This window comes from Candidatus Symbiopectobacterium sp. 'North America', from assembly GCF_015762685.1.
Classification (GTDB): domain Bacteria; phylum Pseudomonadota; class Gammaproteobacteria; order Enterobacterales; family Enterobacteriaceae; genus Symbiopectobacterium.
On sequence record NZ_PEHF01000076.1, the window covers coordinates 1 to 47322 of the forward strand.

The following is a 47322-nucleotide window of genomic DNA, read 5'->3' on the forward strand; positions in this document are numbered from 1 at the left end:
TCAGATCGCGCAAGTCGGACTGAGTTCCCTTCAAGTGATCTACTATTACGCAAAGTTATTTAGCAGCACATGAATAGGTATTGCTGCAATCAAAAGTACAGGGTAAGACTGTACTTTAGTACATCTGGTATTAATAAATTAAAAGAATTATGGTTAGAGCATAAGAGTGAGGGAATAGAGTCGAAAAAAAAGTGATCCTCCAGAAGAGGATCACACGCCAAACTTGGCCAACACCAGGGAAAAATTTTGCATATTATTGCGAACAACAGATATGTTGTCAATCGTTGACCATGCTCAGTGAAACCAATTAAGAATTTAGATACACTCCATTTACTTTGAAAAGTAGCAAAAAAATTTCACACTCAACAGTTTCACCATGAAATAATATCCATCTAAATATTCACATTTCATAGAAATCTCGTCTTTTGATACACATACCTCACTGCAAGGTAACATCTACGTGTTCAGCCAAAAGCATTCCGTTTAATCCCCGTAACAACATGATCTTAGCCTATGATATAGATTATAAAGAATTTTATTCAGCAATGGAGAAAATACATGCCAAATGTTTTCTGTAACAATACTGAAATCAACGTTTCAATCAGAAACTATTTAGAAAAAGAATTAGGCGAATATAACCGCATCAGTTTTGCTTATGCGATAATGAACAAAAAAGATCCGGCTGAGTTTGCAGTAATATTAAATAAGACAGCGTGGTTTTCATTCTATACTCAACATAATTATCAATTTATCGATCCTGTCCTCATGACTGCATCATCGCGGATCACACCATTTTCTTGGCATGAAAGCATAGCAATGAATAAAGATGCAAAAAAATAGTATTTTCCAGATGGCGAAGCACTATAACATAGTTGATGGGTATATCTTTTTACTTCACGATCATTGTGACCATCTTGCTGTCCTATCGATCATCATGGATAAGCACCATGACAATAACATGGAAAACACCATAACGGATTATAAGAATGACATCCAAATGTTGTTATTGACAACGCATGATAAATTTATGGGTTTTTATCATAAAGAAAATAACGTGGAAAGCGTCAATACGCCGCCATCAAGAAAGGCCCTCTCAAAGAGAGAAAATGAAATAATATATTGTGCAAGCATTGGGAAATCATATCAAGAAATCGCTATTATTCTTGCAATAAAACTCACTACAGTAAAATACCATATGGGTAATGCCGTAAAAAAATTGGGCGTTAATAATGCCAAGCACGCGATAAGACGAGGCGTTGAGTTAAATCTCATTAGACCTATTTCGCCCTCTCACAATAGCTACCCCCTTCATAATTCGGGTTTTAAGAGGGCATCAAGTGGGTGACAAGCTGTTTGGAACCGTGTTGAACAAGATTTAGGCGGCTCGGAGGATGCCCTCGGGGATGGGCCCCATCAATGCCAGGCATATTGTAATACACACCGCCAGACGCAACTCAAAGCAACGTACCATAAATCGTGAGTGCAGCCACCACCATCACCACAGAGACTTTTTTCGCGAGTATTACCGCAGCGCGCGGCGCATCAATAGGGTCGGTGCGAGATTCGCGAACCAGAGAAAATTGTGCCAGTTGCGTAACAACCCAATAGGGAGAATGGTGCAAATCGCCCAACGATGCCAGCCAGGCAGGAAGCGCTTTTTCACCATGACCTAACAGAGCATAGGAGATCCCCGCCAAACGTGCCGGGATCCAATCCAGCCAACGCAACAAGGCATCAACGCCCGATTGTGCACGGGCCAATGGCGTATGATGCCGCGCCAGACAGGTTTGACGAGCGCGTAAAATGGCATAACCAACCAGCGCTATCAGTCCGTATGGCCCAGCGACCACAAACCAGAACAGCGGCGCCAGATAAAAGCGAAAGTTGAGCCACAGCAATGCATTCTGCAATTCACTCAGTTTTTCGCGCTCGGTGGCATCCAGCGGTAAACCATGAATCAAAGCCAGCTCTTCTGCCAGCGCTTGCATTGCATCCTGTTCACCGCGTTGTGCTGCGCCAAGGTAATTCTGGTAATGCTGCCGCACCTCGCCGGCACCAATGCACAACAGTACGATAGCAATCCAGAGCAACAACCCCACCAGCCCAAATAATACCCCCTTCGCCAGCCACAGCAACGCAGCAGTTGCAGCCATCCCAAACAAGGCTAACAGCAATGTCTGCAATAAAGAGGGGGCTGAGAGCCGGCGAAAAATCATTTCCAGATGGGCGTCTATCTGCCAGCGATCGTTTTTTTTAAACAAACGCTCCCACGTCAGGGCCAGTAGCAAGGTAAACAGGGTCATGAGCACTCATTCCTCTTATCGTCAATTTCCGGCACCTGGATCAATTGGTGATAGTGCTGCCAGTCAAAGGCCGGACCGGGATCAGTTTTACGCTGAGGGGCTATATCACTGTGCCCGGTAATGCACTGTGGCGTAATAGGATAATGGTCCAACAACAACCGGGTAACACAGGCCAGCTGTTGGTATTGCTCCTAAGTAAAAGGTAGCGTATCGGTGCCTTCCAGTTCGATACCAATGGAAAAATCGTTACACCACTCACGGCCGGCAAACTGAGACACTCCGGCATGCCAGGCGCGTTTATCAAAAGGGACATATTGCACAATGCCGCCATCACGGCGAATCAGGCAATGTGCCGACACCCGTAAATGGCTGATGTCCTGAAAATAAGGGTGAGCCTGGGGATCGAGCGTCGCCGTGAACAGTTGGTCGATATAGGGGCCGCCAAACTCTCCTGGCGGTAAGCTGATATTGTGTATCACCAGCAATGAAGGAAGCTCTGCGTCCGGGCGCGCATCACAATGGGGAGAAGGCACCCTTTTTACGCCTGTCAACCAACCCGCTTCCAACTGCATACCACATGCTCCCCAAGAAATGGTGTCATGCCATTATTACTCACCTTTGGTTATTTTCCTAGCAAGGACAGCCTTAAAATAACCATTAACTCATTAAAATATAATAATTTTATTAAAACCTATTTATTTTCTGCGATATCGATTCCAGATTTTAAAAGAATCATGCAACCCGAGCTATTCTTTACGAGTCGACCTTCCAGTTATCCATTTCTGCGCTCGTCCTCCTCCCTTGCCTCTTCTACCTTTATGCCAAACCTGCTGACTGAAAAGGATGATGATGAACACAGAACGCGGATTCACCCTGGTTGAGTTGATGATCGTTATCGCGATTGTTGCCATTCTCGCCTCCATTGGAGTCCCCGCTTATCAGCGATACCTGCAAAAGGCTGCCATGACAGACATGCTGCAATCGCTGGCACCGTATCAAACTGCGGTCAACTTATGCGCGTTAGAAAACAGCAGCGTTACGCCTTGTAATGCAGGAAGCCAAGGTATTCCTGTTGCGAGAGGCTCACGCTATGTCAGCAATCTCAGCGTAACACAAGGCGTCATCAGTTTGACGGGGCAGTCTGCCTTGCAAGGATTGCACGTGACCTTAATACCCTATTAGGATAGCGGCAGCAGTTCCGTCATTTGGCGCCGACATTGTCAGGCAGCCTCGCAGGCCGAGAGTTTGATAGTCGCTTGCGAGCGGGTATTTCGTTTCGATGATGTCTCGGAGTAAACATGCGCACATACGCCCCGTTGGATCAAGAGATCAAGCAGCTGTGCCAACGCTATCAGGCACAGCTGCTGACAGTGGATGAACAATCCGTCACTATCGCCGTCACGGGTGATGTGGCTCCTGCATTGCTGACAGCGCTAAAATTTGCCAGTAATCGCCGTATCGTGGTGGAACGCTGGTCACAAGCGAAGCTGGAGCAGGCTTTCCACCCACTACCGCAGGCGGCAGAAAGCGACGCGGTGTTCAGCGTCACACCCACCACCGAGCCAGCAGACGAAGAGACGTCCGTTATCCACTATGTCAATCAAACGCTGGCACAGGCCTTCCAGCGACGGGCTTCGGATATCCATTTTGAACCTATGGCGGATAACTATCGTGTTCGCATGCGTATTGATGGCGTGCTGCATATCTGCTCATCCCCCCCATTGGGCTGGGCGGCACGCCTTACCGCACGACTGAAAATCATGGGGCAGTTGGATATTGCAGAGCGCCGTCTGCCGCAAGACGGTCAGTTCTCGTTTGCGCTCAATGCACAGTCGCTCTCGCTGCGTATTGCCACACTGCCCGTACTGGAAGGTGAAAAAATCGTACTGCGCGTATTATAAACCTACCGACAGATGCTCACTCTCGATAGCCTGGGCTTATCGCCGACGGCATACACTTGCCTGACACAGGCGTTACAGCAGCCGCAGGGTATGATCCTGGTGACCGGACCCACGGGAAGCGGCAAAACCGTGACGCTTTATAGCGCAATATGCTGGCTCAATGAGAGTCAGCGCAACATTTGCAGTGTGGAAGATCCGGTGGAAATCCCGTTGCCGGGCATCAATCAAACCGCATTGAACCTTAAGGCCGAGCTGGATTTCAGCCGCATTTTGCGTGCCTTACTGCGTCAAGATCCTGATGTTGTCATGATCGGCGAAATACGTGATAGCGAAACGGCGGAAATTGCCGTGAAAGCGGCGCAAACCGGTCATCTGGTACTATCGACGCTGCACACCAATTCCGCGATTGAAACCCTGACCCGACTCGGCCATTTGGGCATCCCCGGCTATTTGCTCGCGGGTGCGTTGACGCTGCTCATTGCCCAGCGTCTGGTACGGCGTCTCTGTCCACACTGTAAAACACCTGCCTCTCCGCTATTAACATTTCCCGATTCGCTATGGGCAACCCCCGTCCCACACTGGGAGGCACAAGGCTGTGAACACTGCGTGAAGGGATATTATGGTAGAACCGCCCTCTACGAGCTGCTACCGCTCACCCCTGCGCTGCGACACGCATTAAGTCGAGGAGCCAGCACGCAAGACCTCACTGTACTGGCCAACGAAACGGGCTATGACACGCTATTCATATCGGCATTACGAAGGGTTTCCCAAGGGGAGACATCTGCCGCCGAAATGTATCGCGTCATTGGCACATCACCACACTCTCATTGAGACTGCGGCCATGTCACAAAAACTCTACTACTGGCTTGCTCTCACGTCGAATGGCGAGTTACAGCGCGGGGAAAGCATCGGTAATGCGCGTCAGCACGTTTATCTACGTCTGGCTCAGAAGGGATACCAGCCGTTACGTTTACGGTACCGGCAGACGCTCACGCAACGTTACTGGAAAGTAACGGCCCGTATCACCTTGTTTAAACAGGTTGCCGCATTGCTACAGGCTGGCCTGCCACTGCTGAATGCACTGCGACTGCTGCCCGAACAGCATTAACTGCCGGGATGGCGATGTCTGATTAACGCATTAGCCGATGACATTGCCGAAGGCGAATCTTTTTCCGATGTCCTGCGCCACTACCCGCAGGTGTTTCCTACGCTTTATCCCACCCTGGTCGCCGTTGGGGAGATGACCGGTAAACTGGATGTGTGTTGCCAACAGTTGGCGACGCAGCAAGAGCAGCAGCTTCAACTGCAAAAGAAAGTGAAACAAGCGCTGCGCTATCCTGGTTTTGTTCTGGGCGTTAGCGTTACGGTGAGTATCATCATGCTGATATGGGTATTACCCGAATTTACCAGCTTGTATGAGGCATTCGAGACACCGCTACCGCCACTGACTCAGCGCGTTCTGGCACTTGCAGATGTGGTTGCCCATCACGCGCTGCTGCTACTTACGCTACCGGTGAGCATCGTACTGGGGTATCCGGTGTGCCGCGCCCGCTCCATAGCCCTTCGACGACAGGAAGAACGTTTTTTGCTAAAGATCCCACTACTCGGCACACTGATGCGAGGAGAGACATTAAGCTATCTTTTCACGCTGCTCGCCTTGACACAACGCGCTGGGCTGACACTGCCTGCCTGACAGCCGCTGCCACCCTCCACTATGTTGCCTATCAGGAAGCGCTAAGCCCGATTCTGCGGAATATAGAGCAGGGGGACTCGCTGCAACAGGCAATGACACCTTACAGCAGGTTATTGCCACCCCCTTGTGCGCAACTGATTCGCGTAGGAGAAAAAACCGGTGCGCTGGACAACATGTTTAACCAGTTAGCGCAATGGCACCAACAGCAGACAGCACAGCGCGCGGAAACGCTAACCCACACGTTGGAGACACTGCTGATCGTGCTGGTTGGTGGCATAATTTGTACGTTGGTGATCGCCATGTATCTGCCCATCTTCCAATTCGGGAATCTGATGGCGAATGCGTAATCGCTTCGCCATCTTCGTGCAGTCTGTACCGCGCGTGCTGGCGCTAGGCGTTGCCGTTGTAGATACGGTTTTCCTGCTCTGCCACACGAATAAACGTGGTGCGCTTGGTGAGTTCTTTCAGGCGAGAAGCACCAACATATGTGCATGCCGAACGCAAACCGCCCAGAATATCACGTACGGTATTATCAACCGGACCGCGCAGCGGCAGCTTGACCGTTTTCCCTTCTGCGGCGCGATACTCTGCGATACCGCCGGAATGGCGCTCCATCGCAGAGGCAGAACTCATGCCATAAAACAGCATCAATTTCTCGCCATTCTCTTCCACCACCCGGCCTTCACACTCATCGTGGCCCGCCAGCATGCCGCCGAGCATCACAAAATCTGCGCCACCGCCAAAGGCTTTCGCCACGTCGCCTGGCATCGAGCAGCCACCGTCACTGACGATCTGTCCGCCCAAGCCGTGTGCGGCATCCGCACACTCGATCACAGCAGAGAGTTGCGGATAACCCACACCGGTTTTCACTCGCGTGGTACACACTGAACCTGGTCCGATCCCCACCTTGACGATATCCGCGCCATAGAGAATCAGCTCTTCCACCATTTCGCCCGTCACGACGTTCCCAGCGCAAATGACCTTATCCGGCCAGGCTTCACGCGCTTTTTGCAGGAAATTAACGAAGTGCTCGGAATAGCCGTTGGCAACGTCGATACAGATAAATTTGAGTTCAGCCGACAGCGCCAGGATCTGTTTCACCTTGACGAAATCCGCCTCCGAGGTACCGGTGGACACCATCACATGGCGTAATACCGTTTCAGGAGCTTCTTTGACGAACTGCGCCCACTGCTCCACGCTGTAGTGCTTATGTACCGCAGTCAGCACGTCAAATTCCGCCAGCGCACGCGCCATACGAAAGGTGCCTACGGTATCCATATTGGCTGCAATCACCGGTACACCAGACCAGGTGCTCTGAGAATGAAGGAAGGTGAATTGGCGTTCCAATTCAACATCAGAACGACTTTTCAAGGTAGAACGCTTGGGGCGAATAAGGACATCTTTGAAACCGAGCTTCAGATCTTCTTCAATACGCATGACGGTTATCTTCCTGGTTATAGCGGCGAGTATGCCAGCAATGCGGCCACGTAAAGTACAAAGGGAGAAGGCCATTCCCAGTTACCTCATCATACGCAGTAATAATGCAACAACAAGACTGCGAATTTCCCTTTATTTGGGCTAGAATCCCATAAATTTACCTGCTCATTTTCACACAAGGCGTTATGACATATATCGTAGCCTTAACAGGTGGCATCGGCAGCGGCAAAAGTTCGGTCGCCAATGCCTTCGCCACCTTCGGGATCCCGGTTGTCGATGCCGATGTCATCGCACGTCAGGTGGTTGAGCCCGGTACGCCAGCGTTATCGGCTATTCAGGCGCATTTTGGTAACGATATGTTGAATAGCGATGGCACCTTGAATCGTGCCATGCTCCGCCAGCGCATCTTTTCCTCAACAGAGGATAAAACGTGGCTAAATGCCTTATTGCACCCCTTGATTCATGCAGAAACACGGCGACAATGGCAACAGGCCAAAGGCCCCTATGTGCTGTGGGTGGTGCCGCTGTTGGTAGAGAATGGGCTGCAATCCCTGGCGCAGCGCGTGGCGGTCGTTGATGTGGAAAGAGACACGCAATTAGAACGCCTGCTTGCTCGCGACAAGGTAAATCGCCAGCAGGCTGAGAACATACTCGCTGCACAGGCAACGCGTGAACAGCGGTTGGCCTGTGCGGATGACATTATTGATAACAACGGTCGCCCCGGGGCGTGGATGGAGCAGGTCGCCGCGTTACATCAACGCTACCTCGCCCTTGCCGCCGACAACGACCGACAGGACAAGTAACAATGAGCGATGCCCTTTCCACCGTGTTATTTGAATACCCACTCAATGAAAAGACGCGTACCTGGCTACGTTTGGAAACGCTGCTGCAACAGTTGCATGAAAATCACAGTTGGGCAGATATGGGTAGTGCGCTTGCCTTCTTCCGTGCCGTGGTCGATTTGCTCGACGTACTAGAACGCGGAGACATTCGTACTGAACAGCTCAAAGAGCTGGAGCGTCAGCAACAAAAGCTGCTGCAATGGAGCGATGTACCCGGCGTCGATCATGACCGTATCCATGCACTACGCCAGCGTTTGAAGCAACTCGCAGCCGTTCTGATGTCCGCCCCGCGCATGGGGCAATTCTTGCGCGAAGACAAGTTAATTGGCATGGTACGGCAGCGCCTGAGCATTCCGGGCGGTTGTTGCAGTTTTGATGTGCCAACCCTGCATCTGTGGCTGCATCAGCCACAGATGCAAAAGCAACAAGTGATCGATGCCTGGCTACACTCGCTGTCACCGCTAAAAAACTCGCTCGACCAGGTGCTGGAGCTGATTCGCCACTCGGGTACTTTTCGGGCACAAACCAGTTTGAACGGATTCTTTCAAGATAATGCGGTAGATGCCGACCTGATTCGTTTGCAATTGGCTATCGAGCATCAGCTCTACCCTCAGGTATCAGGCCATAAATCACGCTTTGCGATTCGCTTTTTACCATTAGACAGCGAAAATGGTCAGGTCCCTGCGCGCCTGTCCTTTGAATTAGCCTGTTGTTAACCGATATTGCTGTAGGAAAAAACATGGATAACGAAACCTTCACTGTTAGTTGCCCCCACCTGCAAAAGGTCGGTGGAGTGGGGAGAAAATAGCCCTTATCGCCCTTTTTGCAGCAAACGCTGCCAGCTTATCGATCTCGGAGAATGGGCAGATGAAGAAAAGCGCATCCCGAACAATGAAGATATTTCGGACAGCGACGAATGGAGCGAAGAACCTCGCCATTAACGCCTTACGATTAATCAGCGGGGTTGTTGCACCGATTTAGCAATGCGTTTCCTTCAGCCAGCGGATCATCTCGGCGTTGGCGGGAGGAAATTCATCTTCCAGCAGCGACGCGACATCCAGCCAGCGAGAAGGCTGCCCTTCACGCCCATAGGGTTCACCCTGCCAGCGTTCAACCATAAAGAAGTGCAGCGTAATAATGCGCTCATCGCTTTCCACGGTTTTGCTGTTCAGCGCTTTCGGCGCCAGCGCTTCAATCCCTGTTTCTTCACGCAGTTCACGAATCAACGCCTGTTCAGCGGTTTCGCCCGGTTCCACTTTTCCGCCAGGAAACTCCCACATTTCCCCCATGTGTACGCCCTGAGGGCGACGGGCGATAAAAAACTCGCGTTGCGCATTACGAATAATGCCTACCGCAACGTTCAGGTGTTTACGCACGACTTACTCCTTCAGATTCCAGCCAAATAAAAGGCGGTCATTGACCGCCAGTAGGGTTGCTGACAACCCACATTCCACCTGTCATTCCCGCGCAGACGGGAATCTCCCACAGGCTAAACGCGTTCATCCTGCCAGAGGTTCCCGACCTACGCCGAGGACGACAAGGATGTTGATCCTCATTGTTATTAGTGCTGCAAACGGCCATGACACTGCTTGTACTTTTTACCAGAACCGCACGGGCACGGATCGTTGCGACCAATCTTGCGATCGCCCTGCCCGGCAGCCGCTGCCGCTGCGCTGATCTGATCGTCGCTCTGGTGGCTCAGCTGTTGCTGACGCGCCAGGCGTTCCGCCTCTTCGCGACGCTGTTGCTCCAGCGCTTCAACTTCTTCCGGCATTCTGACCTGCACCTTACTCAGCGTGCTGATCACTTCATATTTCAAGGACTCCAGCATGTTGGCAAACATGGAAAAGGATTCGCGCTTGAACTCTTGCTTCGGATCTTTCTGCGCGTAGCCGCGCAGGTGGATACCCTGACGCAGATAATCCATCGCCGCCAGATGCTCTTTCCACAGAGAATCCAGCGTTTGCAGCATCACGCCCTTCTCGAAGTTGCGCATCACATCGACACCGACCACTTCTTCTTTGCGCTGATAGACATCGACGGCTTGTTGCAGGATACGCTCACGCAGGGTCTCTTCATGCAGCGTATGCTCTTCATCCAACCAAGCTGAAATCGGCAAATCGAGGTCGAAATCGTTTTTCAGGCGCTGCTCCAGCCCTTCGATATCCCACTGCTCTTCCAGCGACTGCGGCGGAATGTGGTTATCAATCGCCAGTTTAAACACGTCTTCACGGATGCTGTTGATGGTTTCGCTGATATCCACCACGTCCAGCAATTCATTACGCTGGGTGTAAATGGCGCGACGCTGATCGTTAGCCACATCATCATATTCCAGCAACTGCTTACGAATATCAAAGTTGCGGCTTTCCACCTTGCGCTGGGCATTGGCGATCGCTTTAGTCACCCACGGGTGCTCAATGGCTTCACCCAGTTTCATTCCCAGTTTACGCATCATGTTGGAGACGCGATCCGAAGCAAAAATACGCATCAGCGCATCTTCCATCGACAGGTAAAAACGGGAGGAACCCGCATCCCCCTGACGACCAGAACGGCCACGTAACTGGTTATCGATACGACGTGATTCATGACGTTCCGTACCGATAATGTGCAAACCACCGGCAGCCAATACCGCATCGTGACGTACTTGCCATGCGGCTTTAGCTTCGGCAATCGCGGCCTCATCCGGATCGTCCAGCAGCGCCAAATCGGCCTGCAAGCTGCCGCCCAGCACGATATCGGTACCACGACCTGCCATGTTGGTGGCGATAGTCACTGCACTTGCATGACCGGCCTGCGCAACGATATCCGCTTCCTTGGCGTGGAATTTGGCGTTCAGGACGTTGTGCTTGATGCCTGCTTTGGTCAGCGCTTCTGACACCACTTCCGATTTTTCGATGGAGATAGTCCCCACCAACACCGGCTGGCCCTTCACGCTACGCTCTTTAATATCTTCGATGATCGCGTCGATCTTTTCCTGTTCAGTCATATAGACCAGATCGGGTAAATCTTTACGGATCATCGGGCGGTTGGTCGGTATCACAATGGTATCGAGCTTATAAATGGAGCTGAATTCGAACGCTTCGGTATCTGCCGTACCGGTCATCCCGGCCAGCTTTTCGTACAGGCGGAAGTAGTTCTGGAAGGTGATCGACGCCAGCGTCTGGTTTTCGTTCTGGATCTTCACGTTCTCTTTGGCTTCCACCGCTTGGTGCAAACCATCAGACCAGCGACGCCCCTGCATGGTACGACCGGTGTGCTCATCCACGATGATCACTTCGCTGTCTTTTACGATGTAGTCAACATCACGGGTAAACAGCACGTGGGCGCGCAGCGCTGCGGTAACGTGGTGCATCAGCATGATATTGATTGGAGAATACAGCGACTCTCCATCATCCATGATGCCTTGTTTCACCAGCAGTTCTTCCACCAGCACCAGGCCGCGCTCGGTCAGGTTCACCTGACGCGCTTTTTCATCCACCGAGAAGTGCCCTTCACCGTGGAAGGTATCGGAGTCTTCTTTTTCCTGACGAATCAGGTGCGGAATGATTTTGTTAACGCGAATATAGAGATCGGAACTGTCTTCCGCCGGACCGGAAATGATCAGCGGGGTACGCGCTTCATCGATCAGGATGGAGTCCACTTCATCCACCAACGCATAATAAAGCTTACGCTGCACGCGCTCTTCGGGGCTGAATGCCATGTTGTCGCGCAGATAGTCAAAGCCGTACTCGTTGTTGGTACCGTAAGTGATATCGGCTGCATAGGCTTCACGTTTGGCTGGTGCAGGCATGCCCGGCAGGTTGATGCCAACCGTCAAGCCCAGGTATTCAAACAGCGGGCGGTTATTCTCGGCGTCACGCTGTGCCAGGTAGTAGTTCACTGTCACCACGTGCACACCGCGGCCGGTCAGGGCATTAAGGTAGGCAGGCAACGTTGCAGTCAGAGTCTTACCTTCACCGGTACGCATTTCTGCGATGCAGCGTTCATTCAGTACCATGCCGCCCACCAACTGGACGTCAAAATGGCGCATACCAAACACACGCTTACTGGCTTCACGCACCACCGCAAATGCCTCAGGCAGTAACGCTTCAAGGGTTTCACCTTTTTCAAGACGCGCTCGGAATTCAGCGGTTTTTGCCTTCAGTTCATCATCAGACAGCGCTTCGATGGCCGGTTCCATTCGGTTGATCACATCAACCACTTTACGCATACGGCGCAGCGTACGATCGTTACGGCTGCCAAAAACTTTAGTCAGGATACTGGTTAACATAATGATTTTATTCTCACGTAGGCCGCTGTTTCAGCGACGATACGATAGCTACTCATAATTCCTTTCATCGCAATCCGGGGATCGGCGAGAAGAAGCGGTATTCGCGTTTGCATACAGAACATTGACATTGTCCATGTTCATCGTTATACGCCAGGAAAGCGCGAGTGAAACGGCGTATCAGGCAAAGAGTGCTGGCCCAGCGCGGATGCCACGGACTTGAGACAACCACAGCCCGATACGGTGAGGAGAAGCGGCAAAAACCAGGGTGCCGCGCGGTAAGGGGTGTAAGACCGAGGGGGTTTCCGGCAGCGTCAACAGCGCATTGAGCGTATCCAGAATCACCAGCGGGTGAGCACTCAACGCCGCCTCGGCCTCCGGCAATGCGTGCGTCTGAGGCACCGTTAACGCAAACGAGAGATGGCGAATAACCGTGCGAATGGCATGTTGATGCCAATAATCGATACCAAATGACGTGCGGCGATGCACCTCTTTCAAACTGGCCAGTTCGGTCAGACTGAAAGCGACGGGATTCTGGCAGCTGATACTGGCCGTCGCGTTTGACGCAGAAGCATGCTCGTTGGTTTCGTTAAGGCTGGTCGGCAGACCAAGGCTGGCCGCAACCATCCCCAACAGGAGATGTGGCCAAAAATAACGTCTGCCAAATTGTCGCCAACGATTTAGAATACCCATGACGAGTTTATTTGCCCACCGGAGCCTGATGCCTATGCGTGATAGCCGCCCCCAATCACTGGAGTCCCTGTTCGATAGCGTGTCAGGGGGAAATAAAGGCCCCTTGCACGATGTCCAACAGCGCGCTATCGCCTTGTTAAAACTTAATCGGGCCGTGAAAGGCTTATTGCCTTCTCAACTGCACCCGTGGTGTCGCGTCGCGAATTACCGACAAGGCCACCTGATTCTGGAAACTGCCAATGCAAGCTGGTTAATGCGGTTACGTTATGATCAGCCTTCGTTACTCTCAGCATTGCGCGCTCAGATATTACCATCATTGGCATCGATCGACATCAGGATTAATCCCGCGCTGGCCGCAAAAGGGGATGAAACTGTATCGGGAAAGAATAATTTGAGCGCAGAAAACAAAACTTCAGATACGCCGCCCCGTCAACTGAGCGAACAAAGTGCCGATACGCTCCGGCATTTAGCCAGCCACAGTCCGGAAAAACTGAGGAAAATATTAGAAAGGCTGGCTTCACTCGCCGGAGAGGGTACGAGTAAAACCAGCCAACAGAAAAAATAACCTGTCACATTCGCCTGAACGACGACACTAACGCCCGATGTCGGTTACGCCAGCACCGTAGAAGGCGCTTTGAACGCCAATGGTACTTCGCGCTCGTTTTCAAATGTGACGTATTCCCACGCTTCCTGCTTAGCCAACACCGCCTGCAACAATTTGTTGTTGAGCGCGTGACCAGATTTGAACGCAGAGAACGCACCGATGATGTTATAACCACACATGAACAGGTCACCGATAGCATCCAGCATTTTATGACGCACAAACTCATCTTCAAAACGCAGGCCATCTTCGTTCAGCACACGATAATCGTCTACCACGATAGCACAATCCATACTGCCGCCCAGGCACAGGCCACGGGATTGCAGGTATTCGATATCGCGCATAAAGCCGAAAGTACGCGCACGGCTGATCTGGCGAATAAACGCATCAGCTGAGAAATCCAGGCAATAGCGCTGTGAGCCGGCATCAATGGCTGGGTGGTTAAAATCGATAGTGAAATCAAGGCTGAAACCGTTATACGGGGTCAGTTCTGCCCATTTATCACCGTCTTCAACCCGCACAGGCTGTTTGATGCGAACAAACTTTTTGGCGCAGCTCAGCTCTTCAATACCGGCATCAAGCAGCAGGTAGACGAACGGGCTGGCACTGCCATCCATAATTGGAATTTCCGGGGCATCAACATCAATCACGATGTTATCGATACCCAACCCCGCCAAGGCGGCGTTCAGGTGTTCCACCGTTGAAATACGCACGTCATGCTCGTTTACCAGGCAAGTACAGAGCATGGTATCACGCACGGATTTGGCATCAGCCGGAAAATCAACCGGTGGATTCAAGTCAGTGCGGCGATAGATGACCCCGGTATTCGCCGGTGCAGGTCGCATCGTCAGCGTGACTTTCTTGCCGGTATGCAAACCGACGCCCGTCGCCTGTACGATACGCTTTAATGTACGTTGTTTGATCATCGTATTATCTCGCAATGTTACTGAATCAACCGTCCTAGCTTACACCAGGATCGGCGGGACAGTTTAGCACAAAGAGCGGAGATTCCAATCACAAGGCGGAGGTTAGTCCGCTTGTTTACGCAAAAATGCGGGAATATCCAAATAGTCAGGCTCTTTGTTGGTTTGTACCGTTTGGTCATTAACCACCTTGGCCGCCGGTTTTTCATGCGTCAGCGGCGTCATACCGTGCTGCTGATAACGGTGATCCATAACCGGCTGGCTGGCTTGTTTGTTGGTCACCAGCGTAATTTCCGGGCGCTTGTCCATGCCGATACCGGTCGCCACCACGGTGACGCGCAGTTCGTCGTTCATGTCCGGATCCAACGAGGTACCAATCACCACGGTGGCATTGTCAGAGGCGAACGCACGAATGGTGTTACCCACGGTTTCGAACTCATCCAGACGCAGGTCAAAGCCCGCCGTGATGTTAACCAACACGCCGCGCGCGCCAGACAGGTCGATATCCTCCAGCAGCGGGCTGGAAATCGCCATTTCAGCCGCTTCTTCGGAACGGTCTTCACCGCGTGCCACGCCGGAGCCCATCATGGCATAACCCATTTCTGACATCACGGTACGCACGTCCGCAAAGTCCACGTTCATCAGGCCAGGACGGGTAATCAGTTCGGCAATACCTTGGACAGCGCCTTTCAGTACATCGTTCGCTGCACCGAACGCATCCAGCAAAGAAATACCGCGACCCAGCACTTTCAGCAGTTTGTCGTTAGGGATGGTGATCAGAGAATCCACATGCTTGGACAGCTCGGCAATCCCCTGCTCGGCAAACACCATGCGTTTTTTGCCTTCGAAGTTGAAGGGCTTGGTCACAACCGCAACCGTCAGGATACCGAGATCCTTTGCCACTTCAGCCACCACAGGTGCTGCACCGGTGCCGGTACCGCCGCCCATACCGGCAGCGATGAACACCATGTCCGCACCATCAAGCGCAGCGCGCAGCGCTTCACGGTCTTCTTCCGCCGAGTTACGACCCACTTCCGGGTTGGCACCTGCGCCCAGCCCTTTGGTGATACCGCTACCAATCTGAATAGTCTGACCCACCGCAGTCTTGCGCAGTGCCTGCGCATCGGTATTCACTGCGAAGAATTCTACACCTTCGATGCGCTCGCGCACCATATGTTCGACTGCGTTACCGCCGCCACCGCCGACGCCGATGACTTTAATCACCGCGTCGTTGGTTAACTCCATTGGTTCAAACATAATTTCTCTCCGTTTTTTGCCTGTACCGCGAGACCGTCAAGTGTGCCACACGGTCTCTGATAAACATTAAAATTCCTTTCTCAGCCAGCTACTGATGCGTTTAAACCAATTGCCCACTGAGCCACGTTTTTCTACTTCGTGCTCACCGCCCAGGTGAGACTCTTTGCCGTAATGCAGCAGCCCGACCGCCGTTGAGTAGAAGAGCTCCTGCGCATAATCCGTTAAGCCTGTTATATTCAGTGGCTGACCGATACGCACCTGCGTGTGGAATACGCGCTTAGCGCAATCAACCAGCCCGTCGATCTGAGCGGCACCGCCCGTCAGCACAATGCCAGCGGCCAAATGGTGCTTCACGCCCTGCTGACGGAGTTGCTCCTGCAATTGCAAAATTTCATCGTTCACCAAATTGAGCAATTCGGTGTAACGCGGTTCAATCACTTCAGCCAGCGTCTGTCGTTGCAGACTGCGTGGCGGCCGACCGCCAACGCTCGGTACTTCAAGATTTTCGTCTTTGCTGACAATCGCGCCTAATGCACAACCGTGGCGTACCTTGATGGCTTCCGCATCCGTGGGCGGCGTGCCAAACGCATAAGCAATGTCGCTGGTCACCACATTGCCCGCGTAAGGTATCACTTTGGTGTGGCGCAGCGCACCGCCGGTATAGACCGCGATATCCATGGTGCCACCACCGATATCCACCACGCAAACGCCCAACTCACGCTCATCTTCCGTCAGCACGGCGTAGCTGGAAGCCAGGCCAGCGAAAATCAGTTGATCCACTTTCAAACCGCAGCGCTCTACGGCTTTGACAATGTTTTTCGCCATATCGTTATGGCAGGTGATCAAATGCACCTTTGCCTGCATGCGCACGCCGGAAAGCCCAATCGGGTTCTTGATCCCTTCCTGGTAATCAATGGCGTACTCTTGCGGAATCACATGCAAAATACGGTGTTCATCGCGCACGCGCACAGATTTCGCCGTGTGCACCACGCTCTCGACGTCATCCTGCGTCACTTCTTCTTCGGAAATCGGCACGATACCGATTTCATTCTGGCAACTGATGTGCTTGCCCGACAGCGCCAGATAGACGGAAGAAATTTGACAATCCGCCATCAGTTCGGCCTGGTCGATGGTCCGCTGTACGCATTTTACAACGGACTCCAAATCGTTAACGCCGCCTTTATCCATCCCGCGTGACGGACAACTGCCCACGCCGATGATATTGACCATGCCATCGGGCAAAACTTCCCCTACCAGTGCAGCCACTTTTGCTGTACCGATTTCCAGCCCAACTACCAGTTTTCTGTCCGTCGACTTGATCATTGTTGTTTAGCCTGTGCCTGATTCTGTTGCTGATTACCGTTCTGTTTTTGATCAACGTCTTTTCGCTGAGCATTTCCCTGCTACTGATCCAGCAGAGGCGGTGCCCATCCTACCGCGGCACCGGTGTCGTAACGTAAGTCCACGTAGCTAAAACGTTTGTTGTCGTTCTGTGCCTGCCGCTGCAACAGCGGGTAAAGCTCAAGAAAACGTTCCAAACGCCGGGCCCGTTCATCTCGCCCCAATTCCAGACGGATGTCATCTTCCAGCCCCAACTGCCACGAATGCCGTGCACTCATCGCCACCATTTTTAATGTCAGCTTACTGCTCGCCAACACCTGATTCATGGTGCGGTAGCCTTCCAGCACATCGTTTTCACTGCCTTCTGGCCCGTACAGCAACGGCATTTTGCGATCACCGACCCGTTCGGCGGGCACGCTGAAGGAATTTCCTTCTGCATCCACCATCAGTTGGTCATTCCACCGCGCTACGGGCACATATTCAACCAGGTGAATCTTTAATTCGTCAGGCCACTGCTTACGCACGCTGGCCTGTTTGATCCACGGCAGACGTTCAATCTGCTGTTGGATAACATCCACATCCTGCGTCGTAAAGGTACCCGGCGCGCCCAGCGACAATATCGCCTGGCGAATATCATCATGGGTGGTGTAGTGCCGCTCACCGGTAACCACCAAACGAGAAAGCGGTAACCGGCTGGCATCCTTCATCCACTGCAACACCATCCAGCCGCCCCACAGGATGGTGCCCAGCACCATCAGCAGGAACAACAATCCAGCCAACTGCCCACCGTTACTGCGACGCCCGCCTTTTGGCTCTTCGTCGCGTCCGCGCAAATTCCGCGCCGCCTGCGACATATCAAACAGCCGAGGCCAGGATCTGCGCGACGAGCTGCGAGAAGCTCATCCCGTGCTGCCTGGCGGCCATCGGCACCAGGCTGTGATCCGTCATACCAGGCGAGGTATTCACCTCCAACAGGTAAAACGCCCCGTCCGCATCCAGCATCAGGTCAACGCGTCCCCAGCCGCGACATCCCAATGCCGCAAAGGCCGCTTGCGCCAGTGCACCGATGGCCTGCTCCTGCTCTGCCAGCAGCCCACAGGGACAAAAATACTGCGTCTCGTCAGAGAGGTACTTCGCATCATAATCGTAAAACGCGCCCGCCGCCTGAATACTAATCGAGGGCAGAACCGTCTCGCCTAACAGCGCCACCGTATACTCCGGCCCACTCAGCCACTTCTCAACCAGCAAATCGTCGTCATGTTGAAACGCAGAGCCCAGCGCCGACGCCATCACCCCGCTGCCGGTGTAAGGCAACTGCAAAAACTCCAATACGCCTTGCAGCGTGCCGTCTTCACCGCCGCGACCGTGCAGGGCGATAAACACTTTGTCAAACCCGGCCTCTTTCAGGCGAGTGACCGGAAAATCGCGCGGGTCAACGGCTTCGGCATCAACTCCAGCCTCTTTTAGCCCGGCAACCACCGCCTGCCCGGAACGCAGTGACACATCACGCTCCGGCGATGTTCCTCCCAGCAGCACTGCCACTTTTTCCGCCATACTCACTCCGTAACCAGAGGTTGTAAGCGGGTATCCGCCAGTTTACGCGCCAGCTTGCCCACATTGCCCGCGCCTTGAATCAGCACCAGATCGCCATCGTGTAACGTCGGCGCCAGCAGCGTAGCCAGCATATCCGGATCGGTAACCAGAATCGGATCGACCTTGCCGCGTCCACGAATGGTACGGCACAGCGAGCGACTATCAGCACCGGGAATGGGGCTTTCTCCCGCCGAGTACACATCCAGCATCAGCAACACATCCACTTGCGACAGCACGTGGGCAAAATCGTCATACAGATCGCGCGTACGCGTGTAGCGGTGCGGCTGAAACACCATCACCACGCGTTTATCCGGCCAACCGGCACGAGCGGCTTTGATCGTCGCATCCACTTCTGTCGGATGGTGGCCGTAGTCATCCACCAACATCACACTGCCTGCGCTGCCATTTACCGCATCCAGCAGGAATTCCCCCAGAAAATCGAAACGACGCCCGGTTCCCTGAAAACTGGACAGTGCGCGCAAGATTGTCGCGTCATCAATGCCCTCTTCCGTCGCCACAGCAACCGCTGCTGCCGCGTTCAACGCGTTATGGCGGCCCGGTGCATTCAGCGTGACCTGCAACAGCGGCTTACCCTGACGCGCCAGCGTAAAGTGCCCCTGCGCACCGGACTGACGGTACTCTGCCACGCGCACATCGGCGTCGTCGCTAAAACCGTAGGTGGTTATATGACGCCCCACGCGCGGCAGCAATTCACGGATCACCGCATCGTCTACGCACATCACCGCACGGCCATAAAACGGCAGATTGTGCAAAAAGTTGATGAACGTCTGCTTTAAATTTTCAAAATTGCCCTGATAGGTATCCATATGATCTGCTTCGATATTGGTGACAATCGCCACCATCGGTTGCAGATGCAGGAAGGACGCATCGCTTTCGTCCGCTTCCGCAATCAGGTAACGACTGGAGCCCAAGCGCGCATGAACACCCGCTGCTTTCACCAACCCGCCGTTGACAAAGGTCGGGTCCAAACCCGCCTCGGCATAAATACTGGCGACCATCGCGGTGGTCGTGGTTTTGCCGTGGGTTCCGGCAATCGCGATACCGTGGCGAAAACGCATTAATTCGGCCAGCATTTCGGCGCGGCTGATCACCGGAATACGCGCCTCGTGGGCCGCAACGATTTCCGGGTTATCAGCGCTGATGGCGCTCGATACCACCACCACGCTGGCATCTTTCACGTTCTCAGGGCGATGATGAAAATAGATCTGCGCCCCCAGCGCTGCCAACTGCTGCGTCACCGTGTTCGGTGCCAGATCAGAGCCGCTGATGTGGTATCCTTCGTTCGCTAACACTTCGGCAATACCGCCCATGCCAGCACCACCGATGCCGACAAAATGGATGTGCCGCACGCAATGCATTTCGGGCACGATGGAACGCAGTTTTGCCAATTGCTGTGTATTCACTTTTTCTACCGCTACCTTTTCACTTGTACTTCATTCATTTGTCATGGGGAGACGACCAGCACCCATGCATTCTATTCTGTCAGCCGTACCTTACCGCGCGACAGCGGCCACTTCGGCGGCCACGCGTTCAGTTGCATCCGGCATCGCGACGGAACGGGCACGCTGTGCCATATCGCGCAACGTGGCGCGATCCCAACCGGACAGCACATCGCTCACTGCATCAACACTCAGTGCCGACTGCTCGATAATTTTGGCCGCACCCGCTTGCTCCAGCGGCAACGCATTCCAATATTGCTGCCGGTCTTTATGCTGAAAGGGCACAAACAGCGCAGACAAACCGGCGGCGGCAATCTCACTGACGGTAAGCGCACCTGAGCGGCACACCACCACGTCGGCCCAACTGTAGGCTTGCGCCATGTCATCAATAAATTCGGTGACTTTATGCTGCGGCACACCTGCCGCTGCATAAGCCTGCTGTACCTCAGCCAACGCGCCTTTGCCCGTCTGATGCCAGACAGTAACGTTAGCACCCAGTCGCGCGGCCACGTCCGGCAACGTGCGGTTTAGCACCCTGGCCCCTTGGCTTCCGCCCACCACCAGCACACGGATCGGGCCTTCACGCCCGGCCAAACGTTCGTCAGGTGCAGGCAACGCCAACACATCGGTATGAACCGGGTTGCCCACCACGTCAGCGCTAGGAAACGCACCAGGAAAAGCCTGTAATACCTTGCGCGCAATGCGCGACAGCCAGCGGTTGGTTAACCCCGCAATGCCGTTTTGCTCATGCAGCACCACCGGGATACCGCACAACCACGCGGCGAGACCGCCCGGTCCGGACACATAGCCGCCCATGCCCAGCACCACGTCCGGTTGGTAGCGTTTCATGATCGCTTGCGCCTGACGCACCGCGCGATAAATCCGCAATGGCGCACACAGTTGCGCCGCAATGCCTTTGCCGCGCAAACCAGAAATATGAATAAAATCAATCTCAATGCCGTTTTTTGGCACCAAATCGGCTTCCATGCGATCGGCAGTTCCCAGCCAACGAACCTGCCAACCTTGCGCCATCAAATGATGTGCGACCGCAAGCCCCGGGAAGACATGTCCTCCGGTGCCGCCAGCCATCACCATCAAGCGCTTACCTTCGCCACTCATTTGGCACTCCTCGTGAACGCCTGCTCCTTGGTCAGGCGTGTCTCAAAATCGATCCGCAACAGCAACACAATGGCGGTCGACATGATGATCAAACTCGAGCCACCGTAACTGATTAACGGCAGCGTCAGCCCTTTGGTGGGTAACATTCCCGCAGCAGCGCCTACGTTTACCAGCGTTTGGAAACTAAACCAGATGCCGATAGAACATGCCAAAAAGCCGGAAAATCGCTGATCGATCTCCAACGCGCGCTTGCCGATGGACATGGCCCGAAAAGCGATGAAGAATATCATTAACAACGCCAAAACCACACCGATATAGCCGAGCTCTTCGCCTAAAATGGAAAAAATAAAGTCGGTGTGCGCTTCCGGTAAATACTCCAGTTTCTGCACCGAGTTTCCTAATCCTTGCCCCCACAGCTCGCCGCGGCCAAATGCCATCAGCGACTGGGTTAACTGGTAGCCACTGCCAAACGGATCTTCCCACGGATTCCAGAACGACGTCACGCGGCGCATACGGTAAGGTTCCGCCACAATCAGCAAACCGACGGCAAACATACCGCAGCCAATGATGGCGAGAAACTGCCACAGCTTGGCACCAGCCAAAAACAGCATCGCCAGCATGGTGATAAACAGCACAACCACCGTTCCCAGATCGGGCTGCGCCAGCAGTAGAACGGCCAGTACCACCATCACGCCCATCGGTTTGCAAAAGCCCCAGAAGTTGTTACGAACTTCCTCTACCTTGCGCACCATGTAGCTGGAGAGGTAGCAAAACAGCGCCAGCTTCGACAACTCCGCAGGCTGCACGCGCAGTGGCCCCAGCACAATCCAGCGTGAAGCACCATTTACCGAACTGCCGACCACCAGCACCACCAGCAGCATCACCAGTGTGAGCAGCAGTAATATCGGGCTGTAACGCTGCCAGACTTCCATCGGCACGCGCATGGTGATCAACGCCAACGCAAATGCCAGACCAAGGTAGAACGCGTCACGCTTGGCAAAAAAGAACGGGTCGCTGGTCAGGCGCTGCCCCACGGGCATGGATGCCGAGGTCACCATCACGAACCCGATGACGGCCAGCCCGAACGTCAGCCAGAGCAGGGTGCGGTCATACATCACGATGCTCTGCACATCGCTTTCCCGCGTCCCCATGACCCAGCCTTTCAGTCGTTCAATCACTGGCAGCCCAATAAAACGCATCAGCCAAGTTCCTCCGCCAATCGGGCGAACTCATCGCCGCGCTGTTCGAAGCTCTTGAACTGATCGAGGCTGGCACACGCCGGAGACAGCAGTACCAGATCGCCCGGTTCGACGCGCGTGGCAATCACGCGCAGAGTTTGCTCCATCGTCTCGGTTTGCTCTGCTATCTCTGGGCGCAAGGCCGCCAGTTGGGCACCATCACGCCCGAAGCAATACAGGCGAATATTGTCACCCTGGACATAACGCAGCAGCGGCGAAAAATCGGCCGACTTACCGTCGCCGCCTAACAGCAAGTGCAGCGTGCCTTTAACCTGTAATCCGTTCAGCGCCGCTTCGGTGCTGCCAACGTTGGTTGCCTTGGAATCGTTAATCCAGCGCACTCCGTTACGCTGCCACACGCACTGGAAACGGTGCGGCAAACCAGTAAAGGTGGTGAGTGCCGTTAACGCGGGCGCGCGAGGAATTCCCACCGCATCCGCCAATGCCAGCGCCGCCAGCGCATTGGTGTGGTTATGTTGCCCCACCAGGGAAATCTCTTTGGTATTCAAAACGCGCTCGCCTTTCACACGCAGCCAGGTTTCGCCCTGCTGGGTGTTGAGGTGATAGTCGCCCACATCCACGCCAAAGCTGATGTAGCGCGCGTCAGCGCCTTTGATCGGCATGGTTAGCGCGTCATCGGCGTTCACCACACACACCTGCGCATGGTCATAGATGCGTAACTTGGCAGCACGATACTGTTGGATACCAAACGGATAGCGGTTGGTATGATCTTCCGTGACGTTGAGAATGGTGGCAGCGGCGGCACGCAGGCTGGACGTGGTTTCCAACTGGAAGCTCGACAACTCCAGCACGTACAGTTGGCACGGCTGTTTCAGCAGCGTCAGTGCCGGCAGGCCAATATTTCCGCCGACACCGACCGACCAACCGGCTGCCTTAGCCATTTCACCGACCAGCGTAGTGACCGTACTTTTACCGTTGGAGCCAGTAATCGCCACAATTGGTGCCTGCGCTTCACGGCAAAACAACTCGATATCGCCCACAATCTCTACGCCTGCGGCGGCGGCATCGGCCAGCGCGGGTGTTGCCAGTGCAATACCGGGGCTGGCGACGATCAGGTCAGCCGCTAACAGCCTGTCTTCATTTAACGAACCAAGGTGGCGATCAACCTCGGTAGGCAACTTATCCAAACCAGGCGGACTAACACGGGTATCCACCACGCGCGGCGTCACACCGCGCGTCAGGAAGAAATCAACGCAGTAAAGCCCGGTGATCCCCAGGCCAATAATGACAACGTTTTTACCCTGATAGTCCATCATAGTGTTACCGTACCTTCAGCGTTGCCAGGCCAATCAGCACCAGCATCAGCGAAATAATCCAAAAACGCACAATCACGCGCGGCTCTGGCCACCCTTTAAGTTCATAGTGATGGTGAATCGGTGCCATGCGGAAGATACGCTGCCCGCGTAGCTTGAATGAACCGACCTGAAGGATCACCGACAGGGTTTCAACCACGAACACCCCGCCCATAATCAACAGCAAGAATTCCTGACGCATCAGGACGGCAATAGTGCCCAACGCGCCACCGAGCGCCAGTGAGCCGACATCGCCCATAAACACCTGCGCCGGATAGGTGTTAAACCACAGGAAACCCAGGCCCGCACCGACGATCGCCGTACAGACGATCACCAGTTCACTGGCGTGGCGGATATAAGGGATATGCAGGTAACCGGCGAAATTCATGTTGCCCGTCGCCCACGCCACCAGCGCAAAACCAGCGGCGACAAACACGGTCGGCATAATCGCCAAACCATCCAGTCCGTCAGTGAGGTTGACCGCGTTACTGGTGCCGACGATGACAAAGTAGGTCAGCAAAATGTAGAGCAGACCCAATTGCGGCATCACATCTTTAAAGAACGGCACCACCAGTTGCGTGGCCGGTGTGCCTTTGCCGATGGCATACAGGGCAAACGCCACCGCCAGCGCAATCAGCGATTGCCAGAAATATTTCCAGCGCGCGATCAACCCTTTGGTGTCTTTGCGTACCACTTTGCGGTAATCATCGACAAAGCCGACGATACCGTAGCCCAGCAGCACCAACAGCACGCACCACACATAGGGGTTGGACAAGTTGGACCATAGCAGCACCGAAACGATGATCGCTGCCAGAATCATGACACCGCCCATGGTTGGCGTACCACGTTTGCTGAAATGAGATTCAGGCCCTTCATTGCGCACCACTTGCCCGATCTGCAATTTTTGCAACCAGGCGATCAGATGCGGTCCCATCCACAAGGAGATCACTAACGCGGTCAGCAGGCTGACAATGGCGCGAAACGTCAAATACGAGAAGACGTTAAAGCCGGAATAAAACTTGACCAGATGTTCGGCCAGCCACACTAACATGCTGCATTCTCCTGTAATGCGTGTACCACATGCTCCATCGCAGAACTCCGGGAGCCTTTAACCAAAATGCTGATCGTGCCATGCGCCGACAGCAACGTCTGCAAACGCGCTATCAATGCGGCCCGATCGGAAAAATGTTCACCACGTTCACTGGTGAGGCTGATGGCCTGACTCAAGGTACCAATGCTCAACACCGTATCAATGCCTGTGTCACGTGCCACTTCGCCCACCTTCTGATGACACGCCTCGGCATCCTCACCAAGTTCACCCATGTCGCCCACCACCAGTACGCGGTAGCCCGGCATCTCTGCCAGCGTGTGCACCGCGGCATTCATCGACCCCACATTGGCGTTGTAGCTGTCGTCCAGCAGCAGTTTGTTTGCCGCCAGCATGATGGGGAACAAGCGCCCCGGCACAGCCTTAAGCTGCGCCAGCCCGTCTTTCACCTGCTGCAACCCTGCGCCTACGGACATCGCCAGTGCGGCAGCCGCCAGCGCGTTTGCCACGTTATGTCGACCCGGCAGCGGCACGTTGACCTCCAGCGAGCCAAACGGCGTATGGAGTTCAAACAGGGTGCCTCCACCTTCATTGCGAATATAGCTGGCGTAGTAGTCTGTGTTTTCACATTGCTGCGGTGAAAATTGCCATACTGTTTTATCGCGCAGCACGTCGTGCCAACGCGTCAGGTCATTACTGTCGGCGTTGATGACCGCAATACCCTTGGTAGGCAAGCCGTTGAAGATCTCCCCTTTGGCTCGCGCGACACCGTCTAACGATCCAAACCCTTCCAGATGTGCGGCTGCCAGGTTATTTACCAGCGCGCTATCCGGACGCACCATATTGGTGGCATAGGCAATCTCACCAATATGGTTAGCCCCCAATTCAATCACCGCAAAGCGGTGATCAAGTGTCAGGCGCAACAGCGTTAACGGCACGCCAATGTCGTTATTGAAATTGCCGTCGGTGTAAAGCACGTCGCCACACTGGCACAAAATCTCGGCCGTCATCTCTTTGACGGAGGTTTTACCGGAAGAACCGGTCAATGCCACCACGCGCGCAGAAGATTGGCGACGCATCCAGGCACCCAGTTCGCCCAACGCCAAACGGGTATCCCCCACCAGCAATTGCGGCACGTCGATAGGTAAGTGCTTACTGACCAACAGAGCCGCCGCACCGCCGCGTACTGCCTGATGGGCATAATCATGAGCATCAAATTTTTCACCGCGCAGGGCAATAAACAGGCAGCGCGGCGTCAATTTTCGGGTATCGGTGCACACAGTATCCACCGCCACATCCTCGCCGAGGAGTGTGGCATTTAACGCCGTGGCCAGTTGCTGCAACGTAACGCGAATCATGCGATAACCCCCAGCAGACGCGCGGCAGTCACGCGATCGGAATAATCGAGACGCAGATTGTCCACCAGTTGATAATCTTCATGGCCTTTACCTGCAATCAACACAATATCGTCCACGTTGGCCTGCATAATGGCGCTGGTCAATGCTTCGGCGCGACCGTGTACCGCCAGTGCCCGCCCGGCATCCACCAGACCGGCAAGAATATCTTTCACGATAGTCTGTGGCTCTTCGCTCCTGGGGTTATCGTCCGTCACCACAACGCGATCGGCCAGTTGTTCCGCGATGGCTCCCATAAGTGGGCGCTTACCTTTGTCACGATCGCCGCCGCAACCGAATACGCACCACAGCTGACCGGAGCAATGCGGACGCGCCGCCGCCAGCGCTTTCTCCAGCGCATCCGGCGTGTGGGCGTAGTCCACAATCACAGTCGGTTTACCCGGCGCTTTAAACACTTCCATGCGACCGCAAACCGGCTGCAATTGTGCGCCGGTTTCCAGTAATCTATCCAGTGGATAGCCAAGGGAAAGTAACGTTGCCAGCGCCATTAGCAGATTACTGACGTTAAATTCACCCATAAGGCGACTTTCTATACGACCGTTGCCCCATTTAGAGTCAAACGCAATTGAAGCGCCTTCGTCGTGATAATCGACGGCGGTGGCTTTCAGCCAGCGGCCACGGCAACCTGGCACCAGATTATTGTGCAGCGTCACCGCCACAGCATCCGGCAACTGCGCCAGCCAGCGCCGCCCAACCTCATCGTCAGCGTTGATGATCGCCTGACCCACTTTATGTTCTGAGAACAGAGACCACTTGGCAGCCTCATAGCTTTCCATATCACCGTGGTAATTCAGATGGTCACGGCTCAGGTTGGTGAAAACTGCCGCCGCAAACGGCAACGCTGCAACGCGGTGTTGCACCAAGCCGTGCGAGGAAACTTCCATCGCAGCAAAAGTCGCGCCTTGTTCAACCAACTGATTCAGAACGTGCTGTATATCGACGGCCGAGCCCGTGGTGTTCGCTGTGGGATTGACGTGCCCTAACAGACCATTACCCACGGTACCCATTACGGCGCTGGTATCGCCCAGCAGTTGGCTCCATTGGGCCAGCAACTGTGTGGTTGTGGTTTTGCCGTTGGTGCCGGTCACACCGACCAGCCGTAATTTTTCCGCAGGATGCTGATAAAAACGCCCCGCCAACGCCGACAGACGTTGGTTCAAATTACTCAGATACACAACCGGAACGCCGTGCATTTCACGTACCGTGCCATCAGCAGCTTCACCGTCTGCCTCTGCGATCACGGCAGCCACCCCTTGAGCAATGGCCTGAGGAATATAGCGACGCCCATCCACGCTGTGGCCAACTACGGCCACAAACAGATCGCCCGCCGCTGCAACACGGCTGTCCAGCGTCATTTCCCGCAGTTGGCGCGGTGGGACATCTTGCACCCACGGTGCCAGTAAATCGCACAGATTACGATCTGCCACCTGAAACCTCTTTATGGTTAATCACAAAATCATTTTTATCGCCGACGGGCAGCGCATCCGGCTCAACGTTCATGGTGCGCAATACGCTGCCCATGATGGCGCCGAACACCGGCGCAGAAACCGCACCACCATAGTAGTTACCCGCCTTAGGATCGTTAATCACCACCACCAGCGCAAAGCGCGGGTTGCTGGCAGGCGCGACGCCTGCGGTGTAGGCAATGTATTTGTTGATGTATTTGCCGTCCGGTCCCACTTTTTTTGCCGTACCGGTTTTAATGGCAACACGGTATCCCTTGATCGCAGCCTTGGTTCCGCCGCCACCGGGCAGAGCAACGCTTTCCATCATATGCACCACTGTGCGCACGATAGGCTCGGCGAAAATGCGTTCCCCCGACACTGGTGGATCGACTTTGGTAATGGAGAGCGGACGATAGATACCATAGCTACCGATAGTGGCGTAAACACGCGCCAGTTGCAGCGGCGTCACCATCAATCCATAGCCGAAAGAAAAGGTGGCCCTCTCTATGTCAGACCACCGTTGTTTTTGAGGGTATAAGCCACTGCTTTCTCCGACCAACCCCAAATTGGTCGCTTTTCCCAAACCAAAACGCGAGTAAGTGTCTACCAGCGCTGAGGAGGGCATCGCTAACGCCAGCCGTGAAACACCGACGTTACTCGACTTCTGTAGTATCCCGGTCAGGGTCAGTTCCGCGTAGCGGGCGACGTCTTTGATCTCATGACCGTTGATGTAATAGGGCAATGTATTGAGCAGGCTGTTTTCTTTGACAACATTACGTTGCAGCGCCGTCATCACCACCATCGGTTTTACCGTCGAACCCGGTTCAAAAATGTCGGTGATAGCGCGGTTACGCATGACATCGGAGGGAGTGCCCGCCAGATTGTTCGGATTGTAGGAAGGGCTGTTAGCCATCGCCAGCACTTCACCGGTATTAACATCCACCAGCACGGCGGTGCCAGATTCCGCATTATTGAAGGCCACGGCGTTGTTCAGCTGGCGATAAACCAACGCTTGCAGGCGCTCGTCAATACTCAACATCAGGTTGTGTGCAGCCTGACTGTCAACGGAAGAGATATCTTCAATCACGCGACCAAAGCGGTCTTTGCGCACCGTGCGCTCACCGGGTTGCCCGGTCAGCCAACGATCGAAACTTTTCTCAACGCCCTCAATGCCCTGCCCATCAATATTGGTGAAACCAATCAGGTGAGACGTGACCTGACCGGCAGGATAGTAACGGCGAGACTCCTGGCGCAGATAAATGCCCGGCAGCTTGAGTTTGTGAACATATTCACCGATAGCGGGATTCACCTGACGCGCCAGATAGACAAAGCGCCCTTTCGGGTTAGCGTTGATTTTCGCCGCCATCTGATCGAGCGGCAAATCCAGCGCATCAGAAAGCGCTTTCCAGCGGGTGTCGAGCGACACGCCGCCGTGTTCATTCAACTCTTTGGGATCGGCCCAGATGGCGTTAACAGGCACGCTGACCGCCAACGGACGCCCGGCGCGATCACTGATCATGCCGCGCGCGGTGGGAACCTCCTGCACGCGCAGGGAGCGCATATCCCCTTCACGTACTAGTTGATCTGGGTTGATCACCTGCAAATAGGCGGTGCGTAACATCAGCCCCACCATTGCCAACAGTATGCCTGTACAGAGCAACGCAAAACGCCAGCTTACAAAGCTGGCCTTATCTTCCTGTCGTTTCAACTTTCCTGTGCGCGCTGCTTTCATGCCAAATGAGTACCTATGCTCTCATGCTCAACCAGACTCACTGTTTGACTACGATATTTTCCTGCGCTGGGTCCACGTGCCCCATATTCAGCTTTTCCGTTGCGATACGCTCCACCCGGCTGTGATCGCCCAAGGCGTTCTCTTCCAGAATCAGGTTGCGCCATTCGATATCCAACGCATCACGCTCCAATAACAACTGCTCGCGCTGTGCGGTCAGCAAGCGCGTCTTGTGCGCGGTCGTCACCACCAGCACCGCAGAAACCAACGCACCAATCAGCAGCAGCAGTGGCAATTTGCCATGACGAAGAATGTCCTGACCGATAATGCCCGCCAGGCTGTGCCGCTCATTGCTTATCATTCCGCTAGCCGTTCCGCGATACGTAACACAGAGCTACGCGCTCTCGGGTTTTCTGCCACTTCGGCTTCCGGCGGCATCATCTTGCCTACCGTTTTCAGCGTTTGACCGCCTTGCGCACGCAGTTGTGCTTCAGTAAGCGGTATCCCGGCCGGCACCTGTGGCCCACGACTGTGATGACGCATAAAACGCTTCACAATACGATCTTCCAGCGAATGAAAACTGATGATCGACAAGCGGCCCTGCGGTGCGAGTGCCGTCAGCGCGCCGTTCAGCGCCTGCTCGATCTCATCCAACTTACTGTTGATATAGATACGGATTGCCTGAAAACTGCGGGTTGCGGGGTGTTTATGCCGCTCTTTGATCGGGCTCGCCGCCGCAATCAGCGCCGCCAACTCGCCTGTACGCGTCATCGGTTCTGTGCTGTTACGTTCCACAATGGCGCGCTCAATGCGCTTGGCAAACCGCTCTTCGCCAAAGGTTTTCAGCACCCAGGCAATGTCATCGACTTCTGCCGTTTGCAACCATTGCGCCGCTGACTGCCCGCGCGTCGGGTCCATACGCATATCCAACGGGCCATCGCGCATAAAGGAAAAACCGCGTTCAGGATCGTCCAGTTGCGGCGAAGAGACGCCCAAATCGAGCAACACGCCGTCAATACGCCCGGTTAACCCCAGGGTCTCCACGTAACTTGCCAGCGCGGAAAAAGGTCCGTGAACAATAAAAAAACGTGAATCTTGAATCGCCTCGGCCGCCGCTATAGCTTGAGGATCGCGATCGATAGCAACAAGGCGTCCTTCCGGTCCGAGACGAGAAAGGATCAGCCGCGAATGGCCACCACGGCCAAACGTGCCATCGATGTATGTGCCGTCAGCGCGGATATTGAGGCCATTAACCGCTTCATCCAACAGCACAGTGGTGTGTTTATAATTTTCCGGCATGTATTTCTTTCAGCATGACTACAGTGATAAATCCTGCAATCTCTCGGACAACGGGGCGTCAGAGGATTGCTCAGCGTCAATATCGTCCTTGACCTGTTGATACCAGGCCTGCTCATCCCACAGTTCAAACTTGTTGAACTGGCCGACCAGTATCACTTCTTTCGTCAGGCTCGCATGTTGTCGTAGCGTACTGGCAATCAGCAGACGCCCGGCATTGTCCATCTGACACTCACTGGCATGACCCAACAGCAACCGCTGCACGCGGCGCTCTGCGGGATTCATGCTCGACAGACGTGACAATTTTTGTTCAATGATTTCCCACTCAGGCAGGGGGTAAAGCAGCAGACAGGGCTGATGGAGGTCAATGGTGCAAACCATCTGACCTTGCGATGTCTCTGACAGCGTTTCCCGATAACGGGTAGGAACGGCGAGCCGACCTTTACTGTCGAGGTTAATCAGCGTAGCCCCACGAAACATGCTCGAGTTACCCCTTCATGACCCTTTTCACCACTTTATCCCACAAATTCCCACATTGATGAGTTTACGGAGGGTATGAAAACCTTGTCAAGCCAGAGCGGGCGCGCTTTGGAATTATTTCTGCCTCAAGACGAACATGAATGGCATAAAATGGAATAACAGACGGAAATTAAGGGAGATTAACGCCATGAAAATTTGAGGAAAAATTATTTCTGGATAAACAATCAGAAAGAAAGAGTAATAATTTCTCATTTTTACTTAAATTTACCATTAATCATAAAACGCTTGTGAAACCGTCGCCGTATTCTTCCTCCATCACCCGCTCCCGGCGCTTGCCCGCAGCACGCTTCAGACCGATATCTGTCACATTTTTACCCAATAATACCGTTCATCTCATTCCACGCTTACAACAATGTCTGGGCGCTATTCTATTTTCTTTTTGGCAATGATGCTGCCAATTTTTCTTTATTTAAGGTTACGAAAAACAATTGAGGCTTTTTACCGTTAACCACTAAGTTCGTCGGTTAATTATTATATTATAAGAGTATTCCTAAAACCCACGTGTTCCGCGCTGTTATTTGGGTTGATAGGGGACTTTTTGCCCACCGAAAAATAGTTGCCAAACGAAAAAAAACAACCAATTTTTTATAAACATAATTTTTTCTGCCGCGCTTAATAAACCGCTATGCCACCTTTCTTCTATAAAGTAGCGCCCATAAGAAAAAAGCATGAAAAAATAAAAATTTATCTCTACTTACAACTTCAACATCCAGTGAAGTACACTACGCGCATAAAATACACCAACATAATTAACTACATTTCACCCAATTAACTGCATACCCTAAATAATTCGAGTTGCAGGAAGGCGGCAAGCGAACGAATCCCCAGGAGCTTACTCAGGTAAGTGAGTGGGGTGAGTGAACGAAGCCAACGCACCTGCAACGTGAAGTATGACGGGTATATAACGGAGTCTCTCTGCATGTTCTCCCCTGAATCCCGATTACGTAGTGCAGTAGCAGATACTGTCTCTATGGTAATCTACTGTTTTATAACGGGTATGCTGATTGAGATCTTGCTGTCTGGCATGAGCTTCCAGCAGTCGCTCTCTTCGCGACTGGTGTCTATCCCCGTTAATATTGTTATTGCCTGGCCCTACGGCCTGTACCGCGATCGTATCCTGCGTCTGTCTCAGCGCTTCATGACGCACGGTACCTGGGTAAAAAATCTGGCAGACCTGTTTGCCTACGTCAGCTTTCAATCACCGGTGTATGTTGCCATCCTGTGGTTTATTGGTGCCAACCCACAGCAGATCGTCGCAGCAGTAACCAGCAATGTATTGATATATATGGTAATTGGTGTCGCCTACGGATATTTTCTCGATTACTGTCGCCGTCTGTTTCGCGTCGCCGTACCGGGCTGAATGTCAGGCCGAGACCGCAACTACCGCCAAATACAGGCGACAAAAAAGCCATCCTGATACCGGATGGCTTTTTATTAGGAATAATCCCAAACTAACGGCGACTGAGTGAACCGCGCCGATAGAGACTGCGCCGAATGCTCGTCAAACCAGGCTTGGGCTTCTTAGGTTCATCGAGACTTGCCAGCACCAACTCCAGCACCAACTCCAGCACCCGCTCAGCCACTTCGCAATGGCGTTGCGCCACGGAGAGCACCGGGCACTCGAGGAAATCGAGCAGTTCGTTGTCACCAAACGTGGCAATCGCCAAATTGTTCGGCAGCCGTCCGCTCTGCTTCAGAGTAATATCCATCACCCCTTGCAACAGCGGAAACGAGGTGGTGAATAGCGCCTGCGCCTGAACCCTGGTGAGCGCAGTGCATCCACCAGCAACCGTAATTTTGAAGGCCGTCAGGGACGTGCGGGCCGTACCCACCTGGTCAGCCCGGCGATGGCTGCCGCCGCCGCCGTGACAGGGCATTTCGCGGATATCCGCGAATTACCTTCGTCCGCGAATTAATAAAGAGACCCCTGATGGCTAAATTTACCCAACATACCGGGCTGGTCGTGCCGCTGGATGCCGCCAACGTGGACACCGATGCGATCAGCAGTTTTTGCAGAAGGTGACGCGTACCGGTTTCGGCCAACACCTGTTTCACGACTGGCGTTTTCTGGATGACGCGGGGCAGCAGCCCAACCCGGAGTTTGTGCTGAATAAACCACGTTATAAAGGTGCCACCATCCTGCTGGCGCGCGAAAACTTCGGCTGTGGCTCCTCCCGTGAGCATGCCCCCTGGGCGCTGACCGACTACGGTTTTCACGTGGTGATCGCCCCAAGCTTTGCGGATATTTTCTACGGTAACGCGTTTAACAACCAGTTGCTGCCGGTAAAACTGAGTGATACCGATATCGACGATCTGTTCAAACTGGTCGACGGTACACAAGGCATTACCTTTACGGTGGATCTGGAAGCGCAGACGGTCGATGCTGGCGGGAAAAAATACCCGTTTGAGATCGACAGTTTCCGCCGTCACTGCATGCTCAACGGGCTGGACAGCATCGGCTTGACGTTACAACACGAAGAGGCGATAGCTCGCTACGAACAGCAGCAACCGGCCTTTTTGCGTTAACCCACAAGGCACCGCTCTGCGGTGCCTTCTATTTTACAGCCCCATACCTTCGCCAAAAGCCTCTCTCAGCGCATCGACAAAACAGCGAATTTTGACAGTTTGCCGCCGTGCCGCAGGCACCAGCACATGCATCGGACGGGCAGGCCCTTCATAGTCCGGCACAACCTGAACCAAACGTCCGGCGTCAATCTCTTTGCCCAACACATCGGCGGGGCCCAAGGTAACGCCATAACCTTCGATTGCCGCATACAGCAGCGCTTTCCAGTCATTGGCACGAAACCGTCCGGTTGGTCTGATCTCTTCGCTCTGCCCATCACGCTGGAACAACCAGCGGCACGGCACAGTGGGCGTCCATTCGCCGTATACCAGACAAGCGTGATGCGCCAAATCGCTGGGTTTTTCAGGGAAACCCTAGCGCGCCACATAAGTGGGTGATGCGCAGACAATCAGCCCATAGGGCCTTAACGGCCAGGCGATCATCGAACTGTCGGCCAGTTCACCGATGCGCACGATCACTTCAAAACCGTCCTCAATCGGATCGACCATGCGATCGTTAAGCGTCAGTTCGATCTGCGTATACGGATAACGATCAAGATAGCGGGTAATAAAGGGCGCAAGCGCATAAGCGCCAAAGGTGACGGGCGCATTAACCCGAATGGTTCCTGACGGCGTAGCTTTCATCTCAAGCGCAATCGCTTCTGCCGCATCGACTTCCGCCAACACTATCTTGCAGCGTTCGTAATAGCTGCGGCCGATATCGGTCAAACTTTGACGCCGCGTGGTGCGGTTGAGCAGTCGAGCGCCCAGACGTGCCTCTAACCAGGCCACATGCTTAGCCACCCCTTGCGGGGAAAGGCGCACCGCTTCTGCCACTGCGGCAAAAGAGCCCAGTTCAGCAGCTTTAACAAAGATGTGCATGCTGGTCAACCTGTCCATCATTCACCCCAATTGGTTGTTTATTTATGCTCCATTTGTGATTTTATCTTATTTTCGTGGTGAATTACGCTCCCTGTTGATGAATGGCGCAACAGGAGATCAGCATGAAAATAGGTATTATTGGCGCAGGCTTTGTCGGGCGAACGATTGCCACGCTCGCGATTAACATCGGTCATCAGGTGATGCTCAGTAGCTCACGCGGCCCACAAACGCTGTTCAGCTTCCGCTCGATGGTAGGCTGTCAGGCTGGAACGGTAGAAGAGGCCATTCAGTTTGGTGATGTGGTGGTGATAGCCGTTCCGCTGACGGCAATCGATCGATTGCCTGCCGCGCTGCTGGCGGGCAAGCAGGTGCTCGATGCGGTCAATTATTACCCGGAGCGTGATGGTCAGGTTGATGTGCTCGACAGTGCACAAACCACCACTAGCGAACTACTGGCACGCCATTTACCCGGAGCCCTCATCACCAAGGCGTTCAATGCCATTCAGATGACTCAATTGGAAAGCGATAGTTTACCGGCGGGCAGTCCCAACCGTCGCGTATTGCCACTGGCGGGGGACAATGCGCAAGGCAAGCAGATTGCCCGTGAATTGTACGAAACTTTCGGTTTTGATGCGGTCGACGTTGGCGCACTCGCCGAAGGGTGGCGCTTTGAACGGGGTACGCCTGCCTACTGCGTGCGCATGACCAAAGAGGCGTTGCTGGCGGCACTGGAAGGCGTACAATGCAACTGACGGGCAATAAAAATGCCAGCGGCGCAGGCCGCTGGCTGGTGAAAATCACCATTACTCAGAAGTTTCTTTACTACCAGAACAGCACTAGAGCCAGTGCCTGTACTCTTCTTCCGACATCGCATCGGTATGCCATTGCGTCACTTGCTGTAACAACGCCAGTTTTTGCTGAGCGCTGATCCTCCTCAGCCAGCAGCCAGGGCAGTGCAAGAAGTAGTGCTGGTAAAATTGATTGAGCCGTGAAATCGCCATTAGCCACCTCCGTGCTTTCCTTGTTGCGCAGTATCGCCGTAATATAGGGAAAGATAAATTGATGACTTTGGTTCGTGGAGTTCCTCTTTTATGTCGTCGACACGTTTGCAACAGCAGTTTGTCCGCCTCTGGCAGCGCTTTCAGGGGCAGGATACCGACACCACGCTCGAAGAGCTGGCCGGGGTATTACTCTGCTCGCGCCGTCATATCCGTTCACTGCTCGGGGCCATGCAAAAAGAGGGATGGCTGCTGTGGCAGGCGGAAGCAGGACGCGGAAAACGCTACCGTCTCAGTTTTATCTATACCGGCTTAACGCTGCAACAACAGCGCGCAGAAGACCTGCTGGAGCAGGATCGCGTCGAACAATTGATCCAGTTGATTGGTGATAAAGAGACGGTACGCCAGATGCTGCTTTCCCACCTGGGCCGTCGTTTTCGCCAGGGGAAACTCTGCTGCGCGTGCTCTATTATCGACCGCTGCGCAACCTTCTGCCCGGCTCTGCACTGCGACGCTCTGAGATGCATATCGTTAGGCAGATCTTCAGCGGGTTAACCAAGATAAATGAGGAAAACGGGGAAATCGCACCGGACCTCGCGCACCACTGGCAGCAAATTACGCCACAGCGCTGGCATTTTTATTTACGCCCTGCGATCCGCTTCCACGATGGACGCGAGCTGGTGATGAAGGATGTTATCGCCTCGGTAATGCGGTTGACGTCGCAGGCATTATTCTCACACATCACACGCGTGACCTCCCCCATTCCCTTTGTGATTGATGTGGAACTGAGCGAACCCGATGGTTGGCTCCCCTGGCTGCTCGGCAGCGCGCATGCCATGATCCTGCCCCACGACTGGCAGACTCAGGCCGATTTTGCGCGCCACCCTGTCGGCACCGGCCCCTATGCGGTGGAGAAAAACAGCGACAGTCAGCTGAAAATAAAAGCCTTTGATGACTATTTCGGCTACCGGGCGCTGATCGATGAGGTCAATATCTGGGTGTTGCCAGACGCCTCTGAAGAGCTGCCAGTATCCATTCAGGTACAAAGCGACACCACCACGCGCGACGAGCTGGAAAGCCGCATGGAGGAAGGATGCTATTTCCTGCTGTTTGATACCCGTTCCGCGCAGAGCGCGAACAGCGAGGTGCGCCGCTGGATTAGCCAGATCTTCCACCCTATCACGCTGCTCAGCCAAACGACGAGCACCCACCGACATAGCTGGTCGCCAGCGTACAGCTTACTGCCTCGTTGGCATCACCAGCGTTTTGATAATCAACCACTGAAACCTGCTGGCCTGACTGATATCACCCTGACGTTTTATCAGGAGCATCCCGAGTACCGCATCATTGGCGAGATCATGCATGACCTGCTGGCACAACAGGGCGTGACACTGCGCATACAGAAAGTCGACTACGAGCAATGGTATCTGGGAAAAGCGGAAAGCGATATCTGGCTGAGCAGTGTCAACTGCTACCCACCGCTGGAGTTTTCGCTGTTCGCCCTGCTCTATGAATTGCCGCTGCTGCGTCACTGCCTGAGCGATTCGTTGCAACAAGACGCACAGCGCTGGCGCGCTCAAACGCTCTCTATCGCCGACTTCAGCCAGCGCCTGATTGAAAGCGGTGAGATCCACCCGCTGTTTCACCACTGGTTACAGTTGCATGCGCGGCGTGCGCATGAACATGTTGGGCTGGTTCGACTTTAAATCCGCCTGGTTTGTGCCGCCGGAGCACGACACCGACTTTCCCTGATGCTACAAACCCTTTACAATAATGACGTTCTCAACGGGGTGCAGGCCGTTTGTTGACGATATCGCATTGTCAACGCACGGTATTTATACTGAGAAAATACCCGTCGAACCTGATCCGGTTAATACCGGCGAAGGGATTTGAGAGTGCATTCGCCTGACTCAAAGTCCTTTGCCACCCTAATTTACCCAGGAGTGCAAAGTGTTACAGTCGCTATTATCCCGTTTATTGCTTCCCGTGCTCGGCCTCTCCGCCCTGCTGCTCGGCTCTGCTGCCGCTAATACCAAGCCCGCATTGACCGTTTACACCTACGATTCCTTCGCGTCTGAATGGGGCCCCGGCCCGGCGATTAAAAAAGCCTTCGAAAAAGAGTGCGAATGCGAATTGAATTTCGTCGCGCTGGAAGATGGCGTTGCCCTGTTGAACCGCTTGCGCATGGAAGGCAAAAATAGCAAAGCGGATATCGTCCTGGGGCTGGATAACAACCTGCTCAAAGCGACAGCGGATACCGGGCTGTTTACTGCCCACCACGTGAAAACCGACGTGTTGACGCTGCCCGGCGGCTGGTATAATGCCACGTTCCTGCCTTACGATTACGGCTACTTCGCGTTCGTCTACAACAAAGACACGCTGAAAAATCCACCGACCAGTCTTGATGCCTTGATCAACAGCGATCAACCGCTGAAGGTAATTTATAAAGACCCGCGCACCAGTACGCCGGGGCTGGGCCTGCTGTTGTGGATGCAAAAGGTGTATGGCGATAAAGGGCCTGACGCCTGGCAAAAACTGGCGCTTAAAACCGTTACCGTCACCAAAGGGTAGAGTGAGGCTTACGGTCTGTTCCTTAAAGGAGAAGTGGATCTGGTGCTAAGCTACACCACCTCTCCGGCCTATCACATTATCGAAGAGAAAAAGACTAACTACGCAGCGGCGCTATTCAGCGAAAGCCACTATATGCAAGTTGAAGTTGCCGGGCAGTTGACCGCCAGCAAGCAGCCGGGACTCGCTAACCGCTTTATGCAGTTTATCCTCAGCCCGACATTCCAAAGCCTGATCCCAACCACCAACTGGATGTATCCGGTCACTGGCGTGGCACTGCCGGAAGGTTTCCAATCGCTGGCGCGCCCGGAAAAAGCGCTGTCGTTTAGCGCACAAGAGGTGGCGGACCTGCGCGGGCAGTGGATTCAGGCATGGCAACGCGCTGTCAGCCGCTGATCCCACACTGGCTCTGGCCTGGGCTGTTTACCGCGGCATTGCTGGCAGGCGTTGCCCTGCTCGCGTTTGGCGCTCTCTGGCATCAGGCTCCCGATACCCCATGGCAGACACTATGGGGTGACAGCTATGTGTGGTACGTAGTGCGCTTTACCTTTTGGCAAGCATTGCTTTCGGCGCTACTCTCTACGCTGCCCGCCATTGTACTGGCACGTGCCCTCTACCGCCGCCATTTCCCTGGCAGAACCTGGCTGCTGCGCCTGTGTGCCATGACGCTGGTGTTACCGGTGTTGGTGGCGGTATTTGGCATACTGCGCGTCTACGGGCGGCAGGGCTGGCTGGCACAAGGCTTAAGCGCACTCGGCATCGACTACACCTTTTCCCCCTATGGTCTGCAAGGGATTCTGTTGGCCCACGTGTTCTTCAATCTGCCGCTGGCGACACGCCAGCTGTTGCAAGCCCTGGAGTCCATCTCCACGGAGCAGCGTCAGTTAGCGGCCCAGTTGGGCATGAATGCCTGGCAAACCTTTCGTCTCATTGAATGGCCGTGGTTACGGCGTCAAATCCTGCCCAGTGCGGCACTGATTTTCATGCTCTGCTTCGCCAGTTTTGCCACCGTACTCTCACTCGGTGGAGGCCCGCGCGCCACCACGATCGAACTGGCTATCTATCAGGCATTGAGCTTTGATTACGATCCTGCGCGCGCGGCAGGATTAGCACTGACCCAGATGGTCTGCTGTCTGGGGTTGGTGCTACTGAGCCAACGACTAGGATCGTGGTTTGCCGTGGGCAATACCCAGCAATTGCGCTAGCGCAACCCACAGGATTCGCTGGCTGGACGGTTGGGCGATACCGTGATTATCGTTGCCGCGCTGTTATTGCTGCTGCCACCGTTGCTGGCCGTGGCGCTGGACGGTCTCAGTCCGGCGATTCTGACGGTGCTCAAACAGCCCGCACTGTAGCAAGCACTGTGGACATCCCTGCGTATCGCGCTCGGCGCAAGTGTGCTTTACGTCATACTGACTCTGATGCTGCTGTGGAGCAGCCGTGAGCTGAAACTGCGTCAGCAGCGGCTGGCCGGACAGTTGATGGATATCAGCGGCCTGCTGATTCTGGCGATGCCAGGCATTGTGTTGGCGACGGGCTTCTTTCTTGTGCTCAACAATACCGTTGGGCTACCGACATCACCCTATGGGATGGTGGTCGCCACTAACGCGCTGATGGCCATTCCCTACGCGCTCAAGGTGGTGGAGAACCCGATGCTCGACATCGCTCAGCGCTATAATCTGCTGTGTCAGTCTCTGGATATTCGCGGCTGGCACCGTCTTCGTCTGATTGAGCTGCGCGCGTTGCAACAACCGATCGCACAGGCAATGGCATTTGCCTGCGTACTCTCGGTTGGGGATTTCGGTATTATCGCCCTGTTTGGCAATGAGCAGTTCTGCACGTTGCCCTTCTATCTTTACCAACAAATTGGCGCTTATCGCAGCGCAGACGGTGCGGTAACCTCACTGCTGCTGATGCTGCTCTGTTTCGCGTTGTTTACCGTGATGGAGACATTGACCCTGTGGCAAAAACGGGCGGACCGACATGCTGTCGTTGAATAAACTGACTTATCTCTATCAACAGTCCCCCATGCAGTTCGATGTCAACATCGCTGCGGGAGAGCGCGTTGCCCTGTTGGGTCCAAGCGGTGCGGGTAAAAGCACGCTGCTCAGCCTGATTGCCGGTTTTTTATTACCGAACAGCGGCGAACTGTGGCTCAATGGCGACGATCATCGCTTTATGCCGCCCGCCGAGCGTCCGGTGTCAATTCTGTTTCAGGAAAACAACCTGTTCCCGCACCTGACGCTGGAGCAAAATATTGCGCTTGGCCTGCACCCTGGTTTGCGTCTCACGTCAATGCAGCGTCAGGCATTGCACGCCATTGCAGAACACGTGGGCTTAAGCAGCCTGATGCAACGCCTGCCCGCACAGGTGTCTGGCGGTCAACGCCAGCGCGCCGCATTGGCCCGCTGCCTGCTGCGCCAACGCCCTATCCTGCTGCTGGATGAACCGTTCTCCGCGCTCGATCCGGCGCTGCGTCAGGATATGCTCACGCTGGTTGATAGGGTGTGTGCAGAGCAGCAGCTTACGCTGCTGATGGTCACTCACAATCTGGATGACGCGTTGCGTATTGCTCCACGCAGTCTGCTTTTGGTCGACGGGAACATCGCCTACGATGGCCCTACGACGTCGCTGTGTGACAGCAGCAGCGAGGCAGCGCGGATACTGGGGATCAGCACAGCGCGTGACTGATCGTCTACATCGCGTGGCGACTCAACAAAGGATATTTTGTGAGCTGAATAAAATTTTCACTTTTTATTCCTTGTGGGTATTGCGCCTATTGCAACGCCCGTGCTTATATAAAAAGGCTAATTAACTGACTGATTGACAGGATCCCCGTGAGACACTCCGCTGCTATGACTTCTGCACTACTACACACCGCGCATGTTGACGCGGTCGTCGTCGGCGACGCGCCGTAACGGGTTCCGAATCACAGCACGATTCCCAAACCCCGCTGGCGTAAGCCAAGCGGGGTTTCTTGTTTTTACCTCCCCCGCTCCGAAAACGCACCGGCCCAGATGAAGGATATTACTATGCGTTATACCGGAGCACAGTTGATCTTCCGGCTGTTGGAACAGCAGGGCATCACCACGGTAGCGGGCATTCCCGGCGGGGCGGCACTGCCGCTGTACGATGTGCTGGGGCAGAGCAAAATCATTCGCCATATTCTCGCCCGCCATTAGCAAGGGGTAGTATTTATCGCGCAGGGCATGGCACGCGCCAGTGGCAAAGCCGCCGTTTGTCTGGCCTCCAGCGGCCCGGTGGCCACTAACCTGCTTACCGCGATTGCCGATGCGAAACTCGATTCCATCCCTCTGGTGTGCATTACCGGTCAGGTCTCCTCGACCATGATCGGCACCGATGCCTTTCAGGAAGTGGATACCTATGGCATTTCCATCCCCGTCACCAAGCATAACTATCTGGTGCGGGACATCAACGAACTGCCGCGCGTGATTTCAGATGCGTTTCGCATCGCGCAATCAGGGCGCCCGGGCCCGGTATGGATCGATATTCCGAAAGATGTTCAAACCGCTACGATAGAATTGTCTGAACTGCCAGCCATTGCTGAACCCGATCTCACCCCCGCCATCGATACACAAGCCATCGCACAGGCCGCCGCGATGATCAATGCGGCCGAGCGCCCAATCCTCTATCTGGGCGGTGGCATCATCAGCGCCGATGCCCACAAACAGGCGATTGAACTCACCGAGCGCGCCAGCCTGCCGACCACCATGACGCTGATGGCACTCGGTGCCATGCCGACCGATCACCCGCTGTCACTCGGCATGTTAGGCATGCACGCTGCCCGTTCCACTAACCTGATTTTGCAGCAGTCAGACTTGCTTATCGTACTGGGTGCGCGCTTTGACGATCGCGCTATCGGTAAAGCTGAGCAATTCTGCCCGGATGCCAGCATCATCCATATCCATATCCATATCCATATCCATATCCATATCCATATCGATGCGGCGGAACTGGGAAAAATTCGTCAGGCGCACGTTGGGCTTCATGCCGATGTGGGTGAAGCGCTGACACAGTTGTTGCCGTTGATTGAACCGCAAAAACGAGAGAAATGGCATCAGGCAGTATCAGAATTACAGCACACCTATCCATTCCGCATGGCGGGCGCTGACGACCCGCTGAGCCACTATGGGTTGGTACAAGCAACCGCGCTGGCGCTGACGGACGATGCCATCATCGCCACCGATGTGGGTCAGCATCAGATGTGGGTAGCACAGAGCTATCCGCTGCGTCGGCCGCGCCAGTGGTTAACCTCCGGCGGCCTCGGCACTATGAGATTTGGCTTGCCCGCTGCAATGGGTGCCGCACTGGCAGAACCCGACAAAATTGTGGTGTGCTTTTCCGGCGATGGCAGCATCATGATGAACATTCAAGAGATGGCGACGGCGGCCGAAGAGGGGCTTAACGTTAAGATCATCCTGATGAACAATCAGGCATTAGGGCTGGTACACCAGCAGCAAGACTTGTTCTATGGGCAGCGCATCTTCGCCGCTGACTACCGCTATCAAACCGATTTTATCAGCATCGCTCGCGGCTTTGGCTTCGCGGCCTATGACCTGAATCACGCAGACGATCTGGCCGCCATGCTGGCAGACGCCCTGCACACGCCGGGCCCGGCTCTGATTCATGCGGCCATCGATGCCAACGAAAAAGTATACCCGATGGTGCCGCCGGGCGGGGCCAACACCGATATGATTGGAGACTGACACCATGCAAAATCAATCAACTTCGTCTCACGTAACGCTAGAACTGGCGGTACGCAACCACCCAGGCGTCATGTCTCATGTGTGTGGACTGTTCGCCCGTCGCGCTTATAACGTGGAAGGCATTCTGTGTATGCCGCTAGCCGGAGGCAAAGAGAGCCGCAGATGATAAGTCAGGTAGAAAAGCTGGAAGATGTGCTACAGGTGCGCCGCCACGGTGCCGACATGCGCATTTTTGATCAGGTGGCTGAGTTTTATCGCTAACGTTCTGCTCGTTACCGCGATTAGCAGGATGCACTGAGTCATCCTGCTAGCGAGCACATAGCGATTAATTACAGAGATCGCGGCCTTCCATCATTATATCGACGGTAGACATTTGATAACCCGCCACTTGCGGATCGGGCTTGGTAACGGCTTTATTATTCAAAATGGGTGACTTACCCAGTTTACGTCCTGAATCAGCCAGTGCATTTGCCATACCATTAAGCGCATAAACCTTGCCATCTTTACTGTTTTTCAGCACCACGATGCCGGTCGAACAGATGAGTTCCCCTTTCTCAAAGGTGAACGGCCATTTATCCCCGTAGCTTTTCGCCGTAATCGTTTTGCTTTTATCCCCAGCGGCATAAGCCCCTGCGCTTATCAACAGTACCAGCGCCGTAATCACGATCTTTTTCATTGTTTTTCCATCCATTGGTTATGATATTAACGTGAACAACGGCAATCCAGTGGACTGCCGCTGCCTTCACGCGGGGACGATAGTAAAACAACGTTTCAAACAGGTCTAGTTTCGAGACTCATCAACGCGATGCATTATCCCCGCAACACCACTTTCCCTAGCAGATGGCTGTACACCGGCATCATCGGGTGTTGAAGTAACATCACTACTCCCACGACGGCAACCGCCGTGGTCAACGGCGCCAGCCAGCATAAATGCACCACGGTCAACCACGCCAAGCTTTTACGGCTTTTGGTTTGCTTTCGGCTGTTCTACCAGCGCCAGCTTAGCCATCCGGCAAGCCACACCAGTATTGCCACCCCCAGCAGCAACCAACGGAATGACTAGCTGTTGCCACCGGACGGAATGTCATACGCGACGCCCGCCAGAATACCCGGCAGAAAATAGACCGGTGGCCAGACAACGCAGCCAATGATATTCGGCAGCGCAAAGCGCGCGGGGGGAAGCGCCAGCATCCCTGCCACCATCGGGATCAACGGTCGGGTTGGGCCAACGAAACGTCCGATGATGATCGTGGGCATCGGGTGTTGGTGCAAGGCGTGTTCCGTGCGACACAGCAAGGTCTGGTGTCTGTTTAAAAACGACCAGTTGTGCAGCGGGGCTTTGAATTTCCAACCGATGAAATAGGATATCCAGTCTCCCAGCAGGCAGCCCACCAATCCGGCCCCCCACGCTGCGTAGAGGCTCAGTTGCCCGCTACCGATGAGCGTGCCCAACGTCGCCATCATCACCGTGCCGGGTAGCAACAGCCCCACCAGCGCCAGAGATTCCAAAAAAGCCACCAACATCACCGCAATCAGCGAATAGGTGACAGATTGGGTCACAAAATGATCCAGCCACGCTTCCATAAAGTCCTACCGGGTTATCAACGGCACCTTTGGTTTACTAAACAGTATGTTCAATAAACAGGACGTTGGATAAAAGGGAGAGCATTGTCAGGATCATAGCAGACGGCGTCAATGTCGGGTTTTTCTATACAGATAATCATGAGTAAAAAGGCACTCGCGCGGGATCATCCCCCGAGATACATCCGTTTCACCTCAGGGTTGGCGAGAATATCCGCCGCCGCATCGTGCAGCACGATATTGCCATTCAGCCGTGCAATGCCCACGGCCACATTGGCAGGCACACCGCCGAGGCATTGCAACAAACGGCCCTGACCTTCAGGGAGTAAATCCACCACACTGCATCGCCCAGCATCCATACTTTTGCCGTCATGATTGTCTCCTAATAAACCGCAAGCTAAACATTAATTAAAACGATTTATCTATGCAATAGTCATAAAGAGCAACGCGATCAAGGCCGACTGGAAAATTGTGATTTAAATCACAATAAAAGCAGGGAGTATTCATGAATTATTATAATAATGCGAGGTTGAACGTAATAACGTATTTCAATACAAGTATGTGTTTGTATATATTATTTTTATCCTTTGGCATGTTCAAAAATTGTTACGTTTGTTACTGATAAATGACGCACTTGCGCCATTTTTTCCCTGTTGAGAATAACTCGATTAATACAATCCTTATTATTTCCTATCTGACAGATTTTAATGAAAAAAAACCGCTTCAGGGGAACATGATCAAAATGCGTTAACCGTAAAACAGAGCAGCAATAATACAGCCATTTGATAAAATATGAAGGTATACATAATAGTCAACAACCCTTATCATGAATAACCTTTTCGTCAGGCTCTTTGTCACTGTTTATGTCTTCTAGCGTATTTCATCATGTCGGATTACGCCGTTTAATCCTGCTATTGGCGGTAATGAGCGCCCTGATTACGCTTGCGAATAGCTTTTATGCTACCTATCGCGTGCAGCGCGATTTGTTGATTACCAATACGCTGGAATCAAACCGGGTTTACGCCAGCAAACTGGCCGCCGAAACACAGACTTTTTTTGAGAATGCGCAACAGCAGTTGGCTTACAGCGCCACCATCCTAGCAGAAGACTTTAACGATACGGTTAATCTGGTACAAGAAGCCGATCGGCTACGTTTGCAAACTCACAGTTTTAATTCCGTGCTGGTGGCAGATGCCAAAAGCGTAGTGCGCGCCACGTCGCCGGATACTTTCCAACTTATCGGGCAGAAGCTTACCACCGAGGGCGCACTGGCTGCGCTTAAAGAGCGCGTGCCGCTGATCAGCCAGCCCTATATCTCGGCGGCAGAAAATCTGATTGTCTTGATATCCAGCCCCATTTTCGATCGGTCCGGGCGCTATCTGGGGTTTGTCGGTGGTTCTATCTACCTGAAAAAAAACAGCATCCCGAATACCCTGCTCGGGCAACACTACAACCGTGATGGCTCCTATATTTATGTGACTGACAGCCAGTGGCGCATGCTCTATCACAAAGACAACGGGCGTATCGGGCAAACGGAAACCAATAACCTGGTGGTCCCTCATCAAGGCCCGACGAACGGCAGCCAACAAATGGTGAACTACGTCGGCGAGAAGATGCTGGCAGGCTTTGCCATCGTTCCCGCCACGGGTTGGGAAGCTGTCGCCCTGCGGCCAACGTTAGAAACACTGAAGCCACTTGAGGGGCTGATGTTCAACGTCCTGCGCCACACCCTACCATTGGCACTGCTGACCATTTTGTGCGTTTGGTTGCTGGCTCGTCTGATTGCCCAGCAGCTGTGGCTGCTGGCGCGCAGCGCCAATAAGATGGATGCCAACGATATTTCCGATGATATCGACAAGATTCCATCCTGGTATTTTGAGGCCACACAACTCAAACAGGCCATGCTGATTGGGATCAACCTGTTACAGCAAAAGATTGGCAAACTGCGTTTCGAAGCGCAAACCGATCCCATGACCGGCCTGTACAACCGCCGTGGGCTGGACACTATTCTGAAGTATTGGCATACACTGCACCGGGATTTCGCCATTATCGCGCTGGATATCGACCATTTTAAACGGGTTAACGACACCTTCGGTCATGATACCGGAGATGCGGTCATCAAATTTATCGCGGAACAGTTAAGAGACGGTTCTCGCGACAGCGATATTTTGTGTCGCAGCGGCGGCGAGGAATTTTTAGTGCTGCTCCCGGAAACGTCGCAGGACATTGCCAAGCAGATCGCCGAGCGGCTGCGCACCAGCACGGAGGCCATGGCATCGCCTGCGGGTCATATCAACATTTCACTGGGCGTTTCCCTGTGGCGCGCGGACAAAAACGGCGATTTTACCATCGAGCAGGCATTGAAGTTGGCCGATAAAGCGCTCTACCGTGCCAAGCAAGAAAGCCGTAATCGCGTTGTACTGGCTCCAGGTGCTTGAAGATTGCGAGTGTGAAGATAACGCTAGACTATAACTGTGTATATAAGAGTCTTCCCCGATCATGGTGGGAGACTCATAACCCCATGTTTAACCTGCCGTAATGGAACATCAC

General features: G+C 53.9%; 35 protein-coding genes, 15 pseudogenes and 1 riboswitch. Of the genes and pseudogenes, 22 read left to right on the top strand and 28 right to left on the bottom strand.

Annotated features, from left to right (window positions below; genetic code table 11):
• The first annotated feature begins 558 nt into the window (after positions 1-558).
• The gene (locus CS369_RS24670) at positions 559-840 is read left to right on the top strand and encodes an autoinducer binding domain-containing protein (RefSeq protein ID WP_280514809.1); all 282 of its coding nucleotides are present in this window, start codon (positions 559-561) and stop codon (positions 838-840) included.
• Complete coding sequence (locus tag CS369_RS24675) at positions 827-1345, top strand: helix-turn-helix transcriptional regulator (RefSeq protein ID WP_280514810.1); 519 nt, start codon at positions 827-829, stop codon at positions 1343-1345. Before CS369_RS24670 ends, CS369_RS24675 begins: the two co-directional genes overlap by 14 nt.
• Before the next feature lie 109 nt (positions 1346-1454).
• On the opposite strand, the gene ampE is transcribed toward CS369_RS24675, so the two are convergent.
• Complete coding sequence (ampE, locus tag CS369_RS15790) at positions 1455-2303, bottom strand: beta-lactamase regulator AmpE (RefSeq protein WP_196907851.1); 849 nt, start codon at positions 2301-2303, stop codon at positions 1455-1457.
• Positions 2300-2875 (bottom strand): annotated as a pseudogene (gene ampD / locus CS369_RS15795) (1,6-anhydro-N-acetylmuramyl-L-alanine amidase AmpD). The gene ampE and the pseudogene ampD overlap by 4 nt, the downstream one beginning before the upstream one ends.
• Positions 2876-3152: 277 nt before the next feature.
• Between ampD and ppdD the strand changes: the two are divergent.
• The 5 genes and pseudogenes from ppdD (at position 3153) to CS369_RS23915 (ending at position 6244) form a co-directional block, all read left to right on the top strand.
• Positions 3153-3599 (top strand): annotated as a pseudogene (gene ppdD, locus CS369_RS15800) (prepilin peptidase-dependent pilin).
• Between the two features lie 2 nt (positions 3600-3601).
• A pseudogene (gspE, locus tag CS369_RS15805) lies at positions 3602-5035 on the top strand (type II secretion system protein GspE).
• A gap of 10 nt (positions 5036-5045) precedes the next feature.
• Positions 5046-5312 (top strand): hypothetical protein, encoded by a 267-nt coding sequence (locus CS369_RS23905; protein ID WP_244665052.1) that lies wholly within the window; start codon positions 5046-5048, stop codon positions 5310-5312.
• Positions 5313-5354: 42 nt separating this feature from the next.
• The gene (locus tag CS369_RS23910) at positions 5355-5897 is read left to right on the top strand and encodes a type II secretion system F family protein (protein ID WP_244665054.1); all 543 of its coding nucleotides are present in this window, start codon (positions 5355-5357) and stop codon (positions 5895-5897) included.
• A 53-nt stretch (positions 5898-5950) separates the two neighbouring features.
• Positions 5951-6244, top strand: a complete 294-nt coding sequence (locus CS369_RS23915) for a type II secretion system F family protein (RefSeq protein ID WP_374191072.1) — start codon at positions 5951-5953, stop codon at positions 6242-6244.
• A gap of 43 nt (positions 6245-6287) precedes the next feature.
• On the opposite strand, the gene CS369_RS15815 is transcribed toward CS369_RS23915, so the two are convergent.
• On the bottom strand, positions 6288-7334 hold the full coding sequence (locus tag CS369_RS15815) for a GMP reductase (RefSeq protein WP_196907852.1): 1047 nt from the start codon (positions 7332-7334) through the stop codon (positions 6288-6290).
• Positions 7335-7519: 185 nt separating this feature from the next.
• On the opposite strand from CS369_RS15815, the gene coaE reads away from it, so the two are divergent.
• The 3 genes from coaE to yacG are packed head-to-tail and all read left to right on the top strand — an operon-like array spanning position 7520 to position 9117.
• Positions 7520-8137, top strand: a complete 618-nt coding sequence (gene coaE / locus CS369_RS15820; RefSeq protein WP_196907853.1) for a dephospho-CoA kinase — start codon at positions 7520-7522, stop codon at positions 8135-8137.
• 2 nt (positions 8138-8139) lie between these two features.
• A complete protein-coding gene (gene zapD, locus CS369_RS15825) occupies positions 8140-8892 on the top strand; it encodes a cell division protein ZapD (RefSeq protein ID WP_196907854.1) in 753 nt (250 codons plus the stop codon).
• Positions 8893-8934: 42 nt separating this feature from the next.
• A complete protein-coding gene (yacG, locus tag CS369_RS15830; protein ID WP_374191073.1) occupies positions 8935-9117 on the top strand; it encodes a DNA gyrase inhibitor YacG in 183 nt (60 codons plus the stop codon).
• A 36-nt stretch (positions 9118-9153) separates the two neighbouring features.
• Here yacG and mutT read toward each other — a convergent pair whose 3' ends face one another.
• The 3 genes from mutT to secM all read right to left on the bottom strand — a co-directional run bounded on the left by mutT (position 9154) and on the right by secM (position 13136).
• On the bottom strand, positions 9154-9552 hold the full coding sequence (gene mutT, locus CS369_RS15835; RefSeq protein WP_196907855.1) for an 8-oxo-dGTP diphosphatase MutT: 399 nt from the start codon (positions 9550-9552) through the stop codon (positions 9154-9156).
• Between the two features lie 185 nt (positions 9553-9737).
• The gene (gene secA / locus CS369_RS15840; RefSeq protein WP_196907856.1) at positions 9738-12446 is read right to left on the bottom strand and encodes a preprotein translocase subunit SecA; all 2709 of its coding nucleotides are present in this window, start codon (positions 12444-12446) and stop codon (positions 9738-9740) included.
• A 177-nt stretch (positions 12447-12623) separates the two neighbouring features.
• On the bottom strand, positions 12624-13136 hold the full coding sequence (gene secM / locus CS369_RS15845) for a secA translation cis-regulator SecM (protein ID WP_196907857.1): 513 nt from the start codon (positions 13134-13136) through the stop codon (positions 12624-12626).
• Positions 13137-13170: 34 nt separating this feature from the next.
• Between secM and CS369_RS15850 the strand changes: the two genes are divergently transcribed.
• The gene (locus CS369_RS15850; RefSeq protein ID WP_196907881.1) at positions 13171-13701 is read left to right on the top strand and encodes a DUF721 domain-containing protein; all 531 of its coding nucleotides are present in this window, start codon (positions 13171-13173) and stop codon (positions 13699-13701) included.
• A 44-nt stretch (positions 13702-13745) separates the two neighbouring features.
• Here CS369_RS15850 and lpxC read toward each other — a convergent pair whose 3' ends face one another.
• The 16 genes and pseudogenes from lpxC to mraZ all read right to left on the bottom strand — a co-directional run bounded on the left by lpxC (position 13746) and on the right by mraZ (position 31394).
• Complete coding sequence (gene lpxC, locus CS369_RS15855; protein WP_196907858.1) at positions 13746-14663, bottom strand: UDP-3-O-acyl-N-acetylglucosamine deacetylase; 918 nt, start codon at positions 14661-14663, stop codon at positions 13746-13748.
• Positions 14664-14765: 102 nt separating this feature from the next.
• Entirely contained in the window at positions 14766-15917 is a 1152-nt protein-coding gene (gene ftsZ / locus CS369_RS15860; protein ID WP_196907859.1) for a cell division protein FtsZ, read from the bottom strand.
• A gap of 66 nt (positions 15918-15983) precedes the next feature.
• Positions 15984-17240 carry a cell division protein FtsA gene (gene ftsA, locus CS369_RS15865; RefSeq protein WP_196907860.1) on the bottom strand — a complete coding sequence of 419 codons (1257 nt, stop codon included), beginning with the start codon at positions 17238-17240 and terminating at the stop codon, positions 15984-15986.
• Positions 17237-18112: pseudogene (ftsQ, locus tag CS369_RS15870) on the bottom strand (cell division protein FtsQ). The gene ftsA and the pseudogene ftsQ overlap by 4 nt, the downstream one beginning before the upstream one ends.
• A 1-nt stretch (position 18113) precedes the next feature.
• Entirely contained in the window at positions 18114-18812 is a 699-nt protein-coding gene (locus CS369_RS15875; protein ID WP_196907862.1) for a D-alanine--D-alanine ligase, read from the bottom strand.
• Between the two features lie 2 nt (positions 18813-18814).
• A complete protein-coding gene (gene murC, locus CS369_RS15880) occupies positions 18815-20275 on the bottom strand; it encodes a UDP-N-acetylmuramate--L-alanine ligase (RefSeq protein ID WP_196907863.1) in 1461 nt (486 codons plus the stop codon).
• A 90-nt stretch (positions 20276-20365) separates the two neighbouring features.
• Complete coding sequence (murG, locus tag CS369_RS15885) at positions 20366-21430, bottom strand: undecaprenyldiphospho-muramoylpentapeptide beta-N-acetylglucosaminyltransferase (protein WP_196907864.1); 1065 nt, start codon at positions 21428-21430, stop codon at positions 20366-20368.
• The gene (gene ftsW / locus CS369_RS15890; RefSeq protein ID WP_196907865.1) at positions 21427-22629 is read right to left on the bottom strand and encodes a cell division protein FtsW; all 1203 of its coding nucleotides are present in this window, start codon (positions 22627-22629) and stop codon (positions 21427-21429) included. The genes murG and ftsW overlap by 4 nt, the downstream gene beginning before the upstream one ends.
• Positions 22629-23945 (bottom strand): UDP-N-acetylmuramoyl-L-alanine--D-glutamate ligase, encoded by a 1317-nt coding sequence (gene murD, locus CS369_RS15895; RefSeq protein WP_196907866.1) that lies wholly within the window; start codon positions 23943-23945, stop codon positions 22629-22631. The genes ftsW and murD overlap by 1 nt, the downstream gene beginning before the upstream one ends.
• A 4-nt stretch (positions 23946-23949) precedes the next feature.
• Positions 23950-25032, bottom strand: coding sequence for a phospho-N-acetylmuramoyl-pentapeptide-transferase (mraY, locus tag CS369_RS15900; RefSeq protein ID WP_196907867.1), 1083 nt, complete (start codon positions 25030-25032; stop codon positions 23950-23952).
• Entirely contained in the window at positions 25026-26387 is a 1362-nt protein-coding gene (gene murF, locus CS369_RS15905) for a UDP-N-acetylmuramoyl-tripeptide--D-alanyl-D-alanine ligase (RefSeq protein ID WP_196907868.1), read from the bottom strand. Before murF ends, mraY begins: the two co-directional genes overlap by 7 nt.
• Entirely contained in the window at positions 26384-27871 is a 1488-nt protein-coding gene (gene murE / locus CS369_RS15910) for a UDP-N-acetylmuramoyl-L-alanyl-D-glutamate--2,6-diaminopimelate ligase (RefSeq protein WP_196907869.1), read from the bottom strand. Before murE ends, murF begins: the two co-directional genes overlap by 4 nt.
• Positions 27858-29621 (bottom strand): peptidoglycan glycosyltransferase FtsI, encoded by a 1764-nt coding sequence (locus CS369_RS15915; RefSeq protein ID WP_196907870.1) that lies wholly within the window; start codon positions 29619-29621, stop codon positions 27858-27860. Before CS369_RS15915 ends, murE begins: the two co-directional genes overlap by 14 nt.
• A gap of 37 nt (positions 29622-29658) precedes the next feature.
• Positions 29659-29979 carry a cell division protein FtsL gene (ftsL, locus tag CS369_RS15920; protein ID WP_196907871.1) on the bottom strand — a complete coding sequence of 107 codons (321 nt, stop codon included), beginning with the start codon at positions 29977-29979 and terminating at the stop codon, positions 29659-29661.
• A complete protein-coding gene (gene rsmH, locus CS369_RS15925) occupies positions 29976-30917 on the bottom strand; it encodes a 16S rRNA (cytosine(1402)-N(4))-methyltransferase RsmH (RefSeq protein WP_196907872.1) in 942 nt (313 codons plus the stop codon). Before rsmH ends, ftsL begins: the two co-directional genes overlap by 4 nt.
• A gap of 18 nt (positions 30918-30935) precedes the next feature.
• Positions 30936-31394 carry a division/cell wall cluster transcriptional repressor MraZ gene (mraZ, locus tag CS369_RS15930; protein ID WP_196907873.1) on the bottom strand — a complete coding sequence of 153 codons (459 nt, stop codon included), beginning with the start codon at positions 31392-31394 and terminating at the stop codon, positions 30936-30938.
• A 979-nt stretch (positions 31395-32373) separates the two neighbouring features.
• On the opposite strand from mraZ, the gene CS369_RS15935 reads away from it, so the two are divergent.
• Positions 32374-32814 carry an L-alanine exporter AlaE gene (locus CS369_RS15935; RefSeq protein ID WP_196907882.1) on the top strand — a complete coding sequence of 147 codons (441 nt, stop codon included), beginning with the start codon at positions 32374-32376 and terminating at the stop codon, positions 32812-32814.
• A 91-nt stretch (positions 32815-32905) separates the two neighbouring features.
• On the opposite strand, the pseudogene CS369_RS15940 reads toward CS369_RS15935, so the two are convergent.
• Positions 32906-33220: pseudogene (locus CS369_RS15940) on the bottom strand (catabolite repressor/activator); the annotation flags it as partial.
• On the opposite strand from CS369_RS15940, the pseudogene CS369_RS15945 reads away from it, so the two are divergent.
• Positions 33206-33370: pseudogene (locus tag CS369_RS15945) on the top strand (aconitase family protein); the annotation flags it as partial. The pseudogenes CS369_RS15940 and CS369_RS15945 overlap by 15 nt on opposite strands.
• 11 nt (positions 33371-33381) lie before the next feature.
• Positions 33382-33980 (top strand): annotated as a pseudogene (gene leuD, locus CS369_RS15950) (3-isopropylmalate dehydratase small subunit).
• 33 nt (positions 33981-34013) lie between these two features.
• Here leuD and CS369_RS15955 read toward each other — a convergent pair.
• A pseudogene (locus CS369_RS15955) lies at positions 34014-34916 on the bottom strand (LysR family transcriptional regulator).
• A 104-nt stretch (positions 34917-35020) separates the two neighbouring features.
• Here CS369_RS15955 and CS369_RS15960 point away from each other — a divergent pair.
• Positions 35021-35650 carry an NADPH-dependent F420 reductase gene (locus CS369_RS15960; RefSeq protein ID WP_196907874.1) on the top strand — a complete coding sequence of 210 codons (630 nt, stop codon included), beginning with the start codon at positions 35021-35023 and terminating at the stop codon, positions 35648-35650.
• 84 nt (positions 35651-35734) lie between these two features.
• Here the strand turns inward: CS369_RS15960 and sgrT are convergent, their stop codons facing one another.
• A complete protein-coding gene (gene sgrT / locus CS369_RS15965; protein ID WP_196907875.1) occupies positions 35735-35899 on the bottom strand; it encodes a glucose uptake inhibitor SgrT in 165 nt (54 codons plus the stop codon).
• A 90-nt stretch (positions 35900-35989) separates the two neighbouring features.
• Between sgrT and sgrR the strand changes: the two are divergent.
• The 6 genes and pseudogenes from sgrR to CS369_RS15995 all read left to right on the top strand — a co-directional run bounded on the left by sgrR (position 35990) and on the right by CS369_RS15995 (position 43452).
• Positions 35990-37648 (top strand): annotated as a pseudogene (gene sgrR / locus CS369_RS15970) (HTH-type transcriptional regulator SgrR).
• Positions 37649-37672: 24 nt separating this feature from the next.
• Positions 37673-37802, top strand: a riboswitch (TPP riboswitch).
• A 71-nt stretch (positions 37803-37873) separates the two neighbouring features.
• A pseudogene (thiB, locus tag CS369_RS15975) lies at positions 37874-38860 on the top strand (thiamine ABC transporter substrate binding subunit).
• A pseudogene (gene thiP / locus CS369_RS15980) lies at positions 38836-40464 on the top strand (thiamine/thiamine pyrophosphate ABC transporter permease ThiP). Before thiB ends, thiP begins: the two co-directional pseudogenes overlap by 25 nt.
• Positions 40448-41155 (top strand): thiamine ABC transporter ATP-binding protein ThiQ, encoded by a 708-nt coding sequence (gene thiQ, locus CS369_RS15985; RefSeq protein ID WP_196907876.1) that lies wholly within the window; start codon positions 40448-40450, stop codon positions 41153-41155. The pseudogene thiP and the gene thiQ overlap by 17 nt, the downstream one beginning before the upstream one ends.
• 341 nt (positions 41156-41496) lie before the next feature.
• Positions 41497-43191: pseudogene (gene ilvB, locus CS369_RS15990) on the top strand (acetolactate synthase large subunit).
• 4 nt (positions 43192-43195) lie between these two features.
• A pseudogene (locus CS369_RS15995) lies at positions 43196-43452 on the top strand (acetolactate synthase isozyme 1 small subunit).
• 64 nt (positions 43453-43516) lie between these two features.
• On the opposite strand, the gene CS369_RS16000 reads toward CS369_RS15995, so the two are convergent.
• The 3 genes and pseudogenes from CS369_RS16000 to CS369_RS16010 form a co-directional block, all read right to left on the bottom strand.
• Positions 43517-43867, bottom strand: a complete 351-nt coding sequence (locus CS369_RS16000) for a DUF2511 domain-containing protein (RefSeq protein WP_196907877.1) — start codon at positions 43865-43867, stop codon at positions 43517-43519.
• Positions 43868-44001: 134 nt separating this feature from the next.
• Positions 44002-44775: pseudogene (locus tag CS369_RS16005) on the bottom strand (DedA family protein).
• Positions 44776-45011: 236 nt separating this feature from the next.
• Positions 45012-45145 (bottom strand): annotated as a pseudogene (locus CS369_RS16010) (aminoimidazole riboside kinase); the annotation flags it as partial.
• 490 nt (positions 45146-45635) lie between these two features.
• Between CS369_RS16010 and CS369_RS16015 the strand changes: the two are divergent.
• Complete coding sequence (locus CS369_RS16015) at positions 45636-47210, top strand: sensor domain-containing diguanylate cyclase (protein WP_196907878.1); 1575 nt, start codon at positions 45636-45638, stop codon at positions 47208-47210.
• Positions 47211-47322: the final 112 nt, after the last annotated feature.

Coding starts and splice junctions, on each gene's coding strand:
- CS369_RS16000 (WP_196907877.1), bottom strand. CDS start 43,867: ATGAAAAAGATCGTGATTACGGCGCTGGTACTGTTGATAAGCGCAGGG.
- sgrT (WP_196907875.1), bottom strand. CDS start 35,899: ATGGCGATTTCACGGCTCAATCAATTTTACCAGCACTACTTCTTGCAC.
- CS369_RS23905 (WP_244665052.1), top strand. CDS start 5,046: ATGTCACAAAAACTCTACTACTGGCTTGCTCTCACGTCGAATGGCGAG.
- murG (WP_196907864.1), bottom strand. CDS start 21,430: ATGAGTGGCGAAGGTAAGCGCTTGATGGTGATGGCTGGCGGCACCGGA.
- coaE (WP_196907853.1), top strand. CDS start 7,520: ATGACATATATCGTAGCCTTAACAGGTGGCATCGGCAGCGGCAAAAGT.
- secA (WP_196907856.1), bottom strand. CDS start 12,446: ATGTTAACCAGTATCCTGACTAAAGTTTTTGGCAGCCGTAACGATCGT.
- CS369_RS15815 (WP_196907852.1), bottom strand. CDS start 7,334: ATGCGTATTGAAGAAGATCTGAAGCTCGGTTTCAAAGATGTCCTTATT.
- zapD (WP_196907854.1), top strand. CDS start 8,140: ATGAGCGATGCCCTTTCCACCGTGTTATTTGAATACCCACTCAATGAA.
- CS369_RS16015 (WP_196907878.1), top strand. CDS start 45,636: ATGTCTTCTAGCGTATTTCATCATGTCGGATTACGCCGTTTAATCCTG.
- ampE (WP_196907851.1), bottom strand. CDS start 2,303: ATGACCCTGTTTACCTTGCTACTGGCCCTGACGTGGGAGCGTTTGTTT.
- secM (WP_196907857.1), bottom strand. CDS start 13,136: ATGGGTATTCTAAATCGTTGGCGACAATTTGGCAGACGTTATTTTTGG.
- murF (WP_196907868.1), bottom strand. CDS start 26,387: ATGATTCGCGTTACGTTGCAGCAACTGGCCACGGCGTTAAATGCCACA.
- mraZ (WP_196907873.1), bottom strand. CDS start 31,394: ATGTTTCGTGGGGCTACGCTGATTAACCTCGACAGTAAAGGTCGGCTC.
- ftsA (WP_196907860.1), bottom strand. CDS start 17,240: ATGATCAAGTCGACGGACAGAAAACTGGTAGTTGGGCTGGAAATCGGT.
- CS369_RS15875 (WP_196907862.1), bottom strand. CDS start 18,812: ATGGCGGAAAAAGTGGCAGTGCTGCTGGGAGGAACATCGCCGGAGCGT.
- CS369_RS24675 (WP_280514810.1), top strand. CDS start 827: ATGCAAAAAAATAGTATTTTCCAGATGGCGAAGCACTATAACATAGTT.
- CS369_RS15915 (WP_196907870.1), bottom strand. CDS start 29,621: ATGAAAGCAGCGCGCACAGGAAAGTTGAAACGACAGGAAGATAAGGCC.
- ftsW (WP_196907865.1), bottom strand. CDS start 22,629: ATGCGTTTTATTGGGCTGCCAGTGATTGAACGACTGAAAGGCTGGGTC.
- rsmH (WP_196907872.1), bottom strand. CDS start 30,917: ATGCCGGAAAATTATAAACACACCACTGTGCTGTTGGATGAAGCGGTT.
- ftsL (WP_196907871.1), bottom strand. CDS start 29,979: ATGATAAGCAATGAGCGGCACAGCCTGGCGGGCATTATCGGTCAGGAC.
- thiQ (WP_196907876.1), top strand. CDS start 40,448: ATGCTGTCGTTGAATAAACTGACTTATCTCTATCAACAGTCCCCCATG.
- CS369_RS15935 (WP_196907882.1), top strand. CDS start 32,374: ATGTTCTCCCCTGAATCCCGATTACGTAGTGCAGTAGCAGATACTGTC.
- CS369_RS24670 (WP_280514809.1), top strand. CDS start 559: ATGCCAAATGTTTTCTGTAACAATACTGAAATCAACGTTTCAATCAGA.
- CS369_RS15850 (WP_196907881.1), top strand. CDS start 13,171: ATGCGTGATAGCCGCCCCCAATCACTGGAGTCCCTGTTCGATAGCGTG.
- lpxC (WP_196907858.1), bottom strand. CDS start 14,663: ATGATCAAACAACGTACATTAAAGCGTATCGTACAGGCGACGGGCGTC.
- ftsZ (WP_196907859.1), bottom strand. CDS start 15,917: ATGTTTGAACCAATGGAGTTAACCAACGACGCGGTGATTAAAGTCATC.
- mraY (WP_196907867.1), bottom strand. CDS start 25,032: ATGTTAGTGTGGCTGGCCGAACATCTGGTCAAGTTTTATTCCGGCTTT.
- murD (WP_196907866.1), bottom strand. CDS start 23,945: ATGATGGACTATCAGGGTAAAAACGTTGTCATTATTGGCCTGGGGATC.
- CS369_RS15960 (WP_196907874.1), top strand. CDS start 35,021: ATGAAAATAGGTATTATTGGCGCAGGCTTTGTCGGGCGAACGATTGCC.